Below are 57,333 nucleotides of genomic sequence, written 5' to 3'. Positions count from 1 at the left end.
GGAGCAGCAGGGCGATCGGCACGTAGAGCGACTCGAACACCGCTTCGATCGGCGCAAAGGCATAGGCCGCCCAGGAGGTCGGGGTGCGCGACTGGTGATGCGCCGCATGCGCCCGGCGGAACATCGCGCGCAGATGCAGCCCGCGGTGCATCCAGTAGAAATAAGCATCGTGCGCGATCGCCAGTGCGGCCACCTGCACCGCGATCAGCCACGGGTTGAAATCATGCGCGATGGCGATCACGCCGCCCGCGATCAGCGCGAAGGCGATCAGGTCGACCACGCCGAACACCGCGATGGTCTGCACCGACAGCATCAGCTCGCGCCGGCGATCGGCCATGGTCGCCGCGCGCTGCTGGATGCGGTGCGGCGCGGTCCAGCGGCGCAGCAGCCAATAGAGCAGCGCGATGCCCGCGGCCCCGATCAGGTAGCGCGTCATCTCGATCTCGAAACTGTGCAGCCAATGTGCGCCGAGGGTTTGCAGGGTTCCGATCACGTGGCGTCTCCGGTCGATTGCGGTTGGTCGCCTACCTATCCCGTCGCATCTTCCAATACTGCGCCGGCCCGAAAAATGCCGATCGATTCCGGAATCGATCGCGTTTTTTCAGTTCCGCACGATGTTCGCGCGGCGATATTCGCTCGGCGACTGGCCGACGGTTTCGCGAAACGCCCGGTTGAACGGCGCGAGCGAGCCATAGCCCAGGTCCATCGCGATCGTCAGGATCGGCAGGTCGACATGCGTGGGGTCGACCAGCAATGCCTTGGCCTCGCCGATGCGATGATGGTTGAGGAAGGCCGAGAAGTTGCGATAGCCCAGCCGCTGGTTGATCAGGCTGCGCAGCCGGTGCTCGGGCGTCTCCAGCAGCTCGGCCAGTCCGCCGATGCTGAGGCCGGGCTCGCGATAGACCGCCTCCGCGATCGCGACCTCGAGCTTGCGGTTGAGCACATGTTCGGACGGGCTGAAGCTCGGGGCGGGCGCGACTTCGGGCCGGGCGGGATCGAACAGCAGGTCGGGGTCGCTCTGCAGCAGGGCGACGCCCATCGCAGTGGTCGCGATCAGGATCGCGGCGGCCTGCGGGATCGCGATGTCGAGGCCCGTGGTACGAAAGCCGAAGAGCATCTCCAGCGCGACCACGACGAACGCGAGCGTCCCCACCACGATCACGAATCCGACGCGCAAGCGTCGGCGCTTCTCGATCAGGTCGTCGCCCCGCTCGCGAATCGCGATCAGGATCGCATGGCCTGCGAGAACGAGCGAAACGCCCCGTTGGATCGAGGCGATCGCGATGCGCACGTCCATCCCGGCATGGCGGGCAAAGAAGAAGCACGCCCAGCATCCGACGGTCACCGCGATACCGGCGATCAGCGCGCGCCGGTCGATCGGCCGTTCGAACAGCAGGTGCGCGAAGATCCACAACAGCAGCGGCACCGATTGCGCGGCGAGCTGGACCAGCGCCCAGAACGGCCCCTCGATCGGCCGGAAAAGCCGCGTCGCCAGCGTCAGATAGCAGCATACGCCCAGCAGCATCGCCGCCGTCGCAATGCGGATCGGCCGCGGCGCGCGCCCGCGCCCGATCACCGCCGCGATCAGCACCAGCTGGCCGATCGCCAGCATGCGCATCACCGTGTCGAGAAGCATCAACCGCGTCATATCGGGACCGTTATGGCTTGGCCGCGAAACCCCGTCCATCGCGCCTGTGGGAAATCTCCGACAAGCGCGATAGACATGGTTTCCTGTCCGGAAACGATGGAGGGGGACGCCGAAATGATCGCGCGGCAGGCGCTCCTGGCGGTTGCGATGCTGGTCGGCGTGATTCTGCCGATCGGCGGCGCCGTCGATGCGCCCCAGCCGGCGCTGAAGGCCCTCGAGTCGCAGAAAAGCATCGCGCTCAGCTTCGACGACATCCCGCGCGCACCCGGCGCCTTCTATACCAGGGAGGAACGCACCGAGCGCCTGATCGCCGCGCTCAGGGCCGCGGGCGTCGAGCAGGCAGCCTTTTTCGTCAATCCGGGGCGTGTCGGCACCAAGGACGGGTCGCTCGAGCTGATCGAGGCCTATGTCACGGCCGGGCATGTGCTGGCCGATCACAGCTTCTCGCATCGCAGCCTCGGGGCCATGCCGGCGTCGGACTTCCTCGTCGATATCGACAAGGCCGAGGCCTGGCTGAAGCCGCAGCGCGGTTATCGCCCCTGGTTCCGCTTTCCCGGCCTCAACCAGGGCGGCCTCGACCAGGTCAAGCGCCGCACGGTACTCGATGGTCTCAAGGCGCGGGGCCTGCTGGTCGGCGCGGTGACGGTCGATGGATCGGACTGGTATCTCGAACGCCTGACGCTCGACGCAGCGAAGGCGGGCAAGTCGATCGACGAGGATGCGCTGCACGACCTCTATATCGAAACGATGGTCCAGTCAGCCGAGTTCTCCGACCGGCTGATGCGCAAGACCATCGGTCGCTCCCCCGCGCATATGATGTTGCTCCACGAGACCGATCTCGCCGCGCGCTATATCGGCGACCTGGTCGAGGCGCTGCGCAACAAGGGGTGGCGGATCGTCACCGCCGACGCGGCCTATCGCGACCCGATCTATCAGGTCGAGCCCAATGTCCCGACCTCGAACGGCACCCTGTCCGAGGCGATGGCATGGGAGAAGGGCATCACGGGCCCGCGCTGGTATGACCGCAACGATGCTCGTATCGCCGGCGCCTTGTTCAACGAGCGGGTGATGCACCAGCCGCCGGCCGCGGTGGCGCTCACCGATCTGCATCGACAATGCCGCGTCCGGCACAGGGGACCGCATCGCACCTGTCCCGATTTCGTCGCCAAGGCGGCCTAAGCTTCTTCTCTCAGGAATATCTGCATGACTCAGCAATTCGACATCACTGACGATCAGCGCGAGATCCAGGATCTGGCGCGCAAATTCACCGCGGATCGCATCACGCCTTTCGCGGCGGAGTGGGACGAGAAGCACATCTTCCCGCGCGAGACGATCAAGGCCGCGGCCGAGCTCGGCTTCGCCTCGATCTACGTCTCGGAGGAGAGCGGCGGCATCAATCTCGGCCGGCTGGAATCGGCGCTGATCATGGAGGCGATGGCCTATGGCTGCGCGTCCACCTCGGCCTTCATCTCGATCCACAACATGGCGTCCTGGATGATCGACCGCTTCGGCAGCCAGGCAGTGAAGGACAAATATCTCCCGCGCCTCGTCGTGATGGACGAGATCGCCAGCTATTGCCTGACCGAACCCGGCTCCGGCTCTGACGCCGCGGCGCTCAAGACCAAGGCAGTCAAGGACGGCGACGACTATATCGTCACTGGCTCCAAGCAGTTCATCTCGGGCGGCGGCGAGAACGAGATCTACGTCACCATGGTCCGCACCGGTGAGGATGGCCCCAAGGGCATTTCCTGCCTGGTGATCGAGAAGGACATGCCGGGCGTTAGCTTCGGCGCGAACGAACGCAAGCTCGGTTGGCATTCCCAGCCGACTGCGCAGGTGATGTTCGACGGCGTCCGCGTGCCCAAGGAGAATCTGGTCGGCGCGGAAGGCGAGGGATTCCGCATCGCGATGATGGGCCTCGACGGTGGCCGGCTGAACATCGGCGCCTGCTCGCTTGGCGGCGCGCAGCGCTGCCTCGACGAAGCGATCAAATACACCAAGGACCGCAAGCAGTTCGGGACTGCCATCGCCGATTTCCAGAACACCCAGTTCATGCTCGCCGACATGGCGACCGAACTCGAGGCGGCACGCGCGCTGCTGTACATGGCGGCGGCGAAGGTGACGGCCAATGCCCCCGACAAGACCAAGTTCGCGGCCATGGCCAAGCGCCTCGCCACCGACACCGGATCGTCCGTCGCCGACCGCGCGTTGCAGCTCCATGGCGGTTACGGCTATCTGATGGATTATCCGATCGAACGCTTCTGGCGAGACCTGCGCGTCCATTCGATCCTGGAGGGCACCAACCAGGTCATGCGCATGATCGTCGGCCGGGATCTGACGCGCCAGTGATGGAAGTTCGCCTTTATCTCCCTCTCCCAGCGGGAGAGGGAAGGGGCCCGCGCCGAAGGCGTGGGAAGGGTGAGGGTGAAGTTTCGCGCCCAGTCGCCCTCACCCTTCCGCCGCTATGCGGCTCCCTCCCTCTCCCGCTGGGAGAGGGAAATATGGCGCTTCCAACGTCCATTAGCAGATTGAACCAATGACCACCGACGTCCTCACCCAGCAAGACGGCAAAATCGCCCGCATCCGGCTCAACCGCCCAAAGGCGATCCACGCGCTCAACACCGCGATGTGCGCCGACATCCTCGATGCGCTCGAGACATGGCGGACCGACCTCGACGTCGAGGCCGTCCTGATCGACCATGCCGAGGGCCGCGGCTTCTGCGCAGGCGGCGATATCCGCATGCTTGCGGAAAGCGGGGCGAAGGACGGCGCGGAGGCGCGGGAATTCTTCCACACCGAATACCGCATGAACCACCGCCTGTTCACCTATGCCAAGCCGATCGTGGCCTTCATGGACGGCATCACCATGGGCGGCGGCGTCGGCCTGTCGCAGCCGGCGAAATACCGCGTCGCGACCGAGAATACCCGGCTCGCCATGCCGGAAACCGGGATCGGCCTGTTCCCCGATGTCGGCGGCGGCTGGTATCTCTCGCGTCTGCCGGGGCGCACCGGGCAGTATCTCGCCCTGACCGGCCACCGGCTCGACGGCGCGGAATGCCTCACGCTCGGGTTAGCCAGCCATTATCTGCCGAGCGACCGGCTCGACGAGGCCAAGGCCCGGATCGCCGCCGAGCCGCAGCAGATCGCCGCGATCCTCGACGATCTGGCGGCGCCCGCCCCGGACGCCCGCATCCTCGCCCACCGTGATGCGATCGACCGCCTCTTCGCCTCGGACCTACTCGAAGACATCTTCGCGGCGCTGGACGCGGATTCCGGCGAATGGGCGCAACAGCAGCTCACCACGCTGCACACCAAATCGCCCCAGACGATGAAGGTCTCGCTCCGCCTGCTCCAGGAAGGGGCGATGATGCCGACTTTCGAGGATGAGATGCGCCAGGAATATGCCGTCGGCGCGCATGTCGTGCAGCGCCACGATTTCCTCGAGGGTGTCCGCGCGGTGATCGTCGACAAGGACAACGCCCCCCAATGGGATCCGCCCACGCCCGAGGGCGTGACCGATCACGTCATCGACCAGATTTTCGCCCCCTTGCCTGACGGCGAGGCGTGGACCCCCGCATAAGGACTCAACCCATGGCAGACTATGAAACCCTCCTCGTCGAGCAGCGCGGTGCCGTCACGCTGATCACACTCAATCGGCCCCAGGCGCTCAATGCGCTCAACAGCCAGGTGCTTGCCGACCTGATCGCCGCGACCGCTGCATTCGATGCGGACGAGAGCCAGGGCTGCGCCGTCATCACCGGCAGCGAAAAGGCTTTTGCCGCAGGCGCCGACATCAAGGAGATGCAGGCCCAGGGCTTTGCCGACATGTACGGCCACAATTTCTTCGCCGGCTGGGAGAAGTTCACTGCGACACGCAAGCCGATCATCGCCGCGGTCGCCGGCTTCGCGCTCGGCGGTGGGTGCGAGCTGGCGATGATGTGCGACTTCATCCTCGCCGCCGACACCGCGAAGTTCGGCCAGCCCGAGATCAAGCTCGCCGTGGCCCCCGGCATGGGCGGCTCGCAGCGCCTGACCCGCGCCGTGGGCAAGGCCAAGGCGATGGAGATGTGCCTCACCGGCCGGATGATGGGCGCCGAGGAAGCGGAACGCGCCGGCTTGGTCAGCCGTATCGTACCCGCCGCCGATCTGGTCGAGGAAGCGGTGAAGACCGCCGCGACGATCGCGTCGATGGCGCCGCTCGCGGTCAAGGCGAACAAGGAAATGGTCAATGCCGCGTTCGAGACGGGGCTTGCGATGGGCGTCCAGTTCGAACGGCGCCTGTTCCACGGCCTGTTCGGCACGGCGGATCAGAAGGAAGGCATGGCGGCGTTCGTCGACAAGCGCCCCGGTAACTGGACAGGAAAATAACAATGGCACGCGTCGGATTCATCGGTCTCGGAAACATGGGCGGCGGCATGGCCGCGAACCTCGCGAAAAAGGGGCATGACGTCCGCGCCTTCGATCTCTCCGCCGAGGCGCTGGAGCGGGCAAAGGCCGCAGGTTGCCTGCCCGTCGCCAGCGCGGAAGAGGCGGCCGACGGCGCCGAGGCGATCATCACCATGCTGCCCGCCGGCAAGCATGTCGAACAGGTCTATACCGAAAGCCTGTTCGGCACCGCGCCCGCCTCGGCGATCCTGATCGATTGCTCGACGATCGACGTCGCGACCGCCAAGCGCATCGGCGAGGCAGCGCTTGCCAAGGGCCTGACCTCGGTCGACGCGCCCGTCTCGGGCGGCATCGGCGCGGCCAATGCCGGCACGCTCACCTTCATGGTCGGCGGCAGCGCGGAAGCGTTCGACCGCGCTCAGCCCTTCCTGTCCGACATGGGCAAGGCCGTGATCCATGCCGGCGACAGCGGCACCGGCCAGACCGCGAAGATCGCCAACAACATGCTGCTCGGCGCGACCATGGTCGCGACCTGCGAGGCGTTCCTGCTCGCGCAGAAACTCGGGCTCGACCCGCAGAAGTTCTTCGACATCTCCTCGGTCTCGTCGGGGCAGAGCTGGTCGATGACCACCTACGCGCCGCTGCCCGGCGTCGGTCCGGACACGCCGGCCGACCATGATTATCAGGGCGGTTTCGCCACTGCCCTGATGCTCAAGGACCTGCGCCTCGCCATGGAAGCGGCAGCCGAGGCGCATGCCGACACGCCGATGGGCGCGAAGGCAGCCGAACTCTACGAGAAGTTCGCGGCCGAAGGTCAGGGCGGCCTGGATTTCTCCGCTATCATCAGGATGCTCGACCGCCAGGAGTAAACTATCGCCAAAGACCGTTGCGACATCTTGCATGCAACATAGAAGTCATGCATCCATTCTGCGGCGCGACTGAAGACGCCGGCAGGAGGGAGATTGCGATGAAGGTCTTGTTCTATCTCGGTGCGGCGGCGGTGGCGATATCCGCTGCCGGTGCGGCGGCGGCGCAGGTTCCGGCTCAGACCGAACCCATGCCGGCCGGGCCAAAGATCGCGGAGAATTACTGGTCAGCCAAGCCGACCAGGCCGACGCCCTATATCGCGCCGAACAAGGTGCACTGGAAGCTGTCGGAGATTCTCGCCGCGCATCGCGGCAAGACCGACTGGGTCCAGCCGATCATCCGCAACCAGGAACAGGATGCGGACTATATCTCGCTCGGCGTGGGCAAGAAGACCAAGACGCGCATGTACGCCGACGACCGGGTCGTGTGGATCGTGCAGGACGGATCGATGAAAGTGACGATCGACGGTGTCGCGCCGTTCGTTGCGACCAAGGGCTTCATGGTCAGCGTGCCGTTCCGCCATCTCTACTCGATCGAGACCGTCGGCGATAAGCCGTCGCTCCGCTTCGAAGTGCGCCAAGCCGGCTCCCCGCCGCTCTTCCCGCTGTCCGAAACGCCGGAGGCCTATCCCGGCCGCACCTATATGAAGGTCCGTGGCAGCCCCGGGCCGGCGACCATCCCGACGGGCGGGACGAGCAACCCGATCTGGGTCGATTTCCTGAAGGACATCGCGGTCGGCGACAAACCCTATAACGGCAAGTTCGTGTGGGACGATCACTTCACCTCGAACATCCTGCGCAGCAAGGCCGCACCAGTGCCGCCGGCGACCAACAAGGGCCATTTCCATGTCGACTGGACGGAGTTCTGGTTCATCATGGAAGGCAAGATCGGCTACCAGATCGAGGGCTTCCCCTATTTCGAGGCCGATCAGGGCGATGTCGTCACCGCCGCCAAGGGCCGCTGGCACCGCGCCGGCAACAGCCCGCTGACGCCGATGTCGACGCGCATCCCGTTCAACCCGCGCCCCGTGATCCTGCACAATTTCGAACCGGAATAAGGTCTAGCTGACCGAACGAGCTCCGATCGGGTCGCTGGCGGGGAAGGTCTCCTCCAGCGTCTCGTCGAGCCAGCGATCGAGATCGGCCTGCGTATCGGTCTGCGAAAAATCGGGCTGTTCCATCAGATCCTCCTCATCCTTGTGCGTGGCCGTCCCCTATCACGCGCTGACGAGATGGGCCGTCATACCAAGGTGTGCCCCTGGCATCGGTGCGGACGATAGGCAGCGCCGCCTGCGGCAGTAGTGATGGCGCAGGCGGATATCACTCGATACTCTGCCCTCAACCGCAAGGAGACCGCAGATGACCGTCCTGATCCTGGCCCTGCTCATCGGCGTCGTCGCCGGCCTCCGCGCGATGACCGCGCCCGCTGCTGTCAGCTGGGCTGCCCAGCTCGGTTGGCTGCATCTCGACGGCACCTGGCTTGCCTTTCTCGGCTATCGCTTCACGCCCTGGATCTTCTCGCTCTTCGCCCTGGCCGAGCTGGTGACGGATCAGCTGCCTTCTACCCCCAGCCGCAAGGTGCCGCCGCAGTTCATCACGCGTATCCTGATGGGTGGGCTGAGTGGCGGGGCGATCGGCGCCTCGGCCGGATCGCTGGTCGCGGGCATTGCCGCGGGCGCGGTCGGTGCGGTGATCGGCACGCTGGGTGGCACCGCGGTGCGGGCAAAGCTGGCGAGCCTGTTCGGCAGCGATCGGCCGGCCGCACTCCTCGAAGATGCAGTCGCGATCATCGGCGCCTTCCTGATCGTCTCGGCCGCGGCATGAGCCGCTCGTTCGACGCGATCGTCATCGGCGCAGGCCAGGCAGGCCCGTCGCTCGCCGGCCGGCTGACGGCGGCGGGCATGAGCGTCGCGCTGATCGAGCGCGACCGCCTTGGTGGCACCTGCGTCAACACTGGCTGCACACCGACCAAGGCGATGGTCGCGAGCGCTTATGTCGCCCGCGCGGCGGCCAGGGCTGCTGACTATGGCGTGGTCCTGCCCGGCCCGCCCACGACCGATATGGCACGCGTGCGCGACCGGGCGGCGGCGATCGCGTCCGGTTCGCGTGACAGGCTGACGGACTGGCTGGCCGGTATGACAGGGCTGACCCTGATCCGCGGCCATGCCCGCTTCACGTCACCTGATACGATCGAGGTCGATGGCGAGGCGCTGAGTGCCCCGAAGATCTTCCTCAATGTCGGCGGCCGCGCCAATGTGCCGCCGATGCCCGGGATCGATGCGATCGATCCTCTCACCAACGTCTCGATTCTCGATCTCGCCGAATTGCCGCGACATCTGGTCGTCGTGGGCGGCAGCTATATCGGCCTCGAATTCGCGCAGATCTTCCGTCGGCTCGGCGCGCGGGTGACGGTGGTCGAGATGTCGCCCCGCCTCATCGCGCGAGAAGACGAAGAGATATCCGAGCTTATCCGCGCGATGCTGGTCGCGGAGGGGATCGAGGTGCGCACCAACGCGACCTGCATCGCCTTCGCGGCCCATCCGGACGGCGCGTCGGTCAGGGTCGATTGCACCGAGGGCGCACCCGAAGTGATCGGATCGCATGTGCTGCTCGCGATCGGGCGGCGGCCCAATACCGACGATCTCGGTCTCGACAAGGCCGGCGTGGCGATCGACGCGCGCGGCTATGTGACGGTCGACGACCGGCTGGCGACCAACGTGCCGGGCATCTGGGCACTTGGCGACTGCAACGGCCGCGGCGCCTTCACGCATACCGCCTATAATGACTATGAGATCGTCGCGGCGAACCTGCTCGATGGCGCGGATCGGAAAGTGAGCGAGCGGGTGTCGGCCTATGCGCTCTACACCGATCCGCCGCTCGGCCGCGTCGGCATGACGGAGGCACAGGCGCGCGACACGGGCCGGCCGCTGCTGGTCTCGACCCGGCCGATGGCTCAGGTCGCCCGTGCGATCGAGAAGGGCGAGACGACCGGCCTGATGAAAGTCGTTGCCGACGCCGAGACGCACAAGATCCTCGGTGCCGCGATCCTCGGCGTCGGCGGCGACGAGGCGATCCACGGCATCATCGACGCGATGCACGCCGATCTCGCCTATCCGGTGCTGCAATGGGCGGTGCCGATCCATCCGACCGTCTCGGAACTCATCCCGACCCTGTTGGGCGGGTTGAAGCCGCCACAGACCTAACCGCGCGTCTCCGACGTGCGTTGGAAGTTTGCACGATAGTGCGCGGGCGTCACGCCAAGCCGGTCAGTGAAGACGATCCGCATCCGGTCGGCGGTACCGAACCCGCAATCATAGGCGACCGCCTTCAGGGCGCGGTCAGTGCCCTCGAGCAGCATGCGCGCGGCGTCGATCCGCGCCCGCTCGACGAACTCATGCGGAGTCATACCGGTTTCCTGCCCGAAATGCCGCGCCAGATTGCGTGCGCTCATCCCCACCTCATCGGCGAGCGACTGAAGCGTATGCCGGTCGCCGATATGCGCCATGACATGGTCCTGCACCCGGGCAATGGGGGAGGCGGCATCGGCCGGCGCGGTCAGATAGGGGCTGAACTGCGATTGCCCGCCCTGGCGCTGTGCCACTACTACCAGCCGCTTGGCGACCGAGACGGCGATACCGGGGCCGTGCCGCTCACCGACCAGCGCCAGCGCAAGATCGATCCCCGCGGTCACGCCGGCCGAGGTCACCAGCCGCCCGTCGCGCACATGGATTCGATCCGGCTCCACAGTGGCCGCAGGGAAGCGCGCCGCGAGCGCCGCGGCGTTCTGCCAATGCGTGGTGACCCGGCGCCCGTCGAGCAGCCCGGCATGACCCAGCGCAAAGGCGCCGGTGCAGACCGATCCGTAGATGCTCGCCCGCCACGGAGCGAGCCGCAGCCACTCGATCAGGCGGGGATCGGGCTCGGCATCGGGCAGGCGCGGCCCGCCCGCGACCAGCAGGATATCGAAACCACCGACGGCCTCCTCGAAGCTTAGATCGGCAATCAGCTGCATCCGGTTCCCGGCACGCAACGGCGTGCGGTCGGCAGCGACCAGCACTGTTTCATAACCGTCGCCCTCCGGGACATAGGCATTGGCTTCAGCGAACACATCGACTGGCCCGGCGACGTCGAGCGCCTGCACGCCTTCGTGGATCGCGATCGCCACCTTCTGGATCGGCATCGCTAGGGCTCTATCGCGTGTGGCATGAATCGATGTGCCATTGTCCTGATCCGCAGGGCAAGCCGCGTTGCGGGCGCTGGCCGCAATCGCCATTGAAAAGGGGAGGGGCCGCGCCGGGCGTTCCCCCCAGAACCCACCTCTGGCGTGGCCCCGACAACAACCAGTGACAGCCCCGCCGCGTGTGGATTCAGGCCACGGGTGCGTCATGCCCAGCAAGGAGCCTCTTTCGATGCCCGATATCATTGCCGGTGTCCGCGTTCCCGACAGCGCGATTGCGCGCGCCGCTACCCAGCTCGTCCGCGATACGGAGGATGATCTGCTCTACAGCCACAGCCGCCGCGTGTTCTTCTGGGGCGCGCTCACTGCCGAGCGTCGCGGCCTGAAATACGACGCCGAGCTGCTCTATATGGGCGCCATGTTCCATGACATGGGCCTGACCAGTGCCTATGCGAGCCCGGATCTGCGCTTCGAAGTCGACGGCGCCAATGCGGCACGCGATTTCCTGCGCGGCTATGGCGTGCCCGAGCGTGACATCGAGGACGTCTGGACTGCGATCGCGCTCCACACCACGCCGGGTATCCCCGAGCATATGCGCCCGACCATCGCGCTGGTGACGGCCGGGGTGGAGATGGACGTGCTGGGTATCGCCTATCACGACTTCACTGCCGACCAGCGCGACCATGTCTGCGTCCACCATCCACGCGAGGCGACCTTCAAGGAAGGGATTATCGATCACTTCGCGGCCGGGACCATTGCCAAGCCGCTGACCACCTTCGGCAACGTAAAAGCGGACGTGCTGGCGCTGAAGGACCCGGGCTATGAGCGACTGAACTTCTGCTCGATCATCCTCGGCTCGCCCTGGCCCAATTGATCCAGGAGAGAGAATGATGCGTCCCCCACTTCCCCCTTTTGCTGAAGCAAGCGCGACCGAGAAGGTCCGCCTTGCCGAGGATGGCTGGAACAGCCGCGAGCCCGCCAGGGTCGCGCTCGCCTACACACCCGACAGCCAGTGGCGAAACCGCGCCGAATTCGTCACCGGCCGGCCGGCGATCGAGGCGTTCCTCGCGCGCAAATGGGCGCGCGAGCTGGACTATCGGCTGATCAAGGAGCTCTGGGCTTTTACCGGCAACCGCATCGCGGTGCGCTTCGCCTACGAGTATCGCGACGATAGCGGCACCTGGTTCCGCGCCTATGGCAACGAGAATTGGGAATTCGATACCGACGGCCTGATGCGCCGCCGTATCGCCAGCATCAACGAACACCCTATCGATGAGGGCGATCGAAGGTTCCATTGGCCCCTTGGCCGCCGGCCCGACGACCACCCCGGCCTCACCGAGCTGGGTTTCTAGGACAGGAGCAGGGATATGACTCAGGACAGCGTCGCCATCGTCGAGAATTTCTGGCGTGAGGTGTGGCAGCAGCCGCAGGATCCAGAGGCGATCGACCGGCTCGTGCATGAGGATTTCGTCATCACCTCCGGCGGCAATCACATCGAGGGGCGCGAGAATTTCAAGGCGTGGGTGAAGGGCTTCCAGGCTCAGGTCCTCGACTTCGAGTTCCACGTCGTCGAGACCTTCCAGAACCATGACGGCAGCCGCGTCGCGTCGCGCTGGCGCGTCACCGGACGCAACAACGGCATGATGGGCACGGCGCCCAACGGCGTGCCGTTCGAGATGACCGGTACTGCGGTGTGGGAAGTCGGCCCGGACGGTCTGCTTCGCCACAATTGGGTGGAACGCAACGCTTTCGAGGTACATGGCGCCGTCAGCCGCAGCGACGGGACCGCCAACGTCTTTTGACGCCCCGGTCGCGGCTGCGGGGCCGACATCAATCGGGATGTTGCCGGGCATTCGGCAGCCGTGTGACGGTGCCGTCATCGGTCCTCGCATCCAGCACCCGGACGCCGTCGGCAATGACGACAGCGCCGCTTTTGAGCCTGATCCGCAGCTGCGCTCCGCGCGGCACGGCGACGGATACCTTGAGTGGGACTCGATAGGTCCAATAGTCGCCGCGCTCGTCGACCGGCGGCAGACATTCGGTGAAATAGGGTGAGCGCGTCGGATAGGTATCGCGGATTCGTACCGAGCCGGCGGTCGATCGCGCCGAGAACACGACCGCTTCGGCACTCTCTCCTGTGGGCCTGATGCGTACCAGCGCATCGTTCGTCGCGCTGGTGACGGTCACGTCGGCGTGGATCAGGTCGATATCGATGACGGTGCCGGCCTCCACGGCGTCATGCCAGGACCATGGCTGGGCGAGAGGCGGCACTGCCGGAGCCGACATCGCCGGCACAGGCAGGAGCGCGAGAATTCCCAGGCGGACGAACCGCAACAAAGGCCGATGTCCATTCCCACTCTGCGCGACCACGATACGACGCTCCTCAAATCCTGAGCGCTCGTTTCCGCAATCTCGCTGCAGCGCTCTATCCGCGGCTTGCCGTCAAATTGGAAAAGGTCAGGCACCGCGCGGATGAGAACCAGAGGCAACAGCGCTTCAGCGTTGAGGGCTATAGCTGGCTCGCTGCCGCTTTCCTGCTGATCTACGTGCTGCCGCTGATGACGCTGGGGCTCTTGCGCCTTGCGCGCGGCCGGCTGTCCGCGCTGCCGCCTGAAGCCGATGCACGATCGGCAACCATATACTTGCCATGGGCGTGACCGTCTGAGGCGGTGCTTGACCAAAGGCTCGTCCTTCGCTGAGTGTTCATTGGGAGGCCGCGTCGTCTCGCGCCCTCTTGATTTGGCCCATCGGAAGCTTGAGACTGGCTCATGCTCGCCGGGTAGGGAAGTTGGCTGATGAGCGAGATCAGGCGCTTCGGCGCCTTGCTGAAACGGCCGATGCGTTCGCTTCGTTTCGCGCACATGACCGCCGATGCAACACGGACGCCACCGATCCTGTGTGCGAGCATCGGTCGCGTCGGCTCGAGCCTGTCATGGGACGCGCTTGTCCGCAGCCGCGCACGCGCCTTGCTGGGGGATTATCACCCGACCGACTGGCGCCGCATCAGCGCGATGCGCTGGGACTTGAACGGCGCGCGGCTGGCGCCGGGCCGGGTCTACAAGACGCATGATTTTCCGTACGAGCTCGCGCTGGACCAGCCGATGCGTATCCTGTTCCTGTTCGGTCGGCCGTCCGACGTCGTGCTGTCGGTGCTGCGCTGTCGGGTGACCGAGGGTGAGGCGTGGATTGCCGAGCATCTGCGGCATATGCACAGCCGCGCAGGACTGGACGCGATCCTCGAGCACGACGTGCTGCGCGTTGAGGAGCAGATCGCCGCGTGGCGCGCGCTGCGCGGCGCCGATGTGCTGAGCCTGAAATATGACGCGCTGTGGGATCGGTGCGCCATGCTCGGCGACTTCATGGGGTTCGATGTGGCGCTGCCGGTGCGGGTCGAGCGTTCCGTCACCGATCTCGATCCCGATCTCATCGCGCGGGTACGCGCGGCCTATGCGACGCTTGATGCCAAGGTCGCGGCGCTGCCCGATCATCAGTTGGTCCGCGAGGGGATCTGATCTCGGCACGGCGCGGGATCGGCGCGAAACGCGGCGATCGCCTGGCGGATCGCGTCGAGCCGCTGCCGCGCGGCGGGATGATCCGGCGCGCGCAACAGCGCATCAGCGAGCGGATCGCGCCATAATCGCTCGCGGAATGCCAGCGCGTCGTCGAGCGAATAGCCGGCACAGCCGATGATCGGTACGCTCAGCCGATCCGCTTCCAGCTCCGCTTCGCGGCTCAGCCTCGCGCTGCGTCCGAAATATCGGCCGACGCCACGATGCATACCGAGCCGGGCGAGCCGCTGTCGGTGGGCGAGGATATTGTGCGCCAGCTCGTGCGCCAGCACGATGGCAAGCGCGGCATCATTCGCGGCCCGCTCGACATAGCCACTGGTGACCTCGACGTCATGTCCGTCAGCCTCGGCCGTGAGACGCGACGAGGGGCGCACCCAGAAGTGCGTGACGCACCCTTGCTCGGGCAAGAAGGCGATCCGCTGACGCGCGCCGCCGCGACGGATCGTAAAGTCGAGCGTCGCCGCCGCGCTGCGCTCGATCGTTCGCGCGATGAGCTCCACGCGCGCGGTCGCGCTCTGCCCGGTTGCGGGCGCCGGTACCTCGCGATCGTAGACCGCGAGGATCGCGTCGCCGACGCGCAGGCCCGCCGTTTCCGCCGGGCTGCCGTGCGCGACGGCAAGCACCGCCAGCGCGTCATCGAGCCTGAACGTCACGCGCGCATCCTCGCGGCTCTCCGGCCCATATTCCTCAATGCTGTGCAAGAGGACGCCGGAGAGCATCATCCGTTCGCCGCAGAAGGGCGTTGCTGCACGGGTCAGCCGGTAGCCGGTATCGACCACGCGCTGGTCGAGACGCTGCAGCGTCAGCAGGTCGTTGGCAGCTGACGGAGCATGATCACTGGCGTGCGCGGCGCCGGTTATCGTTGCTGCGATGACGAGCAGCAGGCGAAACCGGGATCGGCTCAACGCTGCGCCGCCTCGGCCAGGGCGTCGGCGTAGATCGCTTCGAGCATCGCTGCGTTGGTCGAGGGATCGTAGCGTTCGTTGGCGCGGCAGCGGGCGGCCTCGCCCATCTGCGCGGCGGGGGCGGAATCGGCCAGCATCTCCTCGATCGTCCTTGCCAGCGCCGCCGGATCGCCCGGGGGGAACAGGCGACCGGTCACACCGTCCTCGACCAGTTCCGCCAGCGAGCCGATACGCGACGCTACGACCGGAGTCGCGCGGGCGAACGCCTCGAGCAAGGTCATCGGGAAACCTTCGTACAACAGCGACGGGATCGCCAGCAGCGCGGCACGTGCGATGCGATCGCGTGCGACCTCGGCCGGCAACGCGCCAGTGAAAGTGACATTGGCCGGCGCGGCGGCGCGCCAGCGGCCATCCGCGGTGCCACCGATGACGGTGAAGCGATGGTGCGGCAGCAGGCGCGCCGCATCCAGTAGCGTATCGACGCCTTTTTCCCGGACAAGACGCCCGACAAACAAGATGCCGTCACGCGTGATCGGGACGGCGGCAGGGGCGACCGATTCGACGAAGTTCGGTTTGATCACGAGCCGCTCGCGCGGGAGTCCGCCCTCGATCAGTTTCGTGCGTGCGAACTCAGTCAAGGCGATCAGCCTTGTGCCGGGCTGGTCCCAGATGCGGCGGCGACGGATCAACTGTTGCATCGCCACGACGGCCGCTGAGCCGACGACCGAATCGCGATAGCAACGGTGGCGTAGTGCCGGCCAGCCGACTCGGCCGACACAGCGCTCGCATACGGCGCCATCGCGCATCAGCACGCCGTTGGCGCAGATCGCACGATAATTATGCAAGGTTTGGACGACCGCCGCGCCGGCCTCGCGCGCGCCGTCGATCACGCTGGGCGAAAGCAGCGGAAAGAAGTTGTGGATATGGACGATCTGCGCGCCGGTGCGCTCGACCAGGTGTCGTGCCCAGATGCGTCGTGACGGGCGATAGGGCGTGCCGAGTGCGGCGCGCGCCTTGGCGGCCGGTCCGGCGATCCCGGCATTGTCGACCTCGATCAGCGTCACTTCATGGCCGCCCGCGCGCAACAGTGCGACCTCGGCGGCGACCACGACATCCTCGCCGCCCGGTGTCTGGTACCGGTTGTGGAGGACGAGCACGCGCATTCTATCTGTCGCCGGTGTGACGGGGAGCGATCATGTGTGTGGAGATCAGCGCGAACACCGCGAGGCAGTTGAACGAGATGAGAAAGAAATTCTCCGCCGTCATGGCGATGGACATGAACAACAGCACGGCGACTGCCGCGTTGCCGCTGCGGCCGAGGCGGACGAGCATGACGAGCAGGACGACTAGCCCGACCAGGCCAAAATCGTAGAGCCAGCTGAGATATTCGTCATGCGCCAACAACGGCCCCACAGGCAGCGTGCGGGCCGTGGTGACCAATGTCTCGACCGCGCCGGCACCATGTCCGAGCAATTGCTCGCTCAGGCTGCTGCGCGCGTAATCATGGATGATCAGGTCATAGATCGCCGCGCGGCCGACGCTGATATAGGCGGCGTCATAATCGCGCACGAAATTCGTCGCGATGAAGCTGAACAGGTCGCTGAGGTAAAAGGCGAGCAATGCCATCGTCGCCATCGTGCCGAGCAGGATGCGTCGCAACACCGGTACTGCCCGATCGCGCCATAGCCATTGCACGGGGAGCAGGAGCATCGTGACGACAAGCGCGGCGCCCATCGCGTTACGCTTGAAGAAGAACACGCAGGCGATGCCGGCGAGTGCCGCCAGCCCAAGGCGCGAAAAGGCCACCAGCCATACCGCGAACGCGCCGAACGTGACGCTCAGGATCGATTCATAGGGCGAGTCGGTCGACAGGAGGCCGCCCGCCTCCACGTCGCCGGTCTGGGTGGTGAAGATCAGCGCCACGATTGCCAGCGCGACGAGGAACGCAAGCAGCTGTCGTCCGGTGGCGTAGAAGCGAAAGATTCCCGGGGCCATACACACCAGCGGCAGGCCGATTTTGCGCAGTGCGAAGGCGTCGCCGTTCTGGTTGAGCAGCACGCTGAACACACCGATGGCGCCATAGACCACCATGAACATCACCACGTCTCGGTTGATCTCCGGCAGGCGGCCCGCGATCAAAATGGTGATCGCCGCCATTGCCGCGGTCGCGATGGCCGGCAAGATGGGCGCATAGATGCGATTGTCATTCGCGATCATCACGAAGAAGATGACGACGGAAACCAGATAGGGCGCGCCGAACACCCAGAAATTGAGCAACGGCCGCCCCACCCCGGACGTGGCGGGAGACGGCGCCGCGATCGGTTCGATAGCGGTCAGTGCGGTCATTTCGCCCGCTCGGTCAGGATCAGCCAGACGAAGCGCGGCGCGAGCACGAGATAACGTCGCCACAGTCGGCGCGGTTCGGAAATCAGCCGGTGCAGCCATTCCAGCGTTGCACGCTGCATCCAGGGCGGTGCGCGTCTGACCTCGCCGGTGATGAAATCGAATGCCGCGCCGACTCCGATCAGCGTCATGCCGGGAAGCGCCTGGTGGTAGCGGTGCATCCAGCGTTCCTGTTTTGGTGTGCTCAGGCCGACCCAGACCACATCGGCGTGCGTGGCGACGATCGCGGCGAGCGCTTGCGTCATGGCCGCCTCGTCGATCTCGCCGAACGGTGGCGAGGTGTAGCCAGCCACGACCATGCCGGGAAAGCGACGAGTCAATGTGGCGGCCATTTTCTCGGCAACGCCCGGTTTGCCGCCATAGAAATAATGCCGCAACGCCGTGCCGCGCCCGGCATCGGCCAGCGCCTCGACCAGATCGGCGCCGGCGACGCGGCCCGTCGCGCGATGGCCACGCAGACGGGCAATATGAACCAGCGGCAAACCGTCGGGCAGATTCATTGCTGAGTCGCGATGAATTTCGAGGAGCTCGGGGTCGTGCCGCGCCAGCATGAGGCCATGCACGTCACGCAGGCAGACATAACCGCCATGTCGTGCCGCGGCGCGTTGCAGCAGATGGGCAGTCGCGCCCGCGAGATCGGTGATGGCGATCGGCGTGCCGAGAATGTCGGTGCTCATCTGCGCGGTCATGCCGGTCGTCCGGCAAGCGTATGACGCGCGCTTCGCGACAAGGCGGCGACGATCAGGATCGTCGTCACTGCGGCGAACACGCCGAAACTTTGCACCGGCGGCAAAAAACGCGTCGCGACCAGCCAGCCGAACCCGGCGACCAGTACCGCAGCGATGACCCGGTGCGCGAGCCAGGCGCCGTCAAGCACGAGGTAGGCGATCGCCGCGAAGCAGCGATAGAAGGTGATCGCGCCGAACAGCGCGAATAACGGCATGAGCAGCCAGCCACCGGCCGGTGGCGCGAGATGCAGCCAGTGTTGCGCGTAGAATGGCCCGATGACGCTCAACCCGCCGGCAATGCCGATCAACGCCACCGCGCCGGCCGCATAGGCCGCCTTGATCGCGTCACGCTGGCGGCGGTCGCCGGCGTCGGCCCATTTTAAACGGACGAAGCCGCCAAGCGGCATCAGGACCATCATCAACGGTGTCAGGCACATCTGGAACAGCCGGTTCTGTGTCGCGAACCACGCGGTGACCGATGCGGTGGAGGTTGCCTGAAGATAGATCACCACGACGCTGAGCGCGCCCATCAGCAGCCCCTCTGCCGCGCCGAACGACGCGCCGGTACGCAGCATCTTGCGGGGATCGACGGCACGCCCGCGCAGCAGATAGGGCCGCGCGCGCAGCAGCAACGCGCCATTGGCGATGCTCGCGACCGTCGTCGGCGCGTGGAAAACGGTCGCGGCGAGCAGCACGTGATGTCGGAAGGGCGGGGCGAGCAGCAGCAGCGCGTACCAGAAGAGCTGCAATCCAAGCCCCAGCCCGGCGGTCCAGTAATGCTCGTTATAAGCCAGCCGGGCATTGTCGAACGTGCCGTTGCACGCTGCCTGGACGATCGGCAGCAGCGCCACGCAAACCAGGGCCGGGCTATTGCCGCGCCCGATCATGAAGATGACGGTCAGTATGATCAGGCCGAAGGCGAGCGAGAAATTGACGATGGCCAGGCCGAGAAAGGCCGCCGCTTCGCCGGCGCGGTCGCCGCGCGAGGCGGCGTCGCCGATCAATCGCACGCCGAGTATGCCGGTGCCGCCCATCGGGATACTGGCCAGCACGCCGACAGCGAGCGCGGCGAACAGTGCGGCATAGCGTTCCGGTCCGAGGCCCGCGATCAGCAGCGGCAGGATGAGGAAGACCATCGCCAGGCTGGAGATGCGCGTCAGCAGGTTGGCGCCAAGCGACCACCCCAGCTTGCGCCGCTCCCGATCGGCGAAGAACGCGCTCATGCCGCCAGATCCGTCAGCGTGGCGGCATCTGCGATGTGATAAACGGGAACGGCGGCATCGGCCGGGCTGTCGCGCTGCGCGGACGGCGCATGCCAGATCGCCGGCATGTTGCCGAGGAACACCGCCCAGCGCGAGAATGTCGAATGCGAGCCGACCAACAGCGTGGCGCCCGCCATCGCGAGCAGTTCGTTGACGTCGTCGCTCGAATGCCCCCGACTGGCATGGCTGAGCGCGAGTAGCGGCCTCAGCTCGGCATCGCTGCCATCCGAGAAGATCCTGACCGGTAATTGCGGTCGCAACGCGTGCAGTCGCCGGATGACCGCCAGATACCAAGCGAGCGGCAGGCGCGTATTGGCTGCGTGGCGCTCGTCCGGTCGACCCGTCGATGACGGTTCGAAATCACCGAGCCGGACGTGGACGGCGACATACTGCCCGGCGCCCCAATCGAGCGCCTGGAGCGGTGGGCGACGCATGATCTCGACCAGTCGGCGGCGCAAGCGTGCGCGGTGCGGGCGGAGATCGGTGAAGCTGAAATCATCGCTGCGCAGGACGATCAATGGTCGACTGGTGGCAGGCGGCGAGCTGTCGGCGCGCGCCATGCGATGTTCAGCGCGGGGCAGCAATGCCGCGAGCGCCGCGGCTTTGGCGACGCCGGCAAGTTCGTCGGCGTGCGGGCGGAGCATCGTGTGATAATGCCGAATTCCGCCATCGCCGCGCAGCTTGGCGTTGAGCGCCAGCGACCGCCATGACGGGGCGATCACGCGGCGGCTCTCGCGGTCGGCGAGCAGCACGGCGCGGCAATAGGCGAACAGGCAATTGCCCAGTCCGGCGCCGTTGATACGCAGATGACCGAGATCGAGCGGTGCGGGAAGCGATGGGTAGATCATGACAGCCGCCCGGCATCGGCATGCGACGCGAACGCGACCATCGCGCGATAGGCCGTGGCCGACGCGTCCAACCCGCGCCCGGCCATCGCAGCCCGCCCGGCCTCCGACAGGCGATGCCATGCTGCCGGATCATCGAGCAATCGCGAAGCCGCCTGTGCCCATTGCTCTGCGTCCAGCGGCAACACCCGCCCGGTCACCTCATCGATCACCAGATCGTCGGCGGCCCCCACAAAGGGCGAGACCAGGCACGGCGTGCCGCACTGCATCGCCTCATTGCACACCAGCCCCCAGGGCTCGCGCCGCGAAGGCAGCAGCAGCAACCGGGCGTCGCAGAACACGGGCAGCATCTCGTCCCACGGCACCGCCTCATCGTGCTGCAAGGCGACGCCTGATTCGGTCAGCGCCGCGATCATCGCTTGCTGATCGGGTCCCGTGCCGACCACCCGGACGCGCAAACCCGGTCGCATCTGGTTGAGCCGTATCGCGACCTCCGCGAAGAAGCTGGCGTTCTTGACCGCGTTGCTGATCTCGGCGACCCAGAGCAGGTCATGACCTCGCGATGCCATGTCCGGCACATCGCTCGGGCCATCCCAGGCCGGCACCAGCGGCATGTGAAAGATGCGTCGCTCGTCGATGCCCGCGGCGCGGAAGAATGCCGCGCCTTTGGCGCCGCAGGTCAGCACGGCACGGCATTGGCGCAGCACCAGCGGGCGGAACAGCCGATGATAGGCGCTCATCGGCATGTCGCGCACCCCGCCATCGACGCGCAACGCAACCGGCGTGCGGGTCAGGCGGGCCCAGGCAAGGCCGAGCAGCATCGAGGGATAAAAGCCGTTCAGCACCAGCAGATCGGGTTTGAACCGTGACAGTGTGCGAAAGATGCCATGATTGAGATAGGCAAAGCGGCGCGGCCCGACCTCGACCGAATATCCGCGCAGCACCTCGTGCGGAAAGCCGCTCTCGCCGGCGAAGTGCCAGTGCCGATTGCGCTCGCTGCGTGTGCACGACACCACCGCGAAGCCGAGACCATCGGCGCTCAACCGATCGAACAGCCGCCGCGTGTACGGCGTCACCATATTGTTCAACTCGACGGCATCAATCGCACGGCGTGCGCTCATCGCACCGCTCCGGGAATCGAATCCGCGCGAGGGCAGGCGGGACATTCCGTCATCCCGCTGGTCGGATCGCGACATTGTCGATCTCGATCGTCGCACCAACCGGCGTGCCGCCGCGTGCGCGGATCACGAGGTCCTGACGCGCACAGCCGGTGGGCACGTCGATTGCGGTGGCGAGGTGCAGCCGGTCGCTGCCAAGGGCCCGCAGGTTTGGATCCTGTTTCGTCAGGTCGAGAGCGTTTTCTGGGCAGCGGACGACGATCGCGAAACCGGCGAGGTCCCGCTCGCTCGGTGCAGCGATGTCCATGGTCAGCGCATAACGCCCTGGCGCCAGCGCCAGCGTCTCGGTCGCCAGCGTTGCCGCGACCCCGGCGTCGCTTCGCGCCCGCAGCACTGCGCCCGATCCATCGGGCGCCGGCTCGACCGTTGCCAGGCCGGTCGCATCGGGGTCGATCGCCCATTCGAAGCGCGGCATGGCAGGTGCGCTGCGCCGCGCGAGCGCCACCGCGAAACCCCCGTCATAGACGTGGTTGCCCGACTGGCGTCCGGCGCGTGGCGCCCGCGCATGCCATAGATCGAAGGCCGGTCCGACCTGCCCCAGTTCGAGTAGCCGTTCGACCAACGGAAAAAGCTCGCGGTCGCTGACCGGCTGAGACGTCCGGTCGATCTCGCCGATCAGCGCGATCACGCCAGGCAATTCCGCCGGCGCGCTGCGTCGCAAATCGAGGAACATCAGTTCGCGCCAGTCCGGCTGGTCGGTGAGCCGGCCGATCAGGCTGCGTCGAAACGCGTCGTCGCCGGCCATCGCGCGGAACGCAGCAAAGACCTGATCGGGTACCGTCGCACGGCGCACCAGCGCGTCGGCGCGTTGCATCGCGGTGTCTTCGTCGCCACCGTACAGCGCCATCTGCATGGTCCAGAGCTGGGTCGGATTGTCGCGCCATCCGCCCAGCGCGGCGGCGTTCATCGCGCGCAGGCCGGCTTCCTCTTGGCCCAGCGCCAGTTCAGCCATACCGGCGACGCGGATCGCGCGCGTCTGGATCGGCGACAGGCGCAAGGCCTGCCGGGCGAGTGTGAGCGCTCCGCCATAATCCTTCTCGAAATAGAGCTGTTGGGCCCGCAACGACAGGCGTTCGGCATCGGGCGCGAGATTCGCCGCCCCGGCATGGTCGCCGCCCAGTGACATGCCCGCCGCGACGCTGTTCGCCAGCACGAGCCACAACAGGCCTGCCGCAGCCAGCGCTACCACGCCGCGTGCGAGATTGCGCCCCGGCATGTCAGAACCGATCCGATACCAGTTGCGGCAGCCAGCGCCGCGGCCGCGCGCCATATTCGTAGCTGTACCCATAATTGCCGTAACCGGCCGCGCGCGGATTGAACATCGTCAGCACGATGCCGAGGACCTTGCCGCGCGTGCTTTGCAGTCGTCCCAGCGCCGCACGAGCGCGACCGCGGTGCGACTGGCTGGTGTCGACCAGGAAGACGACGCCATCGACCGCGCCGGCGAGCAGCGGCGCGTCGGCCAGGCCGAGCACTGGCGGGCCGTCGATCACCACCAGGTCATAGCGGTCGGAAAAATGTTCGATCACGGCACGCGCCTGGGCCCGGCCATAGAGATCGGCCGGGTTAGGCGGCAGCGATCCGGCCGACAGGAAGCCGAGATTAGGTACATCCAGCTCGACAACATGATCGGCCAGTTTCGCCGTGCCGTTGAGGATGTTCGAAAAGCCCGGGCCGGGCTCGATCCCGAGGAGGCGCGCGAGCGAGGGCTGGCGCAAATCGCCATCGACCAGCAGGACTCGCTTGCCGACGGAGGCGAAGCTGCGCGCGATCGCGTAGGAGGTGGTGCTCTTGCCCTCGCCGCTCTGGCTCGAGGTAATCAGTAGACGGCGCGGCGCACCGCCATCGCCGGCGAATTCGAGCGCGGTGCGGAGCGAGGAATAGGCCTCGGACAGGTTGGAGCGCTGATTTCCCAGCACCTCGATCGGCGCGGCCGCGATGCGCGGTACGGTGCCGAGCAGCGGCAGGCCGAGCTTGCCCTCGACATCGTCGGGGGTGCGCACCGCATCATCGAGCGCCTCGCGCAGAAATACCAGGGCAGTTGCGGCTACGATCCCGAGCAACAGCGACAACGCCAGGTTGAGGAAAGGCTTGGGCCATGCCGGTGTGAGAGCCGGCTCGGCGGTATCGACTATCGTAATGTTGTTGGCGGTGACATTGGCAGCGGCGCCAACTTCCTTGTAGCGCTGCAGCAGCGCATCATACATCTCGCGGTTGGTATCCACTTCGCGGCGCAGGATACCGTATTGGACGCTGCGATCCTGCTCGGCGAGCGTGTTCGACCGTAGCCCTTGCAGGTCACGCTGCACCGCCTGCTCCTGGCGCGCCGCGACTTCATAGGTTTCGCGGATCGAATCGCGGATCGACGCGGCGAGCCGGGCGATCTGGCCATCGGTCTCGTCGAGTTGTGCCTTGGCCTGGCGTACCGTCGGATGGTCCGGCAGGCGGGTTTCCAGCTCCTTCTGGTAATCGGAGGCGAGTTCCGCGCGGGAGCGCATCAGCTCCTGGATCGCCTGGTTGCCAAGGACCTCAGGCAGCTGCATCGGCGAGACGGTGCGGCTCCGCTCCCAGCGCTGCTGCGAACGGAGCCGCTCGGCCGTCGCCGCGGTCAAGGTGTCGTTCATCGTCACCAGGCTGGAGGTGATCAGGGAACGCGCGCGCTCGCCCGGCGCCCCAAGCGCTGGTCCCGTATCGATCAGTCCGGCCAGGCGCGCGTAGAGGATCACGGCGCGCTCCGATGCCTCGAGTTTGGTCTTGGCCTGGCCGAGCTGCCCTTCGAGAAAATCGCGCGCATAGGAGGATGCGCGGAAGCGTCGCTCGAGATTGTCGGTGATCAACGCCTCGGCATAGGCATTGGCGACACGCGCCGACAGCGCGCGATCACGGCTGCGGAAGGAGATCGACACGACGCGCGAGAAATGCGGCAGGGAGAGATCCAGGTTGCTGTGCAATGTCTTGATGGCGATCTCGCGCTGCTTGCGCGCCTGTTCGGCCGGTGTGCCCTTGGCTGCGATCTTCACGCCCATCGCATCGAGGAACGCGGTGCCGCGGAAGAGTTGCAGCCGGTCACCGACGCGGATCGCCAGCGACCGGCTGTCGAGGATGTCGAGCTGGGTCTGCAGGAAGCGCTCGGAGTCGGCGATGCTCGCTTCGCCTGGCTGGAGTTCGTCACTCTTGAGGACTCGGGTCGATTGCTGCTCGAGCTGCAACGAGGCCGTGGCGCGAAAGATCGGCGTCATGATCGCTGTGATCAGGATCGCACCGAGCAGGAAGATGAGCACGCAACCCAGGATCAGCCAGCGATTACGCCGCAACACCTGCTTGATCCGCTCGACGTCGATTTCGCGTTTCCCAATGCCACGCGGCTCCGGTGTGGCCGACGGGGCAACGGCAGTGTCGCTTGCCTGTCCGTCCGCTGCCAAAGTGAGGTTCCTGAACATTCGATCCCGCTTGCTGCCCGATCGGGCTCAGAAGTTGTTGAAGGCGGAGAACACCCCGAGCACGGGCAAGGCGACGAGCAGATCGCGAAAGGCCCCTTTCCCGGTCGAGAAGGGCACCACGACGAGGTCGTTGCCGATGATTTGCGGGTCGGGCATCGCGCCCCGACGAATCTGATTGATGTCGAACACCGCGTACTGGCGCTGGTTGTCGATCGTCCGGAAGATCACCACCCGACCGAGCCGTGCGGTGCGATTGGGGCCCTTGGCCAAGGCGAGCGCCTGCAACAACGTTACCTCGCCCTTCAGCTCGAACACGCCCGCCTGTATTACCGAACCCTCGACCGTGACCTTTTGCGACACGGCGGAGACGACGATGATCGAGACTTGCGGATCGCGCAGATAGCGCCGCGCCAGCCGCGTCTGGACCTCGGCCGCCAGCGCGCCAGAGCTGAGCCCAGCCGCGTGTACGCTGCCGATCAACGGCAACAGGATGTTGCCGCTCGCATCGACTTCGACATGATCGAGCGTCAGGTCCTTTTCCTGGAAAGTGTTGATGCTGAGCGTGTCGCCCGGCCCGATGCGATAATCCTGCACACTGGCTTCGGGGTTGGGGGCAGGGAAGTGGGTATAGGCTTCGCGCGACGGGGAGCCGGCCGAGGTCGATGCACAGGCCGCAAGGGCCAGCGGCAACAATCCGGCGACAAGAGGCTTGTATTTCATCCTCGATGCTCCGCTTCCGTGATGTGTCGCGCCCGGTCGATACCGTCGGCATTTGCCGCTGCATCGCCCATGGCGGGGATGGTGTGGCTGGCCGAGTTGAGCACCAGGCACAGCAGGATGAAGATGGTGGAGAGCCCTTCGGTACGCAGCGGATAGTCCACGGCCGAATGAATCAGCAGCAAGGTCAGGCCTGCTAGGGCGAACCAGCCGGCACGGCCGGAAGGTGCGCGCAGCAGGCGGCGGACTTGCAGCCCGAGCCAGACCAGGAGAGCGGCCACAAGCGCCAGCGCGGCGGCACCGCCCTCGATCAGCAATTGCAGATAATCGTCATGCGCCGCGTTGACGAGCAGCGGTGTGACGTGGCCCAGCCCCTCTACCTGTTGATAGGCCAGCGCGAAGGTGCCGAAGCCGCTTCCGTACGGCCATAGGCTCCGCGCGAGATACCATGCGTCGGGCCAGATTGCGTAACGGAGGTCCTGGTTCGCACTGAGCCGTTCGAACGGCTGCCCGACGAGCAGCCAGCCGATCGCGATCGTCACGATCGCGGCCAACGCGACCAATGGTAACCGGTGCCGTACGCGTCGCCCGGGGCGGCGGTCCGCCAACGACAGAGCGATCGCGATGACCGCGCCCGGCACGAACAGGCTCGCGCCCATACGTGATCCCGTGGCGGCGACGCCGGCACCGAACAGGATCACGGCAGCGCAGGCGAGCGCGAACTGGTGGCGCCTGAGCCGTTCCTGGGTCGGCGCGAGAAAATAGAGCGCGATGCCCGCCGCGAGCGCGCCGAGGCTCAGCAAATCCGCCTGATGATTGCGGTTGGAGAATAACCCGGTTGAAACCAGCACGCGCTGGTCGCCGTAGAAATACAGGCTGCTGTCGATCCCGGCGATCAGCTGCAGCCAGCCGAACAGCAGCGACAAGGTGGCCAGCGCGAGGAGCAGCAAGAGCAGGCCGCGTAGCGCCGCGCGATCGAGCATCAACCCGACAACCAGCATGCCGGTGGCGGGAAGCAGCATGAAGGCGGATTGCAGTGTCGCCTGCGGGTCCTGACTGAGCGGGTGCCATGGCTTGCCGCCAGGTCCGGCGGCGAGCATCGCGACGCCAACCGCCCGACCCGGGAGCGCCGACCACAGCGCATAAGGCAAGGGGACCAGCTGGATGACGATCAGCGCAAGCGTCGCGCCGGCGAGCGCCAGCATCGCGCGGGCACCAGCCGTTGCCACCAGTGTCCGCCAGTGCAGCGCGCCAAAGGCGAGTGCGATTACGCCAAGCGCCTGGGGAATCGCCTGCACGAAGGTAAGGAAAACGCTCTGGCCGCCGAACAACACCGCGCTCGCCAGAAGCAGTGCGGCCATCCGCGCTGCGTTGGCGCCTGCGCCCTCCGTGTCATGTTGCACGGCGCGGCTGAGCGAGCGCATCAACACCGGCTGCCTCCCGCCGCGCAGCTCGATGGAGGGCAGCAAAAAGGGCGCGACGGCCTGGTCGTCGCGCCCCGATTTGGCCGAACGTCAGTGTTTAGCGGCTGGCGTTCGAATCCTGCTTCGTCGCCAGATAGACCAGCGCGCCGAGACCCACTGCCGCACCGAGCACGATCGGAATCGTTCTGCCATCCTTGTTTGTATCCTGCAGCTTTGGCGTGGCACGACTGACCTTGAGCGCCGCCTTGGTGATCGGTCGCGCTTGGGTGGCCCGCACCGCTCCTGCTGCAAAAGCGATCGACGAGGAACACAGCGCCAGTGCCGCCGCGCCCAGAGTGATGATCCGTATCTTCATCCCAGACCTCCGTAAAATCGCGGTGAATATGCCTGACGACCGTGTCGAAGGCAATTACAGCCGCTGAACTGGAGTCGACATGACTCCATGTGATGCGCGCCCGATCGTTCGATCCATTGGCCCGCGAGCGGCGGACGAGCCAGGATATTGGTGAATCAGAACGCGTTGTCATGGACCAGCACGCGAAAAGTCCGGCCGATGATGGCGATGTCCCGCCAGATCGACCAGGATTGCAGATATGCAAGATCGGAGTCGACGCGGCTCGCCAGCTCATCGGGGTGGCGGATGGAACCGCGATACCCTCGCACCTGGGCCAGCCCTGTCATCCCCGGCTTGACCGCATGGCGGTCCCAGTAATGCTGCTCCAGATCCCAGAACAACGCGTCTTCGGCGCGCGATTCAAGGGCATGGGGGCGTGGGCCGACGATGCTCATCTCGCCACGCAGCACGTTGAACAATTGCGGCAACTCGTCGAGGCTGGTGCGCCGGATGAAACGGCCGACCCGGGTCACGCGATCGTCGCCGCGCAGCGTCGAGACGGCGCCGTCACGATCGCTCGCTTCGCTACGCATGCTGCGAAATTTGTACATGGCGAACAGCCGGTTGCCCTGGCCGATGCGACGCTGCACGAAAAATACCGGGCCCGGGCTTTCGAGGCGCACCGCCAGCGCGGCCAGCGACATCAGCAACAGCGTCACCGGCAATGTGATGAAGACGATCGCCAGATCGAGCGAGCGCTTGAGCCCGCGGTCGCTCTGGCTGAGATGGCCGAGCGACACCATGGTTGTGGTGTGGCCGCCATAGTTATTGATGCCGAGCGCGCGCATCGCATCGAGCTCGGGCATGATGATCTCGACATTCACCCCGGTGCCGCGCAGCGCCTCCGACCAGAGCCGACGTCGCTCGGGAGGGCAGGCGATGATCACCCGGTCGGTGCCGGCGATGCGCCGCCCCAGCCTGTCGAGCATCGTCGGATCGTCGCGTCGCGGCAACAGGCCGAGCAATGCTGCATCGAGTATGACGCTGTCAGGGCCTGCCGGCACCGGTACGCCGTCCATGATGATGGTTTCGTGCAGGATCGAATAAGGGAACCAGCGCCGCGAGAATCGTGCGAACACTCGGCGCGCGGCGGCAAGGCTGAGCAGACCGAACAGGGTCGACAGCGCCAGCGCGAACCGCGACAGGCTCGGCCCGGCGCCGAGGTAGAAGGCCGCGCCGAGGATTAGCCCCATCGCGATGATGAATGACATCAGCGCACGGTTGCGCCCCTTCGGCATCGCGTCGTGCACCGCCTCGCCGAGCTGGAAGGCATGGCCGTTGGCGGCAACGACGAGATAGATCGGCACGATCACCGACAACAGCCGGCCGAGCTCGAACCCGAAGCCGGTGCCGAAACGGAGTACCGTCGCCGCCACCACCGCGACGAGGATCGCAACCAGATCGAATCCGATCAGCAGGATGCCGCAGCGCAGTCGCAGCGGACGCTTGTCATTGATGACCGGGGCGTCAGCGTGCAGCGCATTCTGCTCATGAGCGGCAAACGACAAATAGTTCATGCCACCCCTCCCGCAATGGCGCGGTGGCGTGTGGCCGGAGCCTCGCGTGGGCAGGGCTTCGCAGCGCCGGCATAAAGCGCGCGGAATCGCGCTGCGGTGAAATCGGCATCCTCGCCAAGGGCGCGGTCCTGCGCGGCGCGGGCGAGGCCCATCCTGCGGCTCTCGTCTTCGCTCAGCCGCACGATCGCATCGGCCAGGGCGACGGCGTCGCCGACCGGCACGGCGCACGCAGCGTCCGGCGCGTAGTCGGCGATATGGCCGACCGCGGTGCCGACCGTCGGCACGCCGACAATCGCCGCCTCCAATGCGACGATCGGCCCTGCTTCGCGACGCGAGCTCATCACCAGGAGATCGGCGCGCTCGAACCATGGACGCAGCCGATCATGGGGGAGGGCGTCATGAAAGCGCACCTGCGTCGTAAGCCCCTGCGCTGCGCTGTGTCGCTGGATCGTGCCGCCCAATGTGTCGCAGCCGATGATGTCGAGTTCGAACGGCACGCCGAGATCCCGCAGCCTGATCATCGCGCCGAGCAAGGTTGTCTGGTCCTTCACCGCGTTGAGACTGGCCACGTGCAGCAGACGGATCGGGGTGGCCTCGTCGCGGCGATGCGGCCCCCGCGGCGGCCAGCGGTCGAGCGCGACGCCGAGCGTCACCGGCTCTGCGGCGATGCCGGCGGCGGCGGCCTGGCGGTTCATCGCGATGCTTGGCACGGTGATCGCGCTGGCTGCCCAGAGCGCGACGCGCAGCTTGAGACGAGCGGCAAGGGTCGCGCGCGCGCGATCCGGACCCTGGCCGAGATGGGCAATGTCCTGGCCGGGCAAGGTCAGGATCATTGGCACACCCAGCAGAAGGGATGCGAGCGCCCCGACAAAGCCTGACGGCACTGCCCAGAAGGCGTGCAGCATATCAAAGCGCCCGCGCCGATGTTCGTCGCGCAGTGCCGACAGCAGCGTCCGATACGAGCGTCGGCTTCCGGCATTGTGCACCGTCGCGCCGAACAACGGCCAGCTACCGGGAGTCGTTTCCTGGCCGAACGCGAAGATGTGAACCTCATCACCGGCGCGCACGAGGCGCTCGATCAGCCACAACAGACAGGGGATGACTCGCTCGGTGCCGCTTCGGTGGACTCCGCCCGGGGTGAGGATCGCGATCTTCATGGCCGCGTCGTCGGTGTTGCGATCGCGCGATAGGCGGCCATCAGTTGCGCGCCGATCGCGTCGAAGGCGAGATGTTGCTCGAAATGCGCACGCACCGCCGCGCGCGCGGCCTCGCGTGGGCGTTGCGCCTGGTCGATGATCGCTGCGGCCAGCGCGTCGGCATCACCGACCGGCACCAGCGCGCCGAGCGCACCGTGGCCGGTCAGCGCGCGAAAGGAGGGGATGTCGCTGATCACTGGCGTCATGCCGCACGCCAGTGCCTCGATCAGCGCATAGCCCGAGCCTTCGCGCCGGCTGGTTGAAACGAACAGATCGGCCGCACGGCACAAGGTTTCGATCGCGGGGTGCGGCACCGTGCCGAGGAGATGGACATGCCCCGCGAGCCTGGGGTCCGCGCGTAGCAACGCCTCGATTTCGCCGAGCAGGCCGATACCGGCAAAGGCGCACCACACATGCAGATCGGGGAGAGTAGCGAGGGCGGTGCGCACCCCGTGCAGCATCGTCAACGGATTCTTGTTGGCGTCGAGATGCCCGATCCACAGCAGCGCTGGCGCGCCGTATATCCCGCAGGCGCGCCGCGCCGCGTCGCGGTCGCCCGGTGTGAAATGGCTCGACGATTCGGGCACTTCGAACAGTTGGGCCGAGCGGGGCAATTGGTGTCGGCGCAGAAAGGGTTCGGCCTGCGCGCGCGCGGTGAAAGCGACGCCGGCGATCTTCTCATGCCCCCAGGCGCGCAAACGTGCGCTGCGCCCCTCCGCCCGGCTGGCATGGTCCTGCACCAACACCGGCGCACCCGCCGAACAGGCGGCGCGGACATGGAAGGGGAAATCGAGCCCGTTGAAATGCACCACATCGGGCCGCACGCGGCGGATCGCCGCGCCGATCCGCCAGGGCATGCTCCCCGCGCCATTGCCGCGCTGCCACCGCGGCTCTGCGACGAACCGGTAGGTAACGCCGCGGTCGCGATATTCACCTGGGACTCGGCTCGCCTGGAGAACAGTGACGTCGGCACCGGCGTGCGCGGCCGCGTCCGCCGTGGCGGACAGGGTCGGCCATGCGGCGAACAGATCGGCCGGCGCGCGCCTGCTCTCATCGATCACGCAATTCACCTGGACGATCCGCAAGGTCACCGTATCGCCCCGCGCAACAGGGGGAGGTTGTCGGCGAGCAGCGCGATCGCGTCGTCGGGCCGGTCGGACAGGGTCAGCGACCAGCCGCCATTCTGCGTCAGTGCCGCGACGGCGGCGGCGATCTCGTCGACGAGCAAATCGAAGCCGGGCTCGAGCGCAGAGAAGGCGCACACCGCTTCCACGGAGTCGAGCCGTTGCAGCGCGGCTGCGTCGCCGAAATGCAGCAGGCACAATACGGCTTTGTCGGCATGGCGCGGCGCCGGATCGCCACCGAGCACGACCGCAGTTTTCAGCTTGCCACTACGCAGGCGAATGGGACCTTCGGATGAAGGCGCATCGTCGGGAAACAGATGGATCGGGCGCGGCAGGCCCCACACGCGCGGGTCCGGACCGGCCTCGATGAAGACGATGTCATCGGACAGCGGCGCGAAACCGGCGCGCTGCGCGGCGAGCGTCAGGCAGCTCTTGCCCGCGCCGCTCGGGCCGGCGAGCAGCAGTGCGAGGTCGCCCGCAACGAAACCTGCCGCATGCAGCGGCACCCGGCCACGCCGTGCGACCAGAAACAGCAGGAGCGGCTCGAGCACCGCGCCGCACAGCCGGTCGACGTCGTTACACAGGAGAGGCGAGACGCGGCACGATCCCCGGCCGAGTGCCGCGTCGGCGCGCACTACGAAGTCTGCACCGTCGATCTCCATGCGCGCGGTATCAACGCGCGGCGGTGATGATATTGCCGATCGGGTCAGTGCCGGGTCGACGGTGAGCGTCAAGTCGAGTTGCCGGGCTTCGTGGCCGATCGATACCGGCGGCGCGTCGCACAGCCCGGCCAGGGCGTCGAGCAAGGCGCACGTGTTGCTGCGCACCGCGAACGAGACGCCGAACAAGGAGAAATGTGCGATCTGTTCGGCGTCGGTCTTGGGCCGGGCATGCACCGTCGGCCGCAGCGCCCCGACCGGCGCGCGGTCGAGCGCGCCGGCAACGATACGCTCCCCTGTCCACGCTGCCTCGATGACGCCCTCCATGCGCGGCCATTCCTCCCGTTGGTGGCGCGTCGCGGATGAAAGGTTCATCGCAAGAACCCGGCCTGGTGTGAAAAAAACCACCGTCTTTGAACCACGCCGTGACCGCTCCGCACTAACCGGGGTCGGCCTGCTGCCGACTGGGCGCTCGTCGGGTCTGGCGCCGGGCGCGGCTGGCGACGCAGGCGGGGTGCAACGTGATCCTCATTGCTCATTCCTTCTTCCTGCAACGGGATCCGAAACAGTCCGGTCGGCAGAAACCCTATCCGCCGCTTGCGACGTTGCTGGCGGCCGCGATCCTGCGCGAGGAGGGCCACGCGGTCGCGTTGTTCGACGCCACGTTCGAACCCGACACCGCCGCGTTTGCCGCTGCGCTCGCTCGCGTCCAGCCGGCGATCGTCCTGCTGATCGAGGACAATTTCAACTTCCTCACCAAGATGTGCACCGAGGTGCGACGTGGTGATGCGCTCGACATGATCGCGACCGCGCGGCGCCACGGCTGCCGCGTGGCGGTCAACGGACCCGACGCCTCGGATCATCCCGAGCTTTATCTCACCGCCGGCGCCGACGCCGTGATCGCGGGCGAAGGTGAACTCGGCGTCACCGATCTCGTCGCCTGTTTCCAGCGCGGCGACGACTCACTCGATCAGGTGCCCGGCCTGACGATCGCGGACCCGGTCACCGGCCACCGCGCGACCCGCCCGCGCGCGCGGTTGGAGGATCTCGATGCCTTGCCGTTGCCGGCCTGGGACCTCATCGATATCGCCGCCTATCGCACCAGCTGGAATGCCGCCCATGGCTATCTGTCATGGAATGTCGCCGCTTCGCGCGGTTGCCCCTATCAATGCAACTGGTGCGCCAAGCCGACCTTCGGGCGGCGCTATACCCAGCGTTCCCCGGCCGCCGTCGCGACTGAGTTGGAGCGGCTCAAGGCCGAGGTCGCGCCCGATCATATCTGGTTCGCCGACGACATTTTCGGCATGACCGTGCAGTGGATCGCCGACTTTGCCGGCGAACTGAAGCAGCGCGATGCGCGCATCCCGTTCATGATGCAGTCGCGCGCCAATCTGATCGATCCGCCGGTTGCCGAGGCGCTGCGAGCAGCCGGTGCGGAAGAGGTTTGGCTCGGCGTTGAATCGGGCTCGCAGCGCATTCTGGATGCAATGGACAAGGGCACGCGCGTCGAAACCGCGCGGCTCGCCACGCGCACGCTGCGCCAGCACGGCATCCGCGTGGGCTGGTTCCTGCAGCTTGGTTATCCTGGCGAGGAATGGGACGATATCGTGCTGACCCGCGATCTCGTCCGGGATGAAGCGCCGGACGATATCGGCGTGTCGGTTTCCTACCCGCTGCCCGGCACCTTGTTCCACGACCGCGTCGTTGCCGAGCTCGGCACGCGGCGCAACTGGCGCGACACCGAAGAGCTGGCAATGCTGTTCCAGGGCACCTTCGTCACCACCTTCTACCGGATGGTGCGCGACGCGCTGCACGCCGACGCGGCGAACGGCGCGATCGACGAGGGCGTATGGCGAGACCTTGCACGGCAGGCGACAACATATCGCTCGCCAATGCCGCTGCGTGTGACGATGCCGGCATGACCAGCATCGCGGGCACCGAGTTGACGCCGGCCGGCGCGGCGTTCGATGCGATCGCGGAGAGCTTCGACACGCGCTTCGGCGACTGGCTGAGCGTCGCAGCGCAACGCGGTGCCGTGCGTGCCGCGCTGATCGACGCCTTTCCGGCTGGTGCCCGGCTGCTCGACATCGGCGGCGGCACCGGTGTCGATGCCGCCTGGCTGTCGGCGCGCGGCCGCAACGTGCTGCTGACCGATGCCTCGCCGGCAATGGTACGCGCGGCGCGGGCGAAGCTGGGAGACGCAGCGGCGGAAACCTTCGCCGCCGAGCAACTCGACCAGCTCGCAGCGCGGGGCGAACGCTTCGATGGCGCCTTTTCCAATTTCGCCGCGCTCAATTGCGTCACCGATCTCGCACCGGTCGGGCAGGCGCTCGCGCGCCTGGTCGAACCGGGCGGCAAGGCGCTTCTGGTGGTGTTCGGTTGCAGCTGCCCGGGCGAAATATTGGCCGAGGGGCTGCGCGGTCGTTTTGCCAACATGCTGCGCCGCCGTCGCCGTGGTGCCGTGCCGGCAATGCTGGGCGGGCGACATTTCACGGTGCGCTACCATCGTCGACGTGACGTCGTGCGTGCGCTCGACCCGTGGTTCCGGCTGGTCCGCACGACCGGCATCGGCGTGCTCGTGCCGCCCAGCGCCGCTGAACCATGGATTTCCTCGCACCCCCGCCTGGTCGCCTTCCTAGAACGGATCGATCGTGTGATCGCCAGGCCCTTGTGGGTTTTCGGCGACCATGTGCTGTACGCGTTCGAGCGTCGTCCTGAAGTCGCGGCGCCATGAGCACAGCGCAATCCGAGGCGCTCGACCGCTTCCGCCATGATTATGGCGCACACCGCGCTGCCGAAGGGCGCGGCTATAGTGGCGACGACCTGCTCGGCCTGCCTTATGTGACGCGCGGGCGCTGGGCCAGGCAATGGTCGGTGCGGGCGCGCAGTTTCGATGCGTTCGTCGCGCGGGTGGTCGTACCGCTGCGCCGTGCTGCCGGGCGGTCGCTCCATGTGCTCGATCTCGGCGCCGGCAATGGCTGGCTCAGCTACCGTCTTGCGCTTGCAGGGGACGACTGCGTCGCGATCGATATCCGCGACGACGATGTCGACGGGCTCGGCGCGGCGGTGGCGTTGCAACGGCGCGCCCAGTTCGCCTGCGTGTCCGCCTCATTCGATACGCTGCCGGTCGCCGACGGTGCTGCCGACCTCGCGGTGTTCAACGCCGCGCTGCATTATGCGACGGATCTCGCGGCGACCTTGCGCGAGGCGGTGCGCGCGGTGCGACCCGGCGGCGAAATCGCCGTCCTCGACTCGCCCTTTTATGCCAGGGCTGCGGACGGCATGGCGATGGTCGCCGAAAAACACGCCCAGGCGGCGAACCGCTTCGGCGCCCGTGCCGATTCGCTACTGGCCTTGCCGTTCATCGAATATCTCACCGCCGAGCGGCTTGCCGCCGCCTCGACATCGCTGGGCCTGACCTGGCATCGCCAGCGCGTCCGTTACCCCTTGTGGTACGAGGTGCGTCCGCTGCTCGCGCGGCTGCGCGGCCAGCGCCGCCCATCGCGCTTCGACCTGTGGACGGCGCGCGTCGCATGATCGTCTTCGTCAATCCGCGCGCCACGCGACCGGGCAATCGCCGCTTTCCGCTCAGCCTGATGGCAGTCGGTGCCGCTTTGCCCCGAGAGATCGAATGGGCGATCATCGACGGTAACCGCCCGGGGATCGATCCGTTGGCCGAAATCGGTGCGATCGTCGCTGCGCATGCGGACGGCCCCGATCCGGTGCGGCTCATTGCGCTGACGGCGATGCCCGGGCCGCAACTGGTCAGCGCCGTGCCGCTGTCGCGGGCGCTCAAGCAACGGCATCCCGATGTTGCGATCGTGTGGGGCGGCAATTTCGGCAGCCTCTATCCCGCGCCGGTGCTCAACGCGCCTTATATCGACTGGCTGATCCGTGGTCAGGGTGAGCAGACCTTCGTCGAGCTGCTCGCGGTGCTCGATGGCACGCGCGATCCGCACGACGTTCCCGGTCTTGCTTTCCGCGAGGCCGATGGAACACATCATATCGGCCCGGAGCGCCAATGGCTCGGCCCGGCCGAGCTACCCGACCCGCCCTATCACAAGATCGACGTCGACGATTATCTCCACCCGACCTTTCTCGGCCGGCGCTCGGGGGTCTATCAGGCGTCGATTGGCTGTCCCTATGCGTGCAGCTTCTGTGGCGTCATCTCGGTGTTCGGGCGCCGCGAAAAGGTTCAGCCGCCGGCACGTACCGCCGAGCATCTCGCGCATCTCGTGCGCCATCACGGGATGGATTCGGTCCATTTCTACGACAACAACTTCTTCCTGAGCGAGACGCAGGCGCGCGAGATCGCGACCGCGTTTTTGCCGCTCGGCATCCGCTGGTGGTGCGAAGCGCGGGTCGATGCGCTGGTGCGTTTTTCCGACGACACCTGGCGCGCGCTCAAGGCAGCGGGCCTGACGATGATCTTTTGCGGCGCGGAATCGGGTTCCGACGAGGTGCTGCGCAAGATGAACAAGGGCATCACCACCGATCAGATCAGGACCGTCGCCGCGCGCACCCGCGTCCATGGCATCATCCCGGAATTCTCCTTCGTGTTCGGCGATCCGGATTCGCCGGAAGCGGAGATCGCCAGGACGCTGAACTTCATTCGCGAGTTGAAGGCGATCAATCCGGCGATGGAGTTGATCAGCTATTTCTACACGCCAACGCCGCAGCGCGACGCGACCTACGGCAATGTCGATCCGCTGACCGGCACGCCCGCATCGCTCGAGGATTGGATCACGCCGGAATGGGTCGACTGGATGACTCATGAAAATCCCGACACGCCGTGGATGGACCAGCGGCTGAAGGCACAGGTCGAGAATTTCGAGCTGATCCTCAAGAGCCGTTTCCCCTCGGTCCATGATCGCCGCACCCGGCCCTGGGGCAAGCTGGTTGGTCAATGGCTCGCGCGCCGGCGCTGGGCGGCGGGGGATTATGCCGACCCGCAGTTGCTGCGCCATGTGCGGCGGCTGGCGCAGCATACGCCCGACGACCGCCAGGCCTATGGTCATTTGCACCCGGTCGGTGCCGCATGACCGCGCTTGCTGCCCGTGAGGCCTATCGGCTGTGGGCGCCGACCTATGTTTCGGAGACGGCGATCACCGCGCTGGAGTGCGGGCTGGTCGAGGCGATGACCCCGCCATTGCGCGGTCGGCGATTGCTCGATGCGGGATGCGGCACCGGACGGCGCCTGCGCGGCACCGACGCGGCGTCGATGGTCGGCGTCGATCTGTCGCCGGAAATGCTCGACGCGGGCGATGTCGCAAACGATCCGGCGATCAGCTTGCTGGTCGGCGACGTGCGCGCACTGCCGCTCCCCGGCGCGGCGTTCGACATCACCTGGTGCCGGCTGGTGATTGGCCACCTGCCCGATTGCGTCCCGGTCTATGCCGAACTGGCGCGCGTCACCGTGCCCGGCGGCATGGCGATCGTCAGCGATTTCCACCCCCGCGCCCATGACGCCGGCCACCGCCGCACGTTCCGCAGCGATGGCGTGGTTCATGAGGTCGAGCATCATGTGCATGCGCTGACCGACCACCGCGCGGCGGCGGCCATGGCCGGCCTTCATCTGGTGGAAATCCGCGAGGCAGCCATCGGCCCGGCGGTGCGGCCTTTCTACGACCGGGCCGATCGCCTCGCTCTATACGATGAGCATGTCGGCTTGCCGGTTGTGCTCGCGCTCGCCTTTCTGCGGGAGGGCTGAGATGCGCCTGCTGCTCATCGACGACTATCGCCGTGTCGCGATCGAGGGCGGCGTGATCGTGGAAGCCGAGGGCCGCTTCGACGCAACGCTCGATTGCCGCGACGCGATCGTCTGCCCGGGGCTGATCAACGCGCATGACCATCTCCATCGCAACCACTATGGCCGGCTCGGCAACCCGCCCTATGCCAATGCCTATCGCTGGGCGGAGGACATCCAGCGCCGCCACGCCCGAGAGATCGCGCTCGGCCGGCTGTGGCCGCGCCGTGCCGCCTTGCTCGAAGGTGCCTGGAAGAACCTGTTCGCCGGGGTCACGACTGTCGTCCATCACGATCGCTGGGAAGGCGATTTCGATGCGGATTTCCCGATCCGCGTCGCCCGCGTCACCAACGCGGATTCACTCGGCATGTCCGGTCTTCCCGACGCCTCCAGGGATGCGGCCTTTTGCCTGCATGTCGCCGAGGGTGTCGATGCCGCGGCGGCGGAGGAAGTGCGCACGCTCGATCGCGCCGGCCTGCTCGGCCCCGGCCTGATCGGCGTGCACGGCGTCGGCATGGACGCCGATGGTATCGCGCGCTGGCGGGCGGCCGGGGCGGCGTTGTGCTGGTGCCCGTCCTCCAATCTCTTCCTGTTCGGCCGCACCGCGTCCGCTGAATTATTCGCCGGCGGTGTCGACGTGCTGCTCGGCAGCGACGCGCTGCTGACCGGCGCAGGCGATCTGCTCGACGAACTCCGTATCGCACGCCGCCTTTGTTTGTTGGGCGATAGCGGGCTCGCCGCTGCGGTCGGGGCGACTGCGGCGCGGCGGCTGGGTCTGCCGGCACCCGATCTCGCACCAGGCAGCGCGGCCGACCTGCTCATAATGTCGCGGCCGCTCGGCACGGCGAGCGCCGCCGATATCCAGTTGGTGATGGTCGGTGGTCAGCCGCGTGTTGCCGGCACCGCTTTCGCCGAGATTCTCGCGCCGCTTTTCCCGGGCTGCCGTCCGATGCGCCGCGGCGCACTGCGCCGCTGGGTTTGGGGCGAAACCCATGACGAGAGCGAAACCGCTCACGACGACAATGAAACGGGCACGCTGGTCGCAACCAGCGGCCACCTGCACTGAACAAGGGATCGAGACATGCGAAAAGATCGCCGCCATATCGTCCACGCCTCTTGCCTCGCGCTGAGTGCCGCCTGGGCAGTACCGGCATGGTCGCAAACCACGCCCGCCCCTGAAACCGCACCGGCCGGGCCGGTTGATCAGGCGCAGTCGCCGGCATCGGCCACACCGCCGGCACTGGATGCCAGTCCGCCGGATTCGTCGTCGGACTCAGGCACCGATATCTTCTCGAAGAACACGATCACGGTCCTGCTCGATGCCCGGCTGGTCGGGGCGGACGGCTCCCGTTCGTTCGTCGATGGCGGGCTCGGCAAGACGCGATTCTCCGGCGGGTCGAATGGCGATTTCCGCGTCCGGCCGCTACCCGTCGAAGCAGATCTGATCTGGCAGCCACGCTTCACCAATTCGCTCAGCGCGACCGTGTCGGGCGCGTGGCAGCGCGATCAGGAGAATGACTTCGACCTGCTCGAATCCTTCGTCACCTTCAATCCGCCAAGTAGCGGCAAGCTGCGCTTCTCGGCCAAGGCGGGGCTCTACTGGCCGGAGATCTCGCTCGAACATGCGACCGGCGGCGCGTGGAGCACGGTCTACACCATCACCCCTTCCGCGATTAACAGCTGGGTCGGCGAGGAGGTCAAGGTGATCGGCACCGAGGCGACGGCATCGCTCAGCCTGGGCGAGCACCAGGTTTCGGCGACCGCCGGCCTGTTCGGCTTCAACGACACCTCGGGCACCTTGCTCTCGTTTCGCGGCTGGGCGTTGCATGACGTGAAGGCGACCGCTTTCGGCCATTTCCAGCTGCCGCCGCTCAACCCGTTCATCCGGCTGCTGCAGCAATCGGAGACGCGCTCGTTGATCGATATCGATCACCGTGTCGGTTATTATGCCCGGCTCGAATGGCGCCCGCCGACGCCGTTCACGGTCAATGTCTTCTACTACGACAATCGCGGCGACCCGCAGGCATTCGAGCCGACCGGTCAATGGGGCTGGCGCACACGCTTCTTGAACGCGGGCCTGACCGCCGAACTCGATTCCAGGACTCGCGTGCTGATGCAGGGCATGACCGGCGCGACCCAGATGGGCTTCAAGACCAACGGGCAAGTGTGGGTGCATACCCGCTTCCAGTCGGCCTATATCCTCGTCACCCACCAGATCGACAAGGTCGCCATCACCGGCCGCATCGAGGCGTTCGGCACGCATGAGATGGGCAGCGAGATGTCGCCGCGTGAAAGCGAGAATGGCTGGGCGCTCACCGCCGCCGCGCGCTGGACGATCAGCAACAATGTGACCGGCTTTGCCGAGGCGCTGCACGTGCGTAGCGATCGCGGCGTGCGCACGGACATCGGCCTTCCGGCGACCGAGCATCAGAACGTCGTGCAGTTCGGCCTGCGCTTCAGGCTCTGGTGAAATCGAGCGCAAAGGTCGCAGCCGGCGGACTCGCGCAGATTCCGCGCCCGCTGCTTTACTATCGGACATGGGCACAAGCGGTCCGTACGTTGCTGGCGCGGCGCGGCGCGATGCTGGCCAATCTCGACGCCGGTGGCCGGGCCGATCTCGCGACGATCCACACCACGCGGGGGCTCGTTCCGCTGTTGATGCACGACGCCACTGCATTGCATCTCATGCTATGCGTCCGTGCGGCTGCGGCAATGGGTGGTGTGATGGCCGAGGCCGGGGTGTTCATGGGCGGCAGCGCGCGGCTGATCTGCGCGGCCAAGGGTGATACGCCGCTTCATCTGTTTGATGCGTTCGAGACGCTGCAGCAACCGGCAAGCGGCGAACCCGCGGCGGACGAGAGTGAGGTGCGCCGTCACTTCGGGGCGCTGCACGCCCGCCAGGACCAGGTAGCGCGCCTGCTCGCGGGCTATGGCGGCGTTTCATTCCACCCCGGTGTGTTTCCCGCGTCGACCCAAGGCTCCGAAGGCGAGCGTTTCGCCTTCGTGCATGTCGATCTCGATTTGCCGCGCGGCACCGTCGATGCGCTGGATTTCTTTCATCCCCGCATGGTCGCCGGCGGCATCCTTCTCATCGATGACTATGCCGATGCCGCCGTCCGGCGCACCGTCCAGGCCTGGTTCGCCGGCCGGCGCGACACGATCTTCGTGCTGCCCTGGAATCAGGTCATGGCGATCAGGCAGGGCGATTGATCGCCGCTTAGGGTGCGACGATCAGCGTGCCACGCATCGCCACGTGCAGGGTGCAGAAAAAGGCGATGTTGCCCGGCTTTTGCAGCGTCAGCTTCGCGCTCTTGCCCGGTGCGATCCGCAGGTCGAAACTGTGGTCGCGCGCCGTGGCGGTATGCAACACGGTGTCACGATTGACCCAGGTGATCGTGTCGCCGACCTTCAGGCCGGTGGGAATCCGGCCATAGCTCATATTGGCCATGGTGATGGTATAGGACTGGGCCGCGGGTGCGGCCGGCGCGGTGCCGGCCAGCGCGAGCGAGGAGAGCGCGGCGGCGGCGAAAGCAGCGTGGCCGGCAGCAACCTTGAACATCGTCTTCATGTTGAGCTCCAGTTTGTCAGTTGGGGATGGCGGATGAGGGCGATGCGCGGCGCAGCAGCTTCATTGCCCGCGTGCGATAAATTCTGGCGACATCGCCCAAGGTCCCGGCATTGGTAGGAACGATCTCGACGAGCAGCTGCCGCGCCAACCCAATGCCCGAGCGTTGCCAGATGAACTTCTCGGCATAGGACTGGCGCGCGACCCGATGGGCTGTCGCCGGGGTGAGGCGCGCAACCAGCTTGCGCAAGCGTACGGGCGCCTCCTCGTTGCAGGCGGTGAGGACGTTGGCCGGCACCGTCTCCGGGGCAAGGCGGTCGCACATCTGCAACGCGGCATAAGCCATGCCCAGCGCGCGCGCCGATCGTGCGATGTCGAGAAAGGCGGGCCAGCTCAGCGCACCGCTCCTCGTGTCGTGGCGAATGACCAGGATCAGCTCGATCAGCCGGATAAGGTTGAGATTCTGGAACCCGCAACCGGCATGGACCGCGAGATGCAGCAGCAGCAGGGGCTGCGGGAGCGCCGCCGCGCCGCCGGGCATGGTATTCCACACGTCATCGAGCCGGGCAATCTGCGCGCCGGGCGTGTAGCGCCGGTTGAGCGATGTTTGCACGTCGATCGACCAGGGATCGCGATAATGTACGAAGGCCAGCGATTGCGGCACGTCGCTCGTCTCGGGCCTGCGCCAGTCACGCTGTGCGGGGATGCCCTGGCCGGGCGGTCCGGCGACATAGCCGAGCTGCGCGAGGGCCGCTGCGGCGTCGGCCTCTTCAGCCGGTGCGACGAGCATATCCACATCGGACATCGGCCGTGCACCGGCCTCTGGGAAATAGCACCGCGCCGTGTGCAGGCCCTTGAGCAAGGTCGGTCGCACGCCCCGCGTGACCATGGCCGCCGTCAAACGCTCGGTTTCATCGGCAAGGGCCGCCATGCGCAGCCGGTTGTGGTGCAGGTGAAGCTGCAACACGGCGGCGACGTCTTCGTCGGTGGTGAGCAACCCGTGTTCGAGCCACAGACCAAGCAAGGGCCCCGTCCCGGAGCTATAGGCCGCGATGCCGATCGCTGTCGGTGCACCCACGATCCTCGCTTTCTGCCCGGCGAGGACCATGGTGATCGCGTCCGCGATGTTGGCGACGCTGGCTTGCCAGTCCGCGACGGTCAGCGCCGGCCATAGCCACGCCGGATGGCCCCGCCGTGCAGCGAGGGCAAAGCGCTCGCACACTGCGTCGCGCGGCAGGTCGAACGCGTCCAGCTCAAGCCGGACCGGCTCGGACGTCTCAATCGGAGAGGAGAAGGCCATACCCGCGATCACGCGTAGCGTTCGGCGAACGAGAGCGCGGCGATCGAGCGGTGCATGCGGCTGATATCCCGGTGCGGTTGGCGGTAACCCGTGTAGGTCCCGTTGTCGGCCGTTCCGGTTCAACCGTCAGAAAACGTGGCTGACTCCGACGACCAGTGCGGTGCGCGCATGCGCGTCGCGGGCATAGAAATCGGCGCCCGGACCACCGCCCGACAGTGCCGCGTGCAGCTCGAACCCGTGAAAGTCGCGTCCCAGGCTCAGCCGCCAGTCATATTGATCGCGAAAGCGCGAATAGGCGGGGGCGAGCTTGAGGTAGAAGAGTCGGCCGGCATGGGCCGAAAGATGCCATTTCTCGCTGCGGGCGATCGCCACCTCGACCTCGCCGTACAGCGTTTGCGTGCCAGGCCGGAAATAGTCGGCCGCATAATAGACCCGCGCGGAGACGCGGTCGCGGGTCAGCCCGACGAAGATCTCGGTATAATGGGCGGTGCGTGCGCCGGAATAGCGCGAGGTGAACTGCGTGTGCTGCATGCCGACATCGAGCGACAGCGCGGGATCGAGCCGTACCGCATAGCCGATATCGCCCTGCAGTCGTGTCAGGCCGGCCTCGTCGCCGACGAGCTGCGCGACCGCCGCGGCGTCGACATAGATGCCGCTGGGATGATCATAGCCGATGCTGAACGTCGCCACCGGTTGGCCATTGCTGAGCGAGCGGCCGCGGAAACGATCGTCGCTCTCGAGCGAGACGCTTCCCGCGACCTGCCCATGGGCGGCAGGGGCAAGGAAAATGCTCAGCGCCGCAATGATCGCGGGCCATGTCCGGCTAGCCGCCATGTCCGCCTTATTTGCGCGCGCTGTGCCCCAGTTCACGGGCCAGGGTGCAGGAGCAGTCGCAGCCGTTGAAGGGGCCCAGTAGCGAGGCGCAGGCGTCGATCGTGCCGCCATGCGGACGCGATCCTGCCAGCGACTGGGGACTAGCCGCTCGGCGTCGCTCGCGAAGCAGGGCAACGAGCCCGCTGACATGAGCCGCCGAATAGGAGCTGCCATTGACGAGATACCATCTCCCTCCGGGCTGCGTCGTCGGGATGTCGCGGCCCGGCGCACCGTAGACCAACGCCGGGAGCGACTGCAAAGATTCGTCGCCGACCGCGATAACACCCGCTTCGAGTGCCGGGAAACCACCGCGCGCGAGTGCGGGATCATAAGCGGCGACGACGATCGCCTTGCGCGCCAGCGCGAGGTCGACAAGCTTGGCAAGCAGTATATCGGGCGGGCCGCTGAGGCTGAGGTTGATGACCTGTGCATTGTGGTCGATGGCATATTGCAGTGCCTTGGCGAGACTCAGCGTGTCGCACAGGGTCGGGCCGGCAGCAGCGCTTCCCGTCTGCCAGCAGGCGCGCAACGCCATCAGCCTCGCGCCAGGCGCGACGCCGGCAATGCCGATGCCATTGTCCGCCCTCGCCGCGATCACGCCGGCGACACCGGTGCCGTGCTGCTCGGAAGGCAAGGGCCCGTTGACGACGAAATCCTGCGTCGTGACGAACTGCCCCGCAAGGTCGGGGTGGCTGGTCTCGATCTTGCTGTCGATCACCGCGACGGTCACGCCACGCCCGGTGGCGACGCGGTGCAGGTCGCCGAGCCGCCAGGCCAGCGTCGCCGGCTGCGCGGCGGCCAGCGGGTCACCGCCCTGCGCGCCGCCGCCCCGCGTCCGATAGATCTGCATCGGTTGCGACCAGGCCACCGCACGGTCCTTTGAGACGCGGGCGACCGCGGCCTCGACGCTGATCGACGCTGGCACGCGCATCACGTAGCAATCGACGCCGACCAGCGGCATCGGCCAGCCATCGATGAGTTCGAAGCCCTCGCGACGGGCAATGCGTTGTGCGGTGCGGCGTCGCGCGGCGCGCGACATGCTGTCCCCATAACTGCCGCCATAGTTGGAATTGGGGCGGATATGGGGCGGCGGTAGCCGCAGCATGACGAGGATCTGCCGCGCGTCGGCTGATACCGCCGGCGGCGGGGCCTGTTGTGCTCGCGCGGGCGTCAATGGCAGCGCGCAACAGGGCGCGAGCAGGGCGGCGATGAGTGCATGGGGGATCGCGCGACGGCTCATGGCCGTACGCTCTCGTCGATCGGTTCGGCCAGCACCATGCCTGATGTGCCGCGCAACCGCGTCAGCGCGGCGGGGCGCTGCGCCTCGGCGACGTGCAGCACATAAGCGCCTGTCACGGTCGGCCCGTCGACGATCCGCGCATCCGAGCCGGCCAGCGCTGCCTGCATCTGGCCGATCGTGACCTCGGGCCCGAACTGGACGATGATGTTGCCGGCTTTGGCCGTCGGGGCGGCGCCGAGCACCTGATAGGTCGGGGCGGGCGCCTCGTACCGGGCCGGCAACAGCACCGCGACGATCAGTGCCGCAGCGGCGAGTTGCGCGCCGATCACCCACCCGAACGACACCGGGCGGCGCAGCAACCTGACCGGTGCGCTGGCGCGCGGCGGCAACCGCGTCATCCGCTCGCGGATCGCGCTCCAGCCATGATCCGTGTCGATGCCGAGTTCGGCGATCTGCGTCGAAAGCGCGTGCTCACGCTTCAGGTCGGCAGTGCACTCGGCGCATTGCGCCAGATGCGCGTCGAGCGCTTCGCGTTCGACCGCGTCGAGCGTGCCGTTGACGTACCATGGCAGCAATGCCTGCGCCTTGGCATGCAGTTCATCCTGCAATCGAATGATGTCGCCCATGATCCTGTCCTAGACCCAATCCGCCAATTCGCCCGCCAGCCGTCGTTTGAGATGGCGGCGCGCGTGAAACATCCGCGTCTTCACCGTGTCGACCGGACAATCCATGATCTGCGCGATCTCACGATACCCCATTTCGTGGTAATAAGTGAGATCGAGCACCATCCGATGGTCGGGAGACAATTCGTTCATGGCCAGCTTGAGCAGTATCTGCGCCTTGTTCTGGCCCATCACGTCCTCGGGACTATCCGCCTCGCTGGCGAGCCCGTCGAGATCGCGATCCTCGACCGGCTCGTCCTGACGATGCGCCCCTTTCATCGCCTTGCGATAAGCGATGCCGAAAATCCATGTCGATAGCTTGCTGGCGCCGTGGAACGAGTCGGCCCGTTCCCACACCACCATCAGCGTGTCGTTCAACACCTCTTCGGCGAGCTGCGGTCGCCGGATGAAACGCAACAGGAAACGCGTCAGTCGCGGATGATAGACCCGGTAAAGCTCTTCGAAGGCCGCGACGTCGCCGGCGCGAACGAGCGCCAGCAGCCGCAATTCCGCCTGGTCTGCCAAGTTCCCCGATCCCGCCGGGTTTGTCGCTGTACCCCGCCCGCTCAAGACCTGCTTTTCCGTTTCCTGACGCGCGTTAGTGCTCTGTATCCGCCGCGAGGTTCATGCTGTCCACAAGCTCCGTCCACCTGCCCGCATTCGGAAATGGAAAAGCCGCCTCAATCCAGACCCTTGGCGGTATCCGACGATGATGGCCTTATGGAAATCGGATCCAGGTTGCCGCGCAATCTCCGTATGCGGGGAATGACAAAGGCAGCGACGCGATTGCGTCGATCCGAACCTCACCGGAGGCGGGCTGACGCGTGTTTCATCGCGGATCGGCGTGAGTCCAAATGTCTGTGAGGGCGATAGTGAGACGATGATTCCGGGTTTCGGGAGTTCGAAACTGGACGACTGTTGCATCAACAGTTCCGGGAAATTCCCGCAAATCCGTCCTTGTATATCAGACAAATTTTGGACGATTCCGGGGCCGAAATGATTTCTGCCGCTAAGCCATTGAAAACGCTGGTGACCCCTACGAGAATCGAACTCGTGTTTTCGCCGTGAGAGGGCGACGTCCTAACCGCTAGACGAAGGGGCCGTACCTTGCGGAGCGGCGCATCTACGGTGAGCAGGCCTCATCGTCAAGATGGTGCGCGCCCTCCTCGCGCATGTCAGGGCAACAGCATGTCCGGTGAGAGCTTCTTCACATCGGTCTGACCGGTCAGCGCCATCGCCACTGCCATTTCGTGCCGCAACAGTTCGAGCATCTGGGCTACGCCCGCACCACCTTTGGCGCCCAGCGCATAGGCCCAGGCGCGGCCGAGCAATACGCCCTTCGCGCCAAGTCCCAGGGCCCGCAAGACATCGACGCCAGACCGGATTCCGCCGTCCATCAGCACGTCGGCGCGTCCCGCCACTGCCTCGACCACGCCCGGCAGCGCCGCGATGGAAGAGGGCGCGCCGTCAAGCTGGCGCCCACCATGATTGGACACCACGATCGCCGACGCGCCGACATCGCAGGCGGCGACTGCGTCGGCGGGGTCCATCACGCCCTTGATCACGATCGGTCCGTCCCAATGCTGGCGAATCCAGTCCATGTCCTTCCAGGTGATCGACGGATCGAAATTGCGCGCGACCCAGGCAGTAAACTGGTCGAGCCCGGCACCTTCCGGCATCACCGGCGCGAAATTGCCCAAGGTGTGCGGTCCGCCGAACAGACCGACATCGAGCGCCCAATGAGGATGAGTCGCGATCTGGGCGAAGCGCTTGATCCGCGCGCCCAGGCCCTGCTTGCCGGTCAGGCTCGATCGCACGTCGCGGTAGCGCGCGCTATGCACGATCAGGTCGACCGTCAGCACCAGCGTCTCGACGCCGATCGCCTTCGCCCGGGCCAGCATGTCCTTCATGAACTCCCGGTCGCGGATCATATAGAGTTGGAAGGCGAAGGGCTGCGTCACCCCGGCAGCCACTTCCTCCATCCCGCAACAGGCCGACGCGGATAGGATGAAGGGCACGCCCGCCGCTTCCGCCGCGCGCGCTGCCTGCACTTCGCCGCGGCGCGCATACATGCCCGCCAGCCCGACCGGCGCGAGCGCCACGGGCAGGGATGCCGGTCGCCCCAACAGCGTGGTGGAAAGGTCGATATGCGAGACGTCGGTCATGACCTTCTGGCGCAGCTTCAGCCGCTGCAGGTCCTCGACATTGCTGCGCATGGTCGATTCCGAATAGGAACCGCCGTCGATATAATCGAACAGGAACAACGGCAGGCGCGCTTTCGCGAGCAGCCGGAAATCGTCGATGCAGGCCGGTGTCACCGTCTCGATCTAGGTCCCGGGCCCGGCCCCCGCAATGTCATTGTTGTGCGGGGGCCGGGCGCTTTCCTTACCGGCTGCTCGGGGTCGCGATCGCGCCCGGGCGAGCGTCGAACTTCAGGGTCGCCGCTTCGTCCCGGGCCAGCGCCCGGCCGTTGAAGCGATAGACCTCGATGTCCTTGTCGACCGCGCATTGCAGCAGGATCGTCTTGGCATTGTCGCTGAAGGTCGCGCCCTGGCACCAGGCGCCCGTCTGGGTCTCGGTGATCGGGGTCAGCGTCATGCCCTTCACGCCGTAGATCTTCAGCGCGCCATGCGGCCAGTAACCTGCCGAGCCCGGCGCACCGCCCGATCCGTTATGCACGACCACCGCGAGATAGCGTCCGTCGCGCGACAGGGTGAGATGTTCGGGCGTGAAGCCCACTTCGACTGCATTGACCTTGCCCGTCGCCAGCTCGACTGCCGTCACCGTACCGACGCGCGGGCCGCGGGGCGGGGTGGTGCCGGCGGGCGGCACATTGCCCTGCAGGTTGGTGTTATAGGCATAGCGCCCGTCGGGGCTGAACGAGATGCCATAAGGCTGAACGCCGGTGGAGATCGGCTCGCCGCCCAGCGTCACGCTGTCGCCCGATACGGACAGCCGCATCAGCTGCCCCGCGCTCTGCGCCACTGCGACGGCGCCCTTGCCGTTGGGCAGGAATGCCACATCGGTCGGCCGCGCCTTGGCGGGCAGCTGCACCTTGCCCGCAGGCGTCAGGCGCTTGTCCTTGATGGTGAAGATCGAGACCGTGTCGTCGCCCGTGCTGACCACCAGCGCAAGCGTACCCGCGCGGTTGATCGCAACGCCGCTCGCGCCCGGGCCGGCCTGCACCGTTTGCGCCAGCGCTGGCGCGGTCGGGTCGGCGAGGTCGATCACCGACACGCCGTCGTTCAGTTCGATCGTACCGTCCGCCTTCAGGCGCTGAGCCGCCGATACCAGCGCGAAGCCCCCATTGCGCGCAACAGCGACGGCGGCCGGCGGCCCGATCATGCTTGCGGGCGCCACGACCGTGCCGATCGTCTTCGGCGGATAGCTGCGCAGGTCGATCACCGACACGCTGTCGGCGGTGCGCCCGGCATCGCCGGGGCGGAGCTGCTTGCCGTCATTGGCCGACACCGCGAGCTGCGCCGAAAGTCCGGCCGGCACGGCCAGTGTGATGACGGCGGCGGCAAGGCTGATGCTGGTCTTCATGGGCGTCCCTCTCTTCTCATGAAGCAGGCCGCGCCTCCCGGCGCGGCCTGCGGATATCGGTAGTCAGGTCCGATCAGAAGGGATCGGAGCGCTTCGTATAAGCACGGCCCTTGTCCGCCGCTGGCGAATCGCCGCCGGTGCAGATCATCACGCCGTCCTTGATCTGATCGATCACGTCGCGCTCGCTGCACGAATTGAGGAAGCGCAGGCCGTTCGCCTTGGTTGCCGCCAGCACGCGCGCGCGCACTGCCAGCATCGACGGGGGATAGCCCTCGAAGGCAGCGCCCGGCGTGCGCGGCTTTGGTGCGCCGACCAGGAAGAAGCCGTGATCGCCCGGACCCCATTCGGCAAAGGCGAGACCAGGCGTGCGCACGGTCGATTCCACATTTGCGTCGGCGCGGGGATTTTCAATCTTCACGCCGAAGATCAGCTCGCCGTCGGGATTGAGCGGCCAGGGATCGGCAAGGCGCAGATATTCATTCTGCGTCAGGCCCCAGACCTGCGCAGCCCATGCCTGGCTGCCATTGCCGCGAAAGCCCTGGGCAAGGCCCTGCACCACCGGCGCGAAGGGATAGCGCGATGCCTCGATCATCGTCTTCGCGGCCTCGGGCGACTCGGCATTGCACAACAGGATGCCGTGGACGCCGGCGGCAAGCGCCTGCTGGATCATCCAGGTATTGGCGCGCACTGCGTCGGGTGTGCCCTGGATCGGCAGGGTGACGATCACGGCGGGGGTGCGGTGCCCGGTACGGGTCGGCCCGGCTTCCATCAGGCCACGCATGAACTCGTGCAGCTCTTTGAAGTCGAGCGGGCCATGCTCCATTTCATAGGTGATGTAGTCGGCCTTGGTCGCCGCCTGCTTCTTGCCCTCTTCGTACCCGCCGCCGGAAATCTGGGTGTAATAGACCGGCTGGCCCTTCAGCCACATGTCGATGATGCGGTTGACGTGCTTGCCCGTGCGCGTGGTCTTGGTCGGCATCGCCGGCTGGGCATCGACCGCAAAGGCCTGGCCGGGCGCCTGTTGAGTATGGGCCGGCATCGACATCAGCGCGAGTGGCGCAGCGGCGGCGGCAAGAAGGAACAACCTCTTCATTTAGCATCTCCCCTGTTGTTGGTTCTTTTGCGAACCCTATAGGATATAGCATGTCACGCACGACTCGCGGGCGCAATGGGGAGAATTGCATCCAAAAACACTTTTTTGTGTACTTTATTTTTCGGGCGTGTCGGATGGTCGGATTCGGACTGTCACTAAAGCATCAAATAGCGCCGCTACCTGCCGGGGAATCAACCCGGGGGACTATCACCAATGACTATCCAGCAACGGCGCGCGCTGCTCGCCGCATCGGCTTTCGGTACGCTCGCCGTCATGATCGCGGCCGTGCCCGCATCGGCGCAGCAGGTGATCGTCGTCACCACCGGCACCACTGACACCGGGCAGAAGCTTGTCGGTGGCACCGACAGCGTCACCGTCCAGACAGGCGGCACGCTGCAGACCACGACCAACCCCGCGATCAACTGGAACAGCGCCTCGACTGGCCTGGTCATCGACAATTCCGGCACGATCCGCTCGACCAACAATGGCGGCCGCGCGATCGGCACCTCGGGCTCGGCCACCCAGCGCTCGATCACGCTCAACAATAAAGCCGGCGCGCTGATTGAATCGCAGGACGATGCCTTCCGCATCAACGTCGACGCGGGCGCAGGCTCGGTCATCGTCGTCAACAATGCCGGCACGATCCGCACCACCAATGGCGGCCAGGCGATCGATTTCGACGCGATCAATTCGACGGGAGCCAGCGTCACCATCAACAATCTCGTCGGTGGTCAGATCCTGTCGAACGGGCAGGACGCGATCCGCTCGGGTCAGGGCGCGATCATCAACAATGCCGGGACGATCCGCTCGGACGGCGCAATCAGCAACAGCTATGACGGCATCGACATGCAGGGTCACAGCGCGACCGTGAATAATGCCGCGACCGGCATTATCTCTGGCCTGCGCCACGGCATCACCAGCGATGTCGGCTTCACCGTCACCAATAACGGGACGATCACTGGCCGCAACGGCTCGGGCATCGGCTCGGACGGCACAGGCACCGTCACCAATTACGGCACGATCAGCGGCAATTATGACGGCGTCTCGACCAATGGCGATGGCGACGGCGTCGATATCGACCTGCTCGGCACGGTGCGCAATTACGGCCTGATCGAGGGCACCGGCGCGGCCGGCGTCGATTCCGGCGGCCGTCCGAACAGCGGGCAGGGCGTTGCGATGGGCGGCGGCTTGATCGAGAACAATGCCGGCGCGACGATCAGCGGCCAGGCACAGGGCGTGCTGATCAATCACGACACCAATGCAGGCGGCGTCGCCGACGGCGCGACCGTCATCACCAATGCCGGCACGATCCGTGGCATCACGGGCACGGCGATCACCATGGTCGGCGATTTCGACGACGTGATCACCAATTCGGGCATGATCGCCGGCGGCGCCGGCGTCGCGATCGAGATGGGCGGCGGCAACGATCGCCTCAACCTGTCGAACGGCTCAGTCATTACCGGCACCGTCGATGGCGGCACGGGCACCGACAGCATCTCGCTCGGCGGCACCGGCGGCAGCTTTGCCGGCGCGGTCAATTTCGAACGGCTCGACGTTGCCGCCGGCACCTGGGCTCTTACCGGCACTTCGAACTTCGCGAACGGTGCGGGCATTGCGGCCGGCCGGCTCGACGTCAACGGCACCCTCAACGCCGCCGTCACCGTGGCGAGCGGGGGCACGCTTGGCGGCACCGGTACGGTCGGCGGGGCGGTCACCATTCAGTCGGGCGGTACCATCGCGCCCGGCAACAGCATCGGCACGCTCGCCGTCACGGGCAATTTCGTCCAGGCCTCGGGTTCGAGCTACGCCGCCGAAACCGCGGCCAACGGCTCGGCGGACCGGATCGCGGTCAGCGGCACCGCCACGATCCAGAACGGCGCGACGCTGGTGCTGACCCGCGATGGCGGCACGTATGTCATCGGCAGCAACTACACGCTGCTCACTGCGACCGGCGGCATCACCGGCAGCTATTCGACGATCACCCAGACGGTGACCGGCGGCATCGAGCTTCGCCAGCGTATCTCGGGCACTAACCTGATCGTTCAGGCGGCGCGCAGCGGCGCCGGCCTGATTGCGATCGGCTCGACCCGCAACCAGGTACAGGTGGCGACCGGGCTCGGCTCGGCCGGTGTGGCCAATGCTGCCTATGCCGCGCTGACCCTGGTTCCCGACGATAACCAGACCCGCGCCGGGCTCGATGCCCTGTCGGGCGAGGTCCACGCGACCGTCCACACCGCCATGGCGAAGAGCGCTCGGCTCGCCCAGGCGTCGGCCGGCGCCCGGCTCGATGGCGAGCCCGGGGAGAAGACACGGATCTGGGGCCAGTTCGTCGGCGGCAAGGCGACCGACGATGGCGCAGAGGGCGGCGCCGATGCCGATCGCGAGACGATCGGCGGTTTCGGCGGCGTCGAAACGCCGTTGGGCGAGAACGGCCTGATCGGGCTCGGCGGTGGCTATACCCGTGCGAAGGTCGAGATTGACGCCCGGTCCAGCGCCGCCCGCGTAAAGACGGTGCATCTGTTCGGCTATGCTGGCGCAAGCGTCGGCAAGATCCGCCTGCGCGGCGGGGTCGGGTATGACTGGAACGATATCGAGACTGCCCGGACAATCGCTTTTACCGGTCTCAGCGGCGCAGCGAACGCAAGCTATAATGGCGAGACGCTACACGGCTTCGTCGAGGCCGGCTACGCTCTGAAGGCTGGTGAGGGCGCGACGATCGAGCCGTTCGCGGGACTGGCCGGGGTGCGGACCCGCACCGACGTCTTCAGCGAGATCGGTGGCGCACCGGTCGCACTCGCCGGGGCCCGCAATGACCAGACCCTGCTGGTTTCGTCGCTCGGCCTGAAGGGAGAGGCCGCGCTGGGCAGCACGGTGAGCCTGCACGGCAGCCTCGCCTGGCAGTACGGTTTCGAAGATATTGCCCCGCAATCGACCCTGCGTTTCGCCGGGGCCACGACCGATTTCGCGGTTTCCGGTGCGGCGACCTCGCGCAATGCTGCCGCGCCATCGCTCGATCTGGTGTGGAAACCCATGGAGACAGTGCGGATCGCCGCCGGCTATGCCGGCATTTTTGGCGACAAGGGTAACGAGAATGGCGGTCGCCTGACGGCCTCGGTGGGCTTCTGATTGACGATCGGGGGCGGCGTCTGCCGCCCCCGGACTCATGCCTCCTTCTTCTCCTCGGGCGGCTTGGCTGCGGCCAGCGTTCGCGCACAGGCGTCCTGATAGGGCTTTTCCGCCTTCTCCTTGCAGGTCGCTGCCGACTTCTCGGCCGCCGGCATATCGCCTGAGGTGGCCAGGATCGCGATCTCGTCGGGGTAGAGTTCCCCGGTCGGGAACTTGGTGTGCCCAACCGACAGGATCTGCAGCGCGATCTTGATCTGCTTCAGCGCGGCACGCGCCTGCGCGGCGCGGCGATAGGTTTCGGCCGTGGCGTACGGATCATCGACCGCTTGCTGCAATAACGGAACTGCCTTGGCCGCATTGTTCAGCCCCGCATAAGCGATGCCGCACGACAGGGCGAGCTGCCCGGTCTTGGGCTTGGTCGGGCAGAGCGCGGCAGCGCCCTCAGCGTCGTTGGCGGCGATGTGGTCGCGCACCTCGTCGTTGAGCGCCAGCTCGTCCAGAACGCCCTGGCCATGCTCCAGGAACAGCGTCCAGCCATCCTTCTTCACCACCTCCACCGGTACCGGCGGCGTCTTTGCGGCTGGCTTCTTCGCCGTACGTTTCTTGCCGCCCGCCACCTTTACCGGCGGCGGCGGTACGGCGGCGACCTCGATCGGCTTGGCGGCGGGCGGCGCGGTTGCCGCATCGGCCATGGCCAGCAGTGCAGCCTCGTCTGCTGCGGCGAGCTTCGGTTCGAGCAGGGCTGCCTGCTCCTTGCAATCCTCGGCACGGCGATCCGGCGAGCGGTGATAATGCGCGGTCGAGGCTTCGTTGGTCGCGCCGGCGAAGATGCCGGTCACCCCGCCCATGATCGTGCTCCATTTATCGCCGTCGGTAAGCAGCGCGTTGCGCGCGGCACCGGTGGCGCCGCCCTTCAGGATTGCACCCATCTTGGTGGTCCGCTGCTTGAGCCGGCGCAGCTCCGCGTCATAGGTCTGCAGCAACTGCGATGCCGCGCTCACCTTGAACTTGGCTTCCTTCATCAGGATCAGCGCATAGGAATCGGCTTCGTCCTCATCGTCCCGGCCCCATCCCGGCGCGGCCAGCCCGCCGATTGCCTCACTCAGGTCGGCGCCCGAGCACAGCATGTTCCAGAACAACAGCGTCGACGTCGCCGTCGGCACGATCTGCAGGCTGTTCCCCTGTTTCTTGTACTGGCTCAGTACCAGTAGCCCGGTCATCGCACCGATGGTGCCGACCTGGATGATCTCCTTCTTCAGCTTGTCGGTCTTGCCGAAACGGTCGCGGTGCGACGCGATGGTGATATGGGCAAGCTCGTGTGCCAGCAGGAAGGCGAGCTGGTCCCGGCCTTCCTCTTCGGCCAGCCTCAGCACCTGCAGCGCGTGCGCGGTGCACGCCACAGCCTTGATCTCGGGCATTGCGGTGCAATTGATATTGTCCCCGGCGATCAGGAAGAACGTCTCGAGTTGCGGCGGCGCGCCCGGGCTGATCCGGTTGTGCGCGGCGATCAGTTTGCGGAAGATCTCGACCGCGGCATTTTGCAGCGCCGGATCGCTCACCACCTGGATATTCTCGTAAAGGTCGTGCGGCGTCCGGGCGGGCGTCTTGCTCCCCGCCGTCGCGGGTGTCGCCGGTGGCGGTGTATCAGGGCCGGCGAAGACGATTTCCTTGGCGGCGAGCCGCTCGGCGAAGGTCTTCTTCTTGGCCAGGGCCTCGGTCGCCGCGGTCGATCCCAGCAGCATCGCCGCCATGCCCAATGCGAAGGAAAGGCGCCTCACGGCTTCTTGCCCGGCGCGCATTTTACATGGTCGAGAGCAAGCGTCGCCTTCGCCCCGGTGGCGCTGTCCTTCGTACCCGCAAGGTCGGGGTTGCAGATCGCGATATCCTGTTCGACCCAGGCGGCGTAACGGTCGACGATATAGTTCTGACCCTGATAGACCACCACGAAGACCGTCGGGTTGCTGCAGTTCGCTACCTCCAGCGGGGCAGGGAGCAGGTTTTTCGGTGTCTTGAGTTCGATCGTCTTGCCGTCGCGCCGAAGCACGAGCGATTTGTCATAGGCGCCAATCACTGGCGGGCATTTCGTCGGGGTGGGCGGAGCAGCTGCCAGCAGGGCAGTAACGGCAATGACGATCATTCGGCCTCCCTATGGTTGCGTAACGGTCGGAACCGGTTGCGATGTTTCCTTATGAATCGGTGGCGGCGTGCTCCGCCGGCGCGATAGCGGTGGACAAGCGGTCGCGGATGCTCGCTCGGCTCAGCAACAGCGTCGCAAGAAGCACGACCGCGATGATCGGGATGGCCCAGACCAGCGGCAGCACAAGGAGCAGCACGGCGATGGTCACGGCCGTGCCGACCACCGCCGCGCCGATCGCGCCCGTCATCGGGCGCATCGCGCGGCGAAAAGCGGTGCCGGCCAGCAACGGCGCGCCCGCGGTGCTCAGCGTGGCGACGACGATCACGATCGACAGCGGCCAATGCCACAACAGCCACCCCGCCAGCGCCATGGCGACCAGCCCGCCCGACACCAGTGCCAGCGCCGCCAGCGTCTCGATCGTGACGCGGCGTAGCGCAGCTTTGCTGCGCGATCGCTCGGGGTTCCGGCTCGCGGCATAACCCGTCAGGAACGGCGGCAGCAGGATCAGCGCGATCAGCTTGAGCAGGTCGTCGGCGCCGGCCTTCAGCGCAATCTCCCGTCCCGCGATCCTGACCGGGGCGAACAGGTCGGCCGGCCAGCGCGGATAGCCGGTGCCGAAGCGGAACAGATTGTCGAGCGCATTGGCATGCAGCATCACGCCGGGGATGCGCCCTACGCCGGGAATGACATGGTCGTCGCCCAGATCAGGGCCGACGCCGATCAGTACGAGCTTCCCTTCAAGCGCCGCGCGAATGTCGGGGTGCCCGCCATGAGTGAAGATCATCGTGGCCGGTATGGTGAGCTGGGTGGAGCAGGGGCGTGCAGGCGGATCGCCGACCATGCCGAGCCGCAAACGGGCCACCCATCCGGAGCTCCGGCAGCGGTCGCCTTCCTCGGTGCCCGACAGCATGTCCTGCTGCGGGGGATAACCGCGGTCGAACCGCACGGCGACCGGAGGCGCCCCGGCTACAGCGAGACGCCGCAGCAGGGCAGGGCTGCATCCTCGGATCGGCGCGGTGGTGCATGCCGCCCAGTACAAATCGACCGCCGCGGTGGATTTTCCGCCCTCGCCCATGATCGCATAGTCGCCCGGATGCTCGGCGTCCCACCGGGTCTGGGTCTGCCGGGCCACCGCGCGTAGTGGCGCGAGATCGGCCCGGGGGGAGATCGGTCCGGTAAAAACCGGAATCCCCCGGGCACGCGCCTCGGCGATTGCGCTGGTTAGTTGCGCGAAGGCCGTCGGTTCGTCCGCTTCGTCGATCCCTGGTAATGCCGGGATCGCGGCGGGCGTCTGGACGAAATCATAGTCGAGGAAGATGGCGCGCGGCTTCGCGGCTGCGACCGCGCGTACCAGCCCGCCCAACAGATCGTAGCCGAGGGGGTTGGGCAGCGGCATCTGCTCGTCCTCGATCCCCTGGCGGGTCGCGGCGACGATCGCGACAGGCGACGGCGCCTGGCTGCCCGGCGCGGTCTTCAACTGCTGTGCTATGGCCTCGGCGCCGGTTTCGCCGCTCCTGTCGATGCCGAACGGATCGACCAGCGCAGTCCAGATCGCGATCAGGATCCAGATTACCCCAATTGTCCGGCCTAGCGGAGTCGTGGGGACG

54 protein-coding genes and 1 tRNA gene (2 of these 55 running past the window's edge) are annotated in these 57,333 nt (G+C 66.5%); 22 read left to right on the top strand and 33 right to left on the bottom strand.

What is annotated here, in order from left to right:
* Nucleotides 1-493, bottom strand: partial view of a sterol desaturase family protein gene (locus tag WC729_RS01955; RefSeq protein ID WP_372848988.1) — the 5' portion only. The gene continues 305 nt to the left of window position 1, outside the view; the window shows 493 of its 798 coding nt (coding positions 1-493); the start codon lies at nt 491-493; its stop codon lies beyond the left edge, outside the window.
* A gap of 108 nt (nt 494-601) precedes the next feature.
* Nucleotides 602-1,636: a helix-turn-helix domain-containing protein gene (locus WC729_RS01950; RefSeq protein WP_372848987.1), complete on the bottom strand. Its 1,035-nt coding sequence runs from the start codon at nt 1,634-1,636 to the stop codon at nt 602-604.
* A gap of 126 nt (nt 1,637-1,762) precedes the next feature.
* Here WC729_RS01950 and WC729_RS01945 point away from each other — a divergent pair, with 126 nt between their 5' ends.
* The 8 genes from WC729_RS01945 (at nt 1,763) to WC729_RS01910 (ending at nt 10,103) form a co-directional block, all read left to right on the top strand.
* Nucleotides 1,763-2,827: a polysaccharide deacetylase family protein gene (locus WC729_RS01945; RefSeq protein WP_372848986.1), complete on the top strand. Its 1,065-nt coding sequence runs from the start codon at nt 1,763-1,765 to the stop codon at nt 2,825-2,827.
* A 24-nt stretch (nt 2,828-2,851) separates the two neighbouring features.
* Nucleotides 2,852-3,997, top strand: a complete 1,146-nt coding sequence (locus tag WC729_RS01940; RefSeq protein ID WP_372848985.1) for an acyl-CoA dehydrogenase family protein — start codon at nt 2,852-2,854, stop codon at nt 3,995-3,997.
* A 187-nt stretch (nt 3,998-4,184) separates the two neighbouring features.
* On the top strand, nt 4,185-5,228 hold the full coding sequence (locus WC729_RS01935; RefSeq protein WP_372848984.1) for an enoyl-CoA hydratase/isomerase family protein: 1,044 nt from the start codon (nt 4,185-4,187) through the stop codon (nt 5,226-5,228).
* A gap of 11 nt (nt 5,229-5,239) precedes the next feature.
* Nucleotides 5,240-6,016, top strand: a complete 777-nt coding sequence (locus WC729_RS01930; RefSeq protein ID WP_372848982.1) for an enoyl-CoA hydratase — start codon at nt 5,240-5,242, stop codon at nt 6,014-6,016.
* A gap of 2 nt (nt 6,017-6,018) precedes the next feature.
* Nucleotides 6,019-6,903, top strand: a complete 885-nt coding sequence (mmsB, locus tag WC729_RS01925) for a 3-hydroxyisobutyrate dehydrogenase (RefSeq protein WP_372848980.1) — start codon at nt 6,019-6,021, stop codon at nt 6,901-6,903.
* Nucleotides 6,904-7,001: 98 nt separating this feature from the next.
* A complete protein-coding gene (locus WC729_RS01920; RefSeq protein ID WP_372848978.1) occupies nt 7,002-7,958 on the top strand; it encodes a cupin domain-containing protein in 957 nt (318 codons plus the stop codon).
* Between the two features lie 301 nt (nt 7,959-8,259).
* Complete coding sequence (locus tag WC729_RS01915) at nt 8,260-8,724, top strand: DUF4126 domain-containing protein (protein WP_372848976.1); 465 nt, start codon at nt 8,260-8,262, stop codon at nt 8,722-8,724.
* The gene (locus WC729_RS01910) at nt 8,721-10,103 is read left to right on the top strand and encodes an FAD-containing oxidoreductase (RefSeq protein WP_372848974.1); all 1,383 of its coding nucleotides are present in this window, start codon (nt 8,721-8,723) and stop codon (nt 10,101-10,103) included. The genes WC729_RS01915 and WC729_RS01910 overlap by 4 nt, the downstream gene beginning before the upstream one ends.
* Here WC729_RS01910 and WC729_RS01905 read toward each other — a convergent pair.
* The gene (locus WC729_RS01905) at nt 10,100-11,080 is read right to left on the bottom strand and encodes a GlxA family transcriptional regulator (protein ID WP_372848973.1); all 981 of its coding nucleotides are present in this window, start codon (nt 11,078-11,080) and stop codon (nt 10,100-10,102) included. The genes WC729_RS01910 and WC729_RS01905 overlap by 4 nt on opposite strands.
* A gap of 229 nt (nt 11,081-11,309) precedes the next feature.
* Here WC729_RS01905 and WC729_RS01900 point away from each other — a divergent pair, with 229 nt between their 5' ends.
* The 3 genes from WC729_RS01900 to WC729_RS01890 are packed head-to-tail and all read left to right on the top strand — an operon-like array spanning nt 11,310 to nt 12,879.
* Complete coding sequence (locus tag WC729_RS01900) at nt 11,310-11,951, top strand: HD domain-containing protein (protein ID WP_372848971.1); 642 nt, start codon at nt 11,310-11,312, stop codon at nt 11,949-11,951.
* A gap of 13 nt (nt 11,952-11,964) precedes the next feature.
* Entirely contained in the window at nt 11,965-12,429 is a 465-nt protein-coding gene (locus WC729_RS01895; RefSeq protein ID WP_372848969.1) for a DUF1348 family protein, read from the top strand.
* Between the two features lie 15 nt (nt 12,430-12,444).
* The gene (locus WC729_RS01890; RefSeq protein WP_372848967.1) at nt 12,445-12,879 is read left to right on the top strand and encodes an ester cyclase; all 435 of its coding nucleotides are present in this window, start codon (nt 12,445-12,447) and stop codon (nt 12,877-12,879) included.
* Between the two features lie 28 nt (nt 12,880-12,907).
* Here the strand turns inward: WC729_RS01890 and WC729_RS01885 are convergent, their stop codons facing one another.
* Complete coding sequence (locus WC729_RS01885; RefSeq protein WP_372848965.1) at nt 12,908-13,411, bottom strand: hypothetical protein; 504 nt, start codon at nt 13,409-13,411, stop codon at nt 12,908-12,910.
* A 113-nt stretch (nt 13,412-13,524) separates the two neighbouring features.
* Here WC729_RS01885 and WC729_RS01880 point away from each other — a divergent pair, with 113 nt between their 5' ends.
* A complete protein-coding gene (locus WC729_RS01880; protein ID WP_372848963.1) occupies nt 13,525-13,734 on the top strand; it encodes a hypothetical protein in 210 nt (69 codons plus the stop codon).
* Nucleotides 13,735-13,872: 138 nt separating this feature from the next.
* A complete protein-coding gene (locus WC729_RS01875) occupies nt 13,873-14,589 on the top strand; it encodes a hypothetical protein (protein ID WP_372848961.1) in 717 nt (238 codons plus the stop codon).
* Here WC729_RS01875 and WC729_RS01870 read toward each other — a convergent pair.
* The 16 genes from WC729_RS01870 to WC729_RS01795 all read right to left on the bottom strand — a co-directional run bounded on the left by WC729_RS01870 (nt 14,565) and on the right by WC729_RS01795 (nt 32,813).
* On the bottom strand, nt 14,565-15,551 hold the full coding sequence (locus WC729_RS01870; RefSeq protein WP_372848959.1) for a hypothetical protein: 987 nt from the start codon (nt 15,549-15,551) through the stop codon (nt 14,565-14,567). The two genes, WC729_RS01875 and WC729_RS01870, sit on opposite strands and share 25 nt — an antisense overlap.
* Nucleotides 15,548-16,714 (bottom strand): glycosyltransferase family 4 protein, encoded by a 1,167-nt coding sequence (locus tag WC729_RS01865; protein ID WP_372848957.1) that lies wholly within the window; start codon nt 16,712-16,714, stop codon nt 15,548-15,550. The genes WC729_RS01870 and WC729_RS01865 overlap by 4 nt, the downstream gene beginning before the upstream one ends.
* A 1-nt stretch (nt 16,715) precedes the next feature.
* Entirely contained in the window at nt 16,716-17,897 is a 1,182-nt protein-coding gene (locus tag WC729_RS01860; RefSeq protein WP_372848955.1) for a hypothetical protein, read from the bottom strand.
* On the bottom strand, nt 17,894-18,643 hold the full coding sequence (locus WC729_RS01855; protein ID WP_372848953.1) for a WecB/TagA/CpsF family glycosyltransferase: 750 nt from the start codon (nt 18,641-18,643) through the stop codon (nt 17,894-17,896). Before WC729_RS01855 ends, WC729_RS01860 begins: the two co-directional genes overlap by 4 nt.
* A complete protein-coding gene (locus WC729_RS01850; protein WP_372848951.1) occupies nt 18,640-19,905 on the bottom strand; it encodes a hypothetical protein in 1,266 nt (421 codons plus the stop codon). The genes WC729_RS01855 and WC729_RS01850 overlap by 4 nt, the downstream gene beginning before the upstream one ends.
* The gene (locus tag WC729_RS01845; protein ID WP_372848949.1) at nt 19,902-20,792 is read right to left on the bottom strand and encodes a hypothetical protein; all 891 of its coding nucleotides are present in this window, start codon (nt 20,790-20,792) and stop codon (nt 19,902-19,904) included. The genes WC729_RS01850 and WC729_RS01845 overlap by 4 nt, the downstream gene beginning before the upstream one ends.
* Entirely contained in the window at nt 20,789-21,910 is a 1,122-nt protein-coding gene (locus WC729_RS01840; protein ID WP_372848947.1) for a glycosyltransferase family 4 protein, read from the bottom strand. Before WC729_RS01840 ends, WC729_RS01845 begins: the two co-directional genes overlap by 4 nt.
* A 49-nt stretch (nt 21,911-21,959) precedes the next feature.
* Nucleotides 21,960-23,183 carry a hypothetical protein gene (locus tag WC729_RS01835; RefSeq protein ID WP_372848945.1) on the bottom strand — a complete coding sequence of 408 codons (1,224 nt, stop codon included), beginning with the start codon at nt 23,181-23,183 and terminating at the stop codon, nt 21,960-21,962.
* A gap of 1 nt (nt 23,184) precedes the next feature.
* On the bottom strand, nt 23,185-25,407 hold the full coding sequence (locus tag WC729_RS01830) for a GumC family protein (RefSeq protein WP_372848943.1): 2,223 nt from the start codon (nt 25,405-25,407) through the stop codon (nt 23,185-23,187).
* 27 nt (nt 25,408-25,434) lie between these two features.
* The gene (locus WC729_RS01825) at nt 25,435-26,127 is read right to left on the bottom strand and encodes a polysaccharide biosynthesis/export family protein (protein WP_372848941.1); all 693 of its coding nucleotides are present in this window, start codon (nt 26,125-26,127) and stop codon (nt 25,435-25,437) included.
* A complete protein-coding gene (locus tag WC729_RS01820; RefSeq protein ID WP_372848939.1) occupies nt 26,124-27,485 on the bottom strand; it encodes an O-antigen ligase family protein in 1,362 nt (453 codons plus the stop codon). Before WC729_RS01820 ends, WC729_RS01825 begins: the two co-directional genes overlap by 4 nt.
* A 160-nt stretch (nt 27,486-27,645) precedes the next feature.
* Nucleotides 27,646-27,903: a hypothetical protein gene (locus WC729_RS01815; protein WP_372848937.1), complete on the bottom strand. Its 258-nt coding sequence runs from the start codon at nt 27,901-27,903 to the stop codon at nt 27,646-27,648.
* Nucleotides 27,904-28,058: 155 nt separating this feature from the next.
* The gene (locus tag WC729_RS01810) at nt 28,059-29,459 is read right to left on the bottom strand and encodes a sugar transferase (RefSeq protein ID WP_372848935.1); all 1,401 of its coding nucleotides are present in this window, start codon (nt 29,457-29,459) and stop codon (nt 28,059-28,061) included.
* Entirely contained in the window at nt 29,456-30,616 is a 1,161-nt protein-coding gene (locus WC729_RS01805; RefSeq protein WP_372848933.1) for a glycosyltransferase family 4 protein, read from the bottom strand. Before WC729_RS01805 ends, WC729_RS01810 begins: the two co-directional genes overlap by 4 nt.
* Nucleotides 30,613-31,746, bottom strand: a complete 1,134-nt coding sequence (locus WC729_RS01800) for a glycosyltransferase family 4 protein (RefSeq protein ID WP_372848931.1) — start codon at nt 31,744-31,746, stop codon at nt 30,613-30,615. The genes WC729_RS01805 and WC729_RS01800 overlap by 4 nt, the downstream gene beginning before the upstream one ends.
* A complete protein-coding gene (locus WC729_RS01795; RefSeq protein WP_372848929.1) occupies nt 31,743-32,813 on the bottom strand; it encodes a hypothetical protein in 1,071 nt (356 codons plus the stop codon). The genes WC729_RS01800 and WC729_RS01795 overlap by 4 nt, the downstream gene beginning before the upstream one ends.
* A gap of 146 nt (nt 32,814-32,959) precedes the next feature.
* On the opposite strand from WC729_RS01795, the gene WC729_RS01790 reads away from it, so the two are divergent.
* Genes WC729_RS01790 through WC729_RS01755 form a run of 8 tightly spaced genes read left to right on the top strand, consistent with a single transcriptional unit; the run spans nt 32,960 to nt 41,394 of the window.
* Nucleotides 32,960-34,360 carry a radical SAM protein gene (locus WC729_RS01790; RefSeq protein ID WP_372848927.1) on the top strand — a complete coding sequence of 467 codons (1,401 nt, stop codon included), beginning with the start codon at nt 32,960-32,962 and terminating at the stop codon, nt 34,358-34,360.
* The gene (locus WC729_RS01785) at nt 34,357-35,172 is read left to right on the top strand and encodes a class I SAM-dependent methyltransferase (protein ID WP_372848925.1); all 816 of its coding nucleotides are present in this window, start codon (nt 34,357-34,359) and stop codon (nt 35,170-35,172) included. Before WC729_RS01790 ends, WC729_RS01785 begins: the two co-directional genes overlap by 4 nt.
* Nucleotides 35,169-35,975 (top strand): class I SAM-dependent methyltransferase, encoded by an 807-nt coding sequence (locus tag WC729_RS01780; protein ID WP_372848923.1) that lies wholly within the window; start codon nt 35,169-35,171, stop codon nt 35,973-35,975. Before WC729_RS01785 ends, WC729_RS01780 begins: the two co-directional genes overlap by 4 nt.
* Nucleotides 35,972-37,480, top strand: a complete 1,509-nt coding sequence (locus WC729_RS01775) for a radical SAM protein (protein ID WP_372848921.1) — start codon at nt 35,972-35,974, stop codon at nt 37,478-37,480. Before WC729_RS01780 ends, WC729_RS01775 begins: the two co-directional genes overlap by 4 nt.
* Nucleotides 37,477-38,148, top strand: coding sequence for a class I SAM-dependent methyltransferase (locus WC729_RS01770; RefSeq protein WP_372848919.1), 672 nt, complete (start codon nt 37,477-37,479; stop codon nt 38,146-38,148). The genes WC729_RS01775 and WC729_RS01770 overlap by 4 nt, the downstream gene beginning before the upstream one ends.
* 1 nt (nt 38,149) lies before the next feature.
* Nucleotides 38,150-39,250: an amidohydrolase family protein gene (locus tag WC729_RS01765; protein ID WP_372848917.1), complete on the top strand. Its 1,101-nt coding sequence runs from the start codon at nt 38,150-38,152 to the stop codon at nt 39,248-39,250.
* Between the two features lie 15 nt (nt 39,251-39,265).
* A complete protein-coding gene (locus WC729_RS01760; RefSeq protein ID WP_372848915.1) occupies nt 39,266-40,654 on the top strand; it encodes a hypothetical protein in 1,389 nt (462 codons plus the stop codon).
* Nucleotides 40,651-41,394, top strand: coding sequence for a TylF/MycF/NovP-related O-methyltransferase (locus WC729_RS01755; RefSeq protein ID WP_372848913.1), 744 nt, complete (start codon nt 40,651-40,653; stop codon nt 41,392-41,394). The genes WC729_RS01760 and WC729_RS01755 overlap by 4 nt, the downstream gene beginning before the upstream one ends.
* Before the next feature lie 7 nt (nt 41,395-41,401).
* Here the strand turns inward: WC729_RS01755 and WC729_RS01750 are convergent, their stop codons facing one another.
* From WC729_RS01750 to WC729_RS01705, 10 genes are all read right to left on the bottom strand, one after another.
* Nucleotides 41,402-41,752: a cupredoxin domain-containing protein gene (locus WC729_RS01750; RefSeq protein WP_372848911.1), complete on the bottom strand. Its 351-nt coding sequence runs from the start codon at nt 41,750-41,752 to the stop codon at nt 41,402-41,404.
* A 16-nt stretch (nt 41,753-41,768) separates the two neighbouring features.
* A complete protein-coding gene (locus tag WC729_RS01745; RefSeq protein ID WP_372848909.1) occupies nt 41,769-43,061 on the bottom strand; it encodes a nucleotidyltransferase family protein in 1,293 nt (430 codons plus the stop codon).
* 114 nt (nt 43,062-43,175) lie between these two features.
* A complete protein-coding gene (locus WC729_RS01740; protein WP_372848907.1) occupies nt 43,176-43,883 on the bottom strand; it encodes a TorF family putative porin in 708 nt (235 codons plus the stop codon).
* A gap of 7 nt (nt 43,884-43,890) precedes the next feature.
* Nucleotides 43,891-45,162 carry a S8 family serine peptidase gene (locus tag WC729_RS01735; RefSeq protein WP_372848905.1) on the bottom strand — a complete coding sequence of 424 codons (1,272 nt, stop codon included), beginning with the start codon at nt 45,160-45,162 and terminating at the stop codon, nt 43,891-43,893.
* Nucleotides 45,159-45,788 (bottom strand): zf-HC2 domain-containing protein, encoded by a 630-nt coding sequence (locus tag WC729_RS01730; protein ID WP_372848903.1) that lies wholly within the window; start codon nt 45,786-45,788, stop codon nt 45,159-45,161. Before WC729_RS01730 ends, WC729_RS01735 begins: the two co-directional genes overlap by 4 nt.
* Before the next feature lie 9 nt (nt 45,789-45,797).
* Nucleotides 45,798-46,349, bottom strand: a complete 552-nt coding sequence (locus WC729_RS01725; protein WP_372848901.1) for an RNA polymerase sigma factor — start codon at nt 46,347-46,349, stop codon at nt 45,798-45,800.
* Nucleotides 46,350-46,851: 502 nt separating this feature from the next.
* Nucleotides 46,852-46,926: transfer RNA gene (locus WC729_RS01720), tRNA-Glu, on the bottom strand.
* A 73-nt stretch (nt 46,927-46,999) separates the two neighbouring features.
* On the bottom strand, nt 47,000-48,142 hold the full coding sequence (locus WC729_RS01715; protein ID WP_372848899.1) for an L-lactate dehydrogenase: 1,143 nt from the start codon (nt 48,140-48,142) through the stop codon (nt 47,000-47,002).
* A 67-nt stretch (nt 48,143-48,209) separates the two neighbouring features.
* On the bottom strand, nt 48,210-49,370 hold the full coding sequence (locus WC729_RS01710; protein ID WP_372848897.1) for a hypothetical protein: 1,161 nt from the start codon (nt 49,368-49,370) through the stop codon (nt 48,210-48,212).
* A 73-nt stretch (nt 49,371-49,443) separates the two neighbouring features.
* The gene (locus WC729_RS01705; RefSeq protein ID WP_372848896.1) at nt 49,444-50,463 is read right to left on the bottom strand and encodes a hypothetical protein; all 1,020 of its coding nucleotides are present in this window, start codon (nt 50,461-50,463) and stop codon (nt 49,444-49,446) included.
* A gap of 213 nt (nt 50,464-50,676) precedes the next feature.
* Here WC729_RS01705 and WC729_RS01700 point away from each other — a divergent pair, with 213 nt between their 5' ends.
* Entirely contained in the window at nt 50,677-53,589 is a 2,913-nt protein-coding gene (locus tag WC729_RS01700) for an autotransporter domain-containing protein (protein ID WP_372848894.1), read from the top strand.
* Nucleotides 53,590-53,624: 35 nt separating this feature from the next.
* On the opposite strand, the gene WC729_RS01695 is transcribed toward WC729_RS01700, so the two are convergent.
* The 3 genes in view from WC729_RS01695 to WC729_RS01685 are tightly spaced (at most 49 nt apart) and all read right to left on the bottom strand, a layout consistent with a single transcriptional unit that may run on beyond the window.
* The gene (locus WC729_RS01695) at nt 53,625-55,367 is read right to left on the bottom strand and encodes a M48 family metalloprotease (protein WP_372848892.1); all 1,743 of its coding nucleotides are present in this window, start codon (nt 55,365-55,367) and stop codon (nt 53,625-53,627) included.
* Nucleotides 55,364-55,726 carry a hypothetical protein gene (locus tag WC729_RS01690; protein WP_372848890.1) on the bottom strand — a complete coding sequence of 121 codons (363 nt, stop codon included), beginning with the start codon at nt 55,724-55,726 and terminating at the stop codon, nt 55,364-55,366. The genes WC729_RS01695 and WC729_RS01690 overlap by 4 nt, the downstream gene beginning before the upstream one ends.
* Nucleotides 55,727-55,775: 49 nt before the next feature.
* A protein-coding gene (locus WC729_RS01685; RefSeq protein ID WP_372848888.1) for a CHASE2 domain-containing protein crosses the window boundary here: on the bottom strand, nt 55,776-57,333 show its 3' portion. Its footprint extends 11 nt past the window's final position; the window shows 1,558 of its 1,569 coding nt (coding positions 12-1,569); its start codon lies beyond the right edge, outside the window; its stop codon occupies nt 55,776-55,778.

The organism is Sphingomonas sp. (genome assembly GCF_041661825.1).
Lineage (GTDB): Bacteria > Pseudomonadota > Alphaproteobacteria > Sphingomonadales > Sphingomonadaceae > Sphingomonas.
The sequence above is the reverse complement of the archived record's forward strand: the minus strand, read 5'-3'. Positions and strand labels throughout refer to the sequence as shown.

Bases quoted from the DNA above. Each gene is read 5' to 3' on its own strand.
- WC729_RS01805 (WP_372848933.1), bottom strand. From the start codon at position 30,616: ATGAAGATCGCGATCCTCACCCCGGGCGGAGTCCACCGAAGCGGCACC.
- WC729_RS01760 (WP_372848915.1), top strand. From the start codon at position 39,266: ATGCGAAAAGATCGCCGCCATATCGTCCACGCCTCTTGCCTCGCGCTG.
- WC729_RS01740 (WP_372848907.1), bottom strand. From the start codon at position 43,883: ATGGCGGCTAGCCGGACATGGCCCGCGATCATTGCGGCGCTGAGCATT.
- WC729_RS01855 (WP_372848953.1), bottom strand. From the start codon at position 18,643: ATGACCGCGCAGATGAGCACCGACATTCTCGGCACGCCGATCGCCATC.
- WC729_RS01930 (WP_372848982.1), top strand. From the start codon at position 5,240: ATGGCAGACTATGAAACCCTCCTCGTCGAGCAGCGCGGTGCCGTCACG.
- WC729_RS01735 (WP_372848905.1), bottom strand. From the start codon at position 45,162: ATGAGCCGTCGCGCGATCCCCCATGCACTCATCGCCGCCCTGCTCGCG.
- WC729_RS01840 (WP_372848947.1), bottom strand. From the start codon at position 21,910: ATGAGCGCACGCCGTGCGATTGATGCCGTCGAGTTGAACAATATGGTG.
- WC729_RS01940 (WP_372848985.1), top strand. From the start codon at position 2,852: ATGACTCAGCAATTCGACATCACTGACGATCAGCGCGAGATCCAGGAT.
- WC729_RS01830 (WP_372848943.1), bottom strand. From the start codon at position 25,407: ATGTTCAGGAACCTCACTTTGGCAGCGGACGGACAGGCAAGCGACACT.
- WC729_RS01950 (WP_372848987.1), bottom strand. From the start codon at position 1,636: ATGCTTCTCGACACGGTGATGCGCATGCTGGCGATCGGCCAGCTGGTG.
- WC729_RS01775 (WP_372848921.1), top strand. From the start codon at position 35,972: ATGATCGTCTTCGTCAATCCGCGCGCCACGCGACCGGGCAATCGCCGC.
- WC729_RS01710 (WP_372848897.1), bottom strand. From the start codon at position 49,370: ATGAAGACCAGCATCAGCCTTGCCGCCGCCGTCATCACACTGGCCGTG.
- WC729_RS01780 (WP_372848923.1), top strand. From the start codon at position 35,169: ATGAGCACAGCGCAATCCGAGGCGCTCGACCGCTTCCGCCATGATTAT.
- WC729_RS01690 (WP_372848890.1), bottom strand. From the start codon at position 55,726: ATGATCGTCATTGCCGTTACTGCCCTGCTGGCAGCTGCTCCGCCCACC.
- WC729_RS01920 (WP_372848978.1), top strand. From the start codon at position 7,002: ATGAAGGTCTTGTTCTATCTCGGTGCGGCGGCGGTGGCGATATCCGCT.
- WC729_RS01905 (WP_372848973.1), bottom strand. From the start codon at position 11,080: ATGCCGATCCAGAAGGTGGCGATCGCGATCCACGAAGGCGTGCAGGCG.
- WC729_RS01705 (WP_372848896.1), bottom strand. From the start codon at position 50,463: ATGAAGAGGTTGTTCCTTCTTGCCGCCGCCGCTGCGCCACTCGCGCTG.
- WC729_RS01850 (WP_372848951.1), bottom strand. From the start codon at position 19,905: ATGAGCGCGTTCTTCGCCGATCGGGAGCGGCGCAAGCTGGGGTGGTCG.
- WC729_RS01915 (WP_372848976.1), top strand. From the start codon at position 8,260: ATGACCGTCCTGATCCTGGCCCTGCTCATCGGCGTCGTCGCCGGCCTC.
- WC729_RS01835 (WP_372848945.1), bottom strand. From the start codon at position 23,183: ATGCCGGGGCGCAATCTCGCACGCGGCGTGGTAGCGCTGGCTGCGGCA.
- WC729_RS01815 (WP_372848937.1), bottom strand. From the start codon at position 27,903: ATGAAGATACGGATCATCACTCTGGGCGCGGCGGCACTGGCGCTGTGT.
- WC729_RS01770 (WP_372848919.1), top strand. From the start codon at position 37,477: ATGACCGCGCTTGCTGCCCGTGAGGCCTATCGGCTGTGGGCGCCGACC.
- WC729_RS01875 (WP_372848961.1), top strand. From the start codon at position 13,873: ATGAGCGAGATCAGGCGCTTCGGCGCCTTGCTGAAACGGCCGATGCGT.
- WC729_RS01825 (WP_372848941.1), bottom strand. From the start codon at position 26,127: ATGAAATACAAGCCTCTTGTCGCCGGATTGTTGCCGCTGGCCCTTGCG.
- WC729_RS01765 (WP_372848917.1), top strand. From the start codon at position 38,150: ATGCGCCTGCTGCTCATCGACGACTATCGCCGTGTCGCGATCGAGGGC.
- WC729_RS01910 (WP_372848974.1), top strand. From the start codon at position 8,721: ATGAGCCGCTCGTTCGACGCGATCGTCATCGGCGCAGGCCAGGCAGGC.
- WC729_RS01730 (WP_372848903.1), bottom strand. From the start codon at position 45,788: ATGGGCGACATCATTCGATTGCAGGATGAACTGCATGCCAAGGCGCAG.
- WC729_RS01750 (WP_372848911.1), bottom strand. From the start codon at position 41,752: ATGAAGACGATGTTCAAGGTTGCTGCCGGCCACGCTGCTTTCGCCGCC.
- WC729_RS01900 (WP_372848971.1), top strand. From the start codon at position 11,310: ATGCCCGATATCATTGCCGGTGTCCGCGTTCCCGACAGCGCGATTGCG.
- mmsB (WP_372848980.1), top strand. From the start codon at position 6,019: ATGGCACGCGTCGGATTCATCGGTCTCGGAAACATGGGCGGCGGCATG.
- WC729_RS01795 (WP_372848929.1), bottom strand. From the start codon at position 32,813: ATGAACCTTTCATCCGCGACGCGCCACCAACGGGAGGAATGGCCGCGC.
- WC729_RS01820 (WP_372848939.1), bottom strand. From the start codon at position 27,485: ATGGCCGCACTGCTTCTGGCGAGCGCGGTGTTGTTCGGCGGCCAGAGC.
- WC729_RS01860 (WP_372848955.1), bottom strand. From the start codon at position 17,897: ATGACCGCACTGACCGCTATCGAACCGATCGCGGCGCCGTCTCCCGCC.
- WC729_RS01865 (WP_372848957.1), bottom strand. From the start codon at position 16,714: ATGCGCGTGCTCGTCCTCCACAACCGGTACCAGACACCGGGCGGCGAG.
- WC729_RS01945 (WP_372848986.1), top strand. From the start codon at position 1,763: ATGATCGCGCGGCAGGCGCTCCTGGCGGTTGCGATGCTGGTCGGCGTG.
- WC729_RS01810 (WP_372848935.1), bottom strand. From the start codon at position 29,459: ATGAACTATTTGTCGTTTGCCGCTCATGAGCAGAATGCGCTGCACGCT.
- WC729_RS01785 (WP_372848925.1), top strand. From the start codon at position 34,357: ATGACCAGCATCGCGGGCACCGAGTTGACGCCGGCCGGCGCGGCGTTC.
- WC729_RS01700 (WP_372848894.1), top strand. From the start codon at position 50,677: ATGACTATCCAGCAACGGCGCGCGCTGCTCGCCGCATCGGCTTTCGGT.
- WC729_RS01845 (WP_372848949.1), bottom strand. From the start codon at position 20,792: ATGATCTACCCATCGCTTCCCGCACCGCTCGATCTCGGTCATCTGCGT.
- WC729_RS01895 (WP_372848969.1), top strand. From the start codon at position 11,965: ATGATGCGTCCCCCACTTCCCCCTTTTGCTGAAGCAAGCGCGACCGAG.
- WC729_RS01890 (WP_372848967.1), top strand. From the start codon at position 12,445: ATGACTCAGGACAGCGTCGCCATCGTCGAGAATTTCTGGCGTGAGGTG.
- WC729_RS01935 (WP_372848984.1), top strand. From the start codon at position 4,185: ATGACCACCGACGTCCTCACCCAGCAAGACGGCAAAATCGCCCGCATC.